The sequence below is a fragment of the Mesorhizobium sp. P2_B5 genome (assembly GCF_056404775.1).
Genome location: NZ_JBFUDJ010000001.1, coordinates 164301 through 219234, shown reverse-complemented (window position 1 = coordinate 219234; position 54934 = coordinate 164301). Strand labels below are relative to the sequence as shown.

Here is a 54934-nt window from a genome sequence, read left to right as displayed (position 1 = left end):
TCGCGCCGATCATGACCGATCCCGGCGGCGGCGCCTGGCGGCAGACGATCTACTGGCCTTTCATGCTGGCCTCCAAGCATGGCCGCGGCACCGCGCTGCAGCTCGCGGTCGAGGTGCCTACCTATGACGCGGCCGCGGCCGACAAGGTGCCATGGCTCGACATTGCAGGCGTGCATGATTCGAACGCCGGCACGCTGACCTTCTTCGCAATCAACCGGCATGGGTCCGAGACGATAGAGGCCGACGTCGCCCTCGAGCGGTTCGCCGCCAAGTCCATCGAGCATACGATCATTCGTCATGACGATCTCGAGGCCTGCAACACCAAGGACGCGCCGGACAACGTATCACCGGTCAAAGGCAACGGGGCAGCGCTCAGCAGCAAGGGAATGACGTTGAACTTGCCGCCGCACTCTTACTCGATGGTGCGTGTGACACTTTGAGTTAATATCCGACTATCAGATATATACCGTAAAATCCGTTGCAGGGGGGTTGGTTTGGTGTAGCATTGAAACGTTCAAGGCGGATCTAACCGCCGTACTCGGGAGGAAGCTGAGATGAACTTTCGCAGGATAATGGCCATAGCGGTGGTTGCGGCCGGAGGATTTTGGGCCGTCGCGGCCCAGGCCGAAGAAACCGTCATATGGTGGGATTTCCTCGGCGGCGGTGACGGTGTGCGCATGAAGCAGATGATCACCGACTTCAACACCGCCCACGCTGGCAAGATCAAGATCGACGCCACGACGCTGGAGTGGGGCACGCCCTTCTACGCGAAGGTGCAGACCTCGGCCGCGGTCGGAGAGGCGCCAGACGTCATGACCTATCATGCCAGCCGCATCCCCTTGGCGGTGAGCCAGGATATTCTCGAAGAAATCACCGCCGACGATATGAGCAAGATGGGCCTCTCGGCCTCGGACTTTGCCCAGACGACGATGGGCGCCGTGACGGTCGACGGCAAGCAGTACGCAGTGCCGCTCGATACCCATCCAATCGTCCTGTACTACAATCGCGCCCTCCTGAAGAAGGCAGGCGTGCTCGGCGACGACGGTCGTCCCGTGGGCATGGGCAACAAGGAGGAATTCACCGCGACACTGCAGAAGTTGAAGGACGCCGGCGTCGAGTTCCCGCTGGGCAGCGTCACCGCCGACGGCAACTTCATGTACCGCACCCTTTACTCGCTGGTGTGCCAGCAAGGTGGCGAGCTTCTGACGGGCAACGAGTTCCTCGCCGGCGACAACGCTGAAAAGCTGGCGAAAGCGTTAGCGGTTCTGCAAGGGTGGACGAAAGCTGGGCTGCAGTCGACCTATACGGACTATCCCGCAACCGTCGCCCTATTCACCTCGGGCAAGGCCGCAATGATGATCAACGGCGTCTGGGAAGTTCCTACGATGACCGACCTCGCCAAGCAAGGCAAGCTGTTCGACTGGGGCGCCGTCGAAATCCCGGTGATCTTCGACAAGCCATGCACCTATGCGGACAGCCACTCGTTCGCGATCCCGAAGAACAAGGGCAAGGAGATCACCCCTGAAAAGCGTGCCACCGTTCTCGAGGTGATCTCATGGATGGACAAGCACTCGCTTTTCTGGGCCACGGCAGGCCACATCCCGGCCTACAGGCCGGTCACCGAGACGGCGGAATACAAGGCAATGGAGCCCAATGCGACCTACTCGACGCTGACGGCCAACATGATCTTCGATCCGAAGTCGCCGAAGGCTGGTGTCGCCGGGCCGATCTTCGACATCATGTCCAATTATTTCGTGCCGACCCTCAATGGAGAGATGGACCCGGGCGAGGCGGTGAAATCCATCAAGGAAGAGCTGAACAGCATGTAGGACTCAAAGGCTGGGACCGCCCCGCCCAGGGCGGTCCCAGCCATATTTGAGGAAGAGCCATGCTTCGCAACTCCCGAACTGAACGTCTTGTCGCGCTGGTGCTGGTCGCTCCCTTCCTTGCGATCTACTTGCTGGCGTTCGTCTATCCGACGGTTCAGATGTTTCGCATCTCCTTCACCGATGCGCCGCTGATCGGCGAGGGTCGGTGGGTTGGTCTCGACAACTACCTGCGGCTCGACAACGACCCGATGTTTCGGCGCGCGGTCTGGAACACCGCTTACTTCGTGCTGATGACGGTCGTCCCGGGAACACTCATCGCCCTGTTGATCGCGCTTGGCGTGTCCCGCCTCAAGGGCCGGTTCCAGGCGACCGTGCTGGCGCTGTTCTTCCTGCCCTACATCCTGCCGGTGTCCGTGGTCTATTTGATCTGGGACTGGACGCTGAATTTCCAGTTCGGGATTGCGATGCATGTGCTGGACTGGCTGGGAATCCCGCGCGTACCTGTCTTTAAGTCGCGCGCCTGGTTCCTGCCGGCGGTGGCCGGGGTGACGATCTGGTGGACCGCAGGTTTCTCGATCCTCCTCTTCCTCGCCGGACTACGGTCCATACCAGTGGAGATCTACGAAGCCGCGGCGCTCGACAACTCGACGCGATGGACCACGTTCCGGCGTATCACCTGGCCACTGCTTTGGCCGATCACCTCGCTGGTATTGACCATCCAACTCATCCTGCAGCTCAAGATCTTCGATCAGGTCTATCTGTTCTCGATCGGCGGCCGGCCGAACGACAATATGGTGCTCGTCTACTACGTCTTCCAGAAGGCCTTCCAGCAGAACCAGGGAGGCAGGGCTGCGGCTGTCGCCGTCACCCTCTTCGTGCTTGTGGTCGTCGTCTCGGTCCTGCAATTCCAACTGCTCCGGCTCGCCGAGAGGCGGCGCCGATGAACGCCATGGCTGCGCAGCGCTGGACCTTTTGGGGCGGGATAATCACGGCACTGACGCTCGTCTGGGCCATCCTATGGGCATTCCCGCTTTATTGGGGTGTGATCTCATCGCTCAAACCGGACGACGAAGTCGTCCGGCCTTACATCGAACTCTGGCCGGAGACGCCGACGCTGGAGAACTATATTTCCGCCGTGACCACCACACAGATCGGCACCTGGTACGTCAATTCGGTGGCGGTCGCGGTCGGCGTAACGATCATCACCATCTTCATCTCGATGCTGTGCGGCTACGCGATCTCCCAGTTGCGGTTCCCGGGGCGGATCGCGCTATGGTGGCTGATCCTCGCCTCCTTCATGGTGCCAACTTCTGCGCTGATCATCAATCATTTCGTGCTGGTCGCCAACCTTGGCCTGCTCAACAGCTGGGCTGGAATCATGCTGCCGCAGCTCATCCATCCCGTCATCATCATCGTGTACAAGCAATTCTTCGATCAGGTCCCGAAGGACTTCCGTGAGGCCGCGGTCATGGACAATGCGTCTGAATTCGGGATCCTCTTCAAAATCTACGTGCCGATGAACTGGGGGGTAACGACGGCGCTGTCGATCGTCTGCTTCATCTGGACGTGGAACGCGTTCTTGTGGCCGTTCCTCTCTGTTACCCGCACCGAGATGATGACGATCACCGTCGGCATCACGCAGGTCAATGACGCCTTCGGCGTCTACTACGCGCGCCAGCTGTCGGCAGCTGTACTGGCCGGCCTTCCCGTGGCACTGGCCTACCTCTTCTTCCAACGCCGAGTAACCGAAGCGATAACGCTCTCGGCCGGTATCAAGGGCTAGCCTCGGCCCGCAAGCGAAGCGCAACCCCAGGGGGCACGACCCCGGTCGGCAGATTCAGGCCCGGTCAGCGCGCGTGCCAGGTCGATCCGTCCGCGGCGAAAAGATGGAGGGCGGCGGTGTCGAACTTCAGCCGAACGGCGTCGCCCGGTTTGACGCTCGAGAGCCCGCGATCCTGTGCTGTAACCTGCGTCCCATCAGCGAGCCGCGCATAGACGAGCGTTCGCTCGCCAAGGCGCTCGACAACCGTGGCCGTGGCGGATGTTTCACTGCCCTCGGAGACGACAGTCAGCGACTCCGGCCGCACTCCCAGTTCGCGCCAATCCATGTTGACCGGCGCGCCGGGAAGGTCGACGAGCGATCCATCCGTCAAGCGCGCCTTGAGCCTGTCGCCTGAGCCTGAAACCGTAACAGGTAGAATGTTCATCGCTGGAGACCCGACGAAGGTCGCGACGAATCGCGATGCCGGACGTGCATAGACCTCGTCGGGTCTTCCCATCTGCTCTATCCGGCAATCGTTGAGGATCACAATACGGTCGGCGAGGGTCATCGCTTCCACCTGGTCGTGGGTGACGTAGATCATCGTCGACTTCAAACGCTGATGCAGTTCGGCAAGCTCGACGCGTGTACGAGCTCGAAGCGCCGCGTCCAGATTGGAGAGTGGCTCGTCGAACAGGAATGCCTTGGGCTCCTTGACGATCGCACGCCCGATGGCCACGCGCTGGCGCTGCCCGCCGGAGAGCTGCGACGGCCGCCGGTGGAGCAACGCTTCGATCTCCAAGATACGCGCAGCCTCAGCGATCCGTTGGCGTATAACATCCGGCGCGACCCGAATGTTCCTCAGCCCAAAGGCCATGTTCTCCGCGACTGTCATATGTGGGTAAAGCGCATAGTTCTGGAAGACCATCGCAACGTTGCGCCTGCCCGGCGCCAGGTTCTCCGAGCGCACCCCGTCGATCGTCAGCGTGCCCTCGTCAATGCTTTCGAGACCGGCGATCATCCGGAGCAGCGTCGTCTTGCCAGAACCGGACGGGCCGAGAAACACGACCAGCTCTCCTGACTCAATGTCCAGGCTAACCTCGCGGATCACTTCGACTGCGCCAAAGTGCTTTGAAACGCCCGACAGCGCGATTCCCGTCATGCCTGCGATCCTTCTTTCCTCCATAATTTCGGATAAATACCCGATGTCAAGGAACGTGGGGAGCTACGGCACAAGGTTTCCAAGCTATCTTGCCAAAAGCCGACCGTCTGCAGTCGGTCCCATTCACGACGCTTCGAGACCTTGATGCTAGGCTATAGTGGCCCCAACATTACCCCCCCAGAAAGCTGATGCGTCCGAACGACAGGACGGAGGCACTCCCCAGTCCGCCGAGCACGCGTGGTGCTCCCGGCACTAAGGTGCCGGGAGCGGTATTGTCACTTCACGAGTGCGGCCTTTTCGATCACCGCGGCGACTTCCTTCGCGTGGACGACGAGGGAGGCATGGCTGCCGGCGACCTCCGTCGTCTGGGCCTTCATCCTGTCGGCGAATATCTTCTGGACCTCGGGTGCGATGACCTTGTCCTTCGTGCTGATCACATAGAACGTCGGCTTGTCGTGCCAGGCTGCCTTGTCGACGGGAGCCTCGAACGCCGTGTGGTTCAACGGGAGCTGATGGTTTGCCAGGGATTCGGCGATCTCCGGAGGAAGGTCAGCCGCGACAGCCGAAGGAAACACTTTGGGGTCGATATAGAGGTTGCCCTTTTCGTCGGGATGAATTGCCGCGCCGCCTTCGGTTGCCGGACCGCTCTTGGCCAAGCTCGCCAGAGATTCTCCCACGTCGGGCGCGAATGCGGAGACGTAGACGAGCGCCGAGACGTTCGGATCGTCACCTGCCTGCGTGATGACCACACCGCCCCAGGAGTGGCCAACGAGAACCGTCTTGCCCTTCTGTTTGGCGAGCGCCTGTTTGGTGGCATCGACGTCGGCTGCGAGGGATGTGAGCGGGTTTTCGACCAGCGTTACGTTGTAGCCCTTCTTCGTGAGGATATCGGCAACCGGCTGCCAACTCGTCTGGTCGACGAAAGCGCCATGGACGAGCACGATATTGTGCGCCGCCCCCTTGGGCAGTTGAGCTGATTGGGCGGGGGCGGCAAACGTTGCTCCGGCCATGAGGACAGCGGCGACGGAGAGTAGAAGATTTCGCATTCATTGCTCCTGTTGGGATGACGGACGACGGGGGTCCGGGGAAGGGCAGGCGTGTCGGCAAGAGTCGCGGTTCTCCCATCTGCCGTTTGGGCGATGGTTCGCCGCGCGACCCGTTAGCTCGACTTGCGACCAAGTAGTACGTGGAGCATTTGGACGTTAGGCCTCAATCGTCCGAATATTGTGTCTGACCGTCCGTCGTATTAACAGCGGCAGGATGGACATCCTCGCCCAAGTGCTCGATCGCGTTCGGCTCGGCGGAACTCTGCTGTTCCACTTCGAACTAGGCCATCCATGGAATCTGGCATTGCCGGCGCGCCCCTACGCCCTGTTCCATTATCTCAGCCGGGGCTCAGCTACCCTTGCGCTCGACCAGGGACGAGAACTCCACATGAGCGCGGGCGACTTTGTCGTCATCACACGCGGCGAGCCTCACATGATTTATTCGGATCGCCGGACGAAGCCGTTACCGATCCTGGACCTCGATCGACTGCCCGGACGTCTTGGCGTCGTTCGTCATGGCGGCAACGCGGAACCGCTCTCGACGATGATCTGTGGCAATTTCACCGTGGAGCGGCCCTCGCGCGGCAGCGTGTTGGAACTGCTGCCGCCCCTGCTTCTCCTGAGGCCGACGGAAGACGGCGGATGGCTCGAGGCTATACTGCAACGCATGGTGAGCGAGTCGGCGCTTGCGCGCCCCGGCCAGGACGTCGCCCTCTCACGACTGACGGAAGTGCTCTTCGTCGAGGTGCTGCGAAGCTGGATCAAGTCTCTCGCTTCCGGAGAAGGCGGGTGGCTGGGGGCGATGGCGGACCCGCACATAGGACCGGCGCTTCAGTTGATCCACGAACGACCGGATCAACCCTGGACCCTTAGCGACCTGGGGCAGCGCGTGGGGCTCGGTCGCTCGGCGTTCTCAGCTCGCTTCACCAACCTCGTCGGCCAATCCATGTACCGCTATCTGATCGCACGCCGGATGTCGGAGGCTGCGTTTCTGCTCGAAACAAGCGACGAGGGGATTGCACGGATTGCGACCCGTGTCGGCTACGAGACCGCGGCCGCGTTTTCGAAGCTGTTCCATCGACATCATGGCCTGTCGCCCGGCCGGTATCGAGCAGTTCGCCGGTCTGACGGTGGCCGAAGGCAAGGGGGCGTGCTGGAAGCAGAAGTCGCGGACTGACCTCGACCAAGCTTGCTTCTGGAAGGTCTGGCGATGGGCGGCGGGGGCTCCGGCAGGATGAGGCGGAAGAGGCGCTGGAGGTGGATACGGAGCCGACGCTTGGGGGTGTAGAGGCCTCGGCGAAGTGCGCCGTTCGGCCTCATAGTAGCATTCGCCCTGCAATTCAGGTCAGGCAGGTACGGCCGGCCACTTTGCGCTTCATATCGGCCATCGAAGCGAGCTCTGCCGCCGCCTGAAAGCAGGAGCGGCAACCACGCTGGACGTCGCAGGTGCGCCTCATGTCAGCCGACGAGGGAGGCAGTTGCTCGATCCGGCAGCCGCCCTTTGCGGCAACCAATGCCAGCGCAACCGAACTGAACGCGGTTCGCGAAGCGTCGCATTAGACGGCATGCGACGCCAAGGACATGCCGGATTTCGAGCATTGGGGCGCCGAATTCCATCACCGAGTATTCGCGTGCTGCCGCGACGACCTCCTTAAAGAGATCCGCAACCGCTTGCACGCCATTCGGAATCAATCGCCCTGGTTCGAAATGAAGAAGTGCTCGTTCTCGGAGGAACGCCGCCGGAGGTATTGCGACGAGCACCAGGCAATCCTGGATTGTCTGGTTCGCCGCGCTCTGGAATGTGCGAAAAATGCGATGCTGGCGCAGCTGAAAACCGTCGAACGAAATCTACTGGGGCGGTAAGCCGGCGCATCGCCGCAGACCTGCAGCAAGAGGCCGCTGAGCCCGCAGTGCGGACGCCGCTCGGCTCGCGCTGGTAGTAGGGCGGCTGGACGACCGCGCCCCCGCCCCCCGGGTTCATGGCAGGCGAGTGCGGTCCCGATTGTAGGGCACCATCAGGCGACGGCGGCCAACTTCGCCTAACCTGCGCCTAGCCCCCTACCGAAGCTGCTCCTTACCTTCCGATTTGCGACGCGACCGACATCATCGCCTCAGAGTTCGGGCGGGCGCCCAAGCCGCCATCGAAAACCTCGGAGAACGTCCAGCGAACGACGCCGTTGCGGTCGAGCAGGAACTGGCCCATGAGCTGGCCCACGCCGGTCGCCATCATTTGCTGGTCCGCTTCAGTGATATCGTAATTGTCTTTTTTGTTCAGATAATCGAGCGTGGCAAACGGATCCATCGGCTCAGGCATTTCGCCCGGCACGTTGAGCCGTATCGCCTTCACATCGCTCATTGAGACCTTGTGCGGCCATGCGCTCTCACCCTCGGTGATCTGCATATTGGGGAGCCCAAAAGCGCGGTGAGAAGCTCGCTCAGGATCAGACGCCGCGAGCAGAGCCGGCATCGGATGATAACGGAGATAAAGGCGTGCCCGTTCGATCGGCGTGTTCACCACCGTCAGGGTTTCGATGCCCTTTGCGTTAAGGGCTGGTGTGAGCAGCGAAACCGTCGCGATATGACGCCTGCAAAAAGGACAATGGAGACCTCGATACAATCCGACCAGCACCGGCTTCTCGCCGCGGAAATCGTCGATAGCTATCTTGCCCTCGCGAGTAATCGCGTCGAGCACGAAATTGGGCGCCGTTTCGCCAAGTTGCAGCGGGCCTATGTCGAGACGTTCTGACATGCTGATCCCTCCTAGCGGGCCAATCGACAACAGATGTGCGGGCGGGTGGCTTGAGCCCATGTTGCGGCACATACGTCCTTGGGCCTGCTGAAATGGCGGTCGGCCTAGGACGGCTTCGACAATCCATTCATAGCACGGAGGGCACCGCTTTTACACTAGATGGCGCCCCACGAACGCTGCACCTCCTCGGGCAGACGATCCCACAGCCAACTGCTGGGCCTCGTCACTCCATAACTCATTTCAAGTGCGCACCCACAACGATGACCTCATTGTTCGCATCGCGAATGGCAGCAAACGGTACTAGAGGGCCTGTCAGCTTTGCGCCGCATGTCGGCCATAGAGGCGAATCTCGCCGCGCCCGGAAGCAGACACTGCAATTGACCACGCTGAAGGTCGTGGTCGTGCCAGAGCCTGCAAAGGCGCAACTCGGTACACGAGGGCGAACATTCCGCAGCGGAAACAACTTGAAGAAACGCTTCGCGACCCATAGCATGCCCAGCCATGGTGAAATCTGATCGGGAGGTCAGTGAGATCGGTCGGGTTTTTGAGCCAGTGCAAGGTAGGGAGGACAATAATTATGGCTTCCGAAGTACAGGCAAACAACGGCGTTAACGTAGAGGCGCTGCTCGGCGCACGCGAAGCGCTTACCAACGCCCCGGAGGCGGCGCAGTTCAAGTGGCGCGCGGCCTGCGAATGGAAGGATGGCACCCACAGCCACTCGTCGGTCGAGAGCTTCTACGGTCTCGGCGAGGATCAGCATCGCAAGACCACCTTCACATTCGACGCAGACCATCCGGAGGTCTTCGCTTCCCAGGACAAGGGCGCCACGCCCGTCGAATACGTGCTGGTCGGACTGGCGAGTTGCCTGACCGCTGGCATCGCCGCGGTTGCCCAGAACCGGAACATCCAGTTAAAGTCGGTGAAGGCGACCATCGAAGGCGACATGGATCTCGCCGGAATACTCGGCATCGACAGCGACGTGCGCAACGGCTTCAGCGGCATCACGGTGAAATACAACATCGACGCCGACGCCAAGCGCGAGGACATCGAGGCTATCGTCGCTCAGTCGCAGAAGCGGTCGGCGGTCTATGACATTGTCACCAATCCGACGAACGTCACGGTCGTGGTGAACTGAAAGGCGCTTCGAACCGTAGACTCTCCTGATGAGAGGGTGCGATTAGTTCCGTCACTACAGTGATCGTCGGCGCGGGGCACGCGGGGCTCGCTATGAGCCGCTGCCTGGCGGAGCGCTCTATCGACCATGTGCTGCTGGAGCGCGGCGAGATCGCCAATACCTGGCGCACCGAGCGATGGGATTCACTGCGGCTGCTCACCCCGAACTGGCAGAGCCGGCTGCCGGGCTTCCGCTATGACGGTGACGATCCCGACGGCTACCGGACGATGCCTGAGGTGATCGATTTCCTCGGGAACTATGCCAAGGCGATCTCGGCTCCGGTCAGAACCCACACGACCGTTACCTCGGTTCGCAGCGACGGGGCGGGATATCTTGTGCGCACGGACGGCGGCGAGTGGCGGTGTCGGACCGTCGTGCTGGCGTCGGGCGCGTGCAACATCGCGCGCCTGCCCGACGTCGCCAGCCGCGTGCCGCCGTCGGTCGCCATGCTGACGGCACAGTCCTACCGCAATCCGCGTCAGGTCGCCGACGGTGGCGTGATGGTGGTGGGCGCGTCGTCGAGCGGCACCCAGATCGCACAGGAGCTGCAGCGTTCGGGGCGTCAAGTGACCCTGTCGGTGGGCGAGCACATCCGGGCGCCCCGCGTCTATCGCGGCAAGGACCTCGAATGGTGGATGGACGCCGCCGGCGTGCTCGACGAGCGTTACGACGAGGTGGACGACATCAAGCGGGCGCGACGGGTTCCTTCGCTGCAGCTTGCCGGCACTCCCGACCGCACCACCCTCGACCTCAATGCGCTCGACGACCTCGGCGTCCGGCTCATCGGTCGTCTTGCCGGCATCACCGAAGACGGCAAGGCCCAGTTTGCGGGGTCGTTGCGCAACATGTGCGCGCTTTCCGACCTCAAGATGGCCCGGCTGCTCGACCTCATCGACGAATGGGCGCGCGCCAACGGCCTGGACGCTACGGTCGGGCCGCCGGATCGCCCGCCGCCGACCCGTGTCGAGGACAACCCGCCGCTCGGCCTCGATCTTGCCGGAGGCGCTATCAGGACGATCATCTGGGCCACCGGCTACCGGCCGGACTACTCCTGGCTGGAACTGCCGGTCCTCGACCGCAAGGGCCACGTCCGTCACGACGGCGGTGTAGTGGAACATCCGGGCCTGTACCTGATGGGGACGCAGTTTCTGCGCCGCCGCAAGTCTTCGCTGATCGACGGCGCTGGCGACGACGCGCGTGATCTCAGCGATCATCTGGCTTCTTACCTCAGGCAAAATTCAACCGGCTAGGGGCGTGGACTCATTGGCACGCAGCCATAGCCGTATCGATGCCGACAGGATGAACGCAAGGGGAGTTACCAACTGGGATCATCCCGACCTTCGAGATTATCGTCTGGGGCGACCTGCGGCTGGCGACGGGGACCGGCGTAAGGGGCCACGTAGGCCATGTTGAGTGCATCGCCCACCAAACTGAACATGGCGTCAAGCGATGCGCCGATTTCGAGCCTCGGAAAGCTTGGCCGTGGCAGTTTAAGGCGGCGGATGGTGATCGGGGCGGTTGTGGACATGTCGGTCATGGTGTCCTCCTGTGACGATGAGAATGACACCGCTACCCACTCAGGTCCTGGGCCCGGACCTGAAGAGTCCTGAACAGCCCTGAAGTTCGCCTTCAGGATCATCTTGGATTATCCTGCCCGCGAGGGATGGGTTCTTGGCCAATGGACTTGGAGTTTGGGAACTACCGCCTGAAACGTGCCGAACGGCTGCTGCTGGGGCCGAAGGGGCCGGTGGAGCTTTCGGCTCGCTCCTTCGACATTCTCGCCATGTTGCTCGAGAGGCCGGACGAGGTGGTCGGAAAGACGGAACTCTTCGATGCGGTCTGGCCGGGCCTGGTGGTGGAGGAGAACACGCTGCAGGTCCATATTTCGGCGCTGCGCAAGGCGCTCGATGCCGGCATGATCATGACGGTGCACGGCCGGGGCTACAAATATGCGGGACCGAGGCCAGTCGCGGGGTTATCGGCCGCGCCAGTTGTAGGTGAGGCTTCGTCGCCGACCAAACCGTCCATCGCCGTCCTTCCCTTCGCCAATTTGAGCGGCGATGCGGCGCAGGATATTTTCTGCGAAGGATTGGCGCTCAACATCATCGCCAGCCTCGGGCGCTTTCACGAGTTGTTCGTCATCGACAGGTTTTCCACCCTGGCCTACCGGAACCGGTCGGTGACATCGGCTGAGGCCGCGCGTGAACTTTCGGTTCGCTATATTCTGGAGGGAAGTGTTCAGAAGGCTGGGGATCGCATCCGCGTCTCGGTCCAACTTGTCGACGGAGCCGAGAGCCGGCAGCTTTGGACCGAGACCTATGACCGGCAACTGACGGATATCTTCTCGGTCCAGGACGAAATCACCGGGACGATCATCGGCACGCTTGCGTCCGGCTATGGCGGCAGGCTCGGCAAGGCCTGGCGTGACCGAAGCAAGTCCGCCGGACTCGAGAGTTTCGTCGCCCTGGACCATCTCCAGCGCGCCATTGATGCCTGTCGTTTCAGCAAGGAAGGAGAGAGCCTTGCCAGGGAGCATCTGACCAGGGCAATCGAATGTGATCCGAGACTCGCCAAGGCCTATAGCAAAATGGCAATGAGTCACACGGTCGACGCCTGTTGCGGCTGGGCCGACGACTATGATGTTTCGATGGAACTGGCCCGCCAATGGGCAGTGGAGGCGATTGCCTGCGACGACGGCGATTCCTGGTCCTATTGGGCTTTCGCTAACTATCATTTGTATACATTGAATCATGGCGTGGCACTTGAGGCCTTCCGGAAGGCCCTCGAATGCAATCCCAACGACGCCGACGTGACGACCGACTACGCTCTTTGCCTGAGCTATGCGGGCAGGGCGGAAGAGGGCATCGAGCACGCACGAAAGGCCATGCGCCTCAATCCGTTTCACTATGAATGGTACACTTCCCAACTGGGCCAGATCTATTTCGATGCTCGCCAATACGACAAGGCCATCGCCACCTTCGCCAGCCTGCGATCGCTGGATAGCGCCATCATGCGCATCTATCAGGCCGCCAGCTTCGCGGCCGCCGGGTACCAGCAGCAGGCCCAGAAATCGGTGAAACGCGCTCTCGAACTCGATGTCGGCGCCACGCTGGAAAAATGGACCGATCCGAAGCTCGCGCCCTATAGCGATGCCACTTACCTTGAGCACTTCTGCAAGAATCTCCGCAATGCCGGCCTGCCGGAGCGAGCCGCACCGCAGTCGCTTTCGGAACGAAGCGTACATCCCACGAGCAGCGTTTAGAGAACCGGATTATGAACACGCGGGCAGCGTACTCATAGATTCAGCATGTCCGCTTAGCGCCGCTGAAAGCTGTCTTTAGAGCGCTAAGTTCGAATTGCCGACATCGGGCCATTCGAATTCCGCACACTAAAGCGCAGCCTTTGAACGCTCAAACACGGAGCTGGTCATCGGCCACACCTCCTCCGGCGCGGAGGAACGGCCGCAGCGGGCAAACGCGAGCCAGCGGTGAGCTCCACTGCCTCGTTAGACGAGACGATGCTCTGGCACCCTCTCATGTCTTCGGATACTCGCTTAAGTGCCGGATCTTAAGCTCGCGCGGAGTTTCCGAACCGCGCTGGATCAGGAGACCCACCTCGTCCCCGAGCGAGTGCTTGCGGATCGCAACCTGAACGTCCCAGAAGCCGCGCACCTGTTGGCCATCAACCGCGAGGACTAGTTCTCCCCCTAGCACTCCGGCCCGCGCCAGCTGGCTATCCGGCTTGGGAGTTTGGAGGACGAAAGCGGGCGGCTCCGACTCGATCGGGACTTCAGAAGGCCAGGGAAGACCAGGCCGAGATGCAGCCGCATCGCGCCAGGCGGTGGTCAGTGTTTGGGTGCCATAGTCCACGCAGCCGCAGGCACCGAGACCGCACATGGGGCAGAGACATGCGCAGTGAAGCCCGTCCTGGGCGAGCTGCCGGGCCACAACCCCTGGCAGCAGCTGCGCCGTGGATAGTGCAGCGTCGGCATGCGCCTTCAGATGCTTCGGCGCGATTTCTCTGAGACGCGGCTCATAGAGCCGAAGCGCCACCTCGAACAGCATCGCGTAGCCGAGTGCGCAATTGTGGAACGCTAGGGATAGGTCCCGCAGTGCCTCGGCGAGTGCGTTGGACTGCCGCAATACGGACAGAGGGCTCGTTATCTCGCCACTCGGCTCGGCCGGACCGGACTCCTTGAGGTAGGCAGCAAGCTCATCGCAGTGCAGCTGCACCATCGGTCGGAGGCGCTCAATGGCGGCAAGGGTATCGGGGTGCCCGGCGGACAATTGCTGCGCTCGCTCAAGCCTTCCTGCCACTTCACCCTCATTCGCGACGAGTTCTGTCACGGTACGGCGGATTAACTGGAACCTCAGATCGGCTGTCATTCCCTGATCCTCCCTGTGCCTTTCGGAGTAGTAGGCAATCCATACAGCGATGGCTTTGCCTCCCGGATGGAACTTGATCAATGCGCTACGAACTCAACGATCACGAATGGGCCGCCATCAAGCCGATGCTGCCGAACAAGCCGCGCGGCGTTCCAAGGGTGAATGACCGCCGCGTCCTCAACGGCATCTTTTGGGTCCTACCTAGGCGTCGCCCAAAGCCCCAGAAACGTGAAGGACGAGCCTCTAGCATCCAGGACACTTGATGACGTTAGCGTTCGCAGTTCCGGCGAAAGCGGACCTAACTGGCGACAATCAGGTTTTGCAGTTGCTCCCGGTCAGCCTGCGACCACTGTTTCGGGTCTTCGCCGTGGGCGACTTCAGCGTGAAGTTCGACGTGCTTCATTACCTCTGACGCGCTCTCTGCCGTGAAGCTCGCCGGGCACGCTTCCATCCCCGGATAGTCCCTGCACCGATACGTGTACGGCATCGCTGCCTCCGTATATTAGAGAACGCTTTAGGAAAGCGAGGGAACGCGAGTTTTGTCAATATGCCTTTCTAAGCCGTAGCAGTTTTGCGCGCAGGGGATGCAGTGCGGCGGCTGGAAGACAGATTGCTAGAGTGGCGGGGCAACGGGCTTCAGGTCGGCGAACTCTTTGGTCACATCGCTGGTCGAACATGGCTATCCGGGCAGCCCAGCGCATTGGCTGACTTCCTGGCTAGGAGCAGCATCGGTCCTCGACCGCAAGGGCTACGTCCGTCACGACGGCGGTGTAGTGGAACATCCGGGCCTGTACCTGATGGGGACGCAGTTTCTGCGCCGCCGCAAGTCTCTCTGATCGACGGCGCCGGCGACGACGCGCGTGATCTCAGCGATCATCTGGCATCGTACCTCCAGGCAAAGTACTATCGCCTAGCCAACGCAGGCCCGTAGCAGCAGTTGCACAAGATACCCTCGATTCAGGGCAGCGGGATCGGCTTGTCGCTGAGTGTGCGCAAGTAGGCGATCAGGTTGACCCGTTCGGTGTCGTCCGGGACACCAGGAGTCTCCATCTTGACGCCCGGCGTGGTGAGCATGGGCCCGAAGAGATATCTGTTCAGGTCCTCGTACGTCCATACACCCTCCCAGCCCAGCAACGTGTCGGAGTAACGCATATTTGCCACAGATGCCTTGTCGCGGCCGACGACGCTCCACAAGTTCGGTCCTATTTTATTCCCTCCTTGTGGCTCGGCGTTGTGGCAATTGGTACACCGGCCGGTGAAGTAGGTTCGCCCTTTCTCGACATCGGCAGAAGCCAACTTCATTGAGATTGGGGCTGGTATTGGCAAGACGACGCCGTGCGACAAGAGATAGTCGGCAACTTCGCGTTGCCCCCTGCTTTTTGCCAGATGGAGCGGTGTCTTGCCGTCCATTGTCTTCGCATTCACGTCTGCGCCGGCCTCGACCAGTGCCTTCACGCAGTCGAAACAATCGAGAGCGACGGCGACATGAAGGGCGAATTCGCCACCACGGTTGGTATTTGGATCTGCGTCCCGCTCCAGCAACAGCTTTAACAGATCGATCTTACCTGGCCCGACAGCCGCCATCAGCGGGGGACCCCCAGTCGTCTGGGCGTTGACGTCCGCCCCACGCTCTATGAGCAGTTTTGCCGCTTCGATGTGGCCCATCCAGACCGCAAGATAGAGCGGCGTTGCAGTTCCATCACTCTCATCTATACCGGCGCCTGCATCGAGCGCCGCCGTGATCGCCGCGACATCGCCCGCCATGGCGGCGTCGTGAATGTCGGCGGCATGCGATACAATCGGTGCAAGCAGCAGTGGAATGAAGAGCAAGGGCATGCGCATTTGGCATCTCCCAAGGCAAACTGCGGTGTGTCACGCTTTCAAGCCGACAAAAGTACCACGACTGCCTGATCGTAGCCACTTCCAACCAGTGCCTAACAGATTGTGGAAGCCCCCCCGAGAGAATGAAAGTTTTCAGCAAGGCCGGCCATGTCCTTGCTGGCCGTCTGGTAACGGGCCGTAAGGTCTCATCCGGATCGTGAGCGCATGTTGCGCCAGACGTCCGCTTTGAGAGCGAAAACAACGCCGAATTCTGCGCCCCTGCAGTCATATTCCCAAATGCAGCTTTGGCTTCCAGAAGGGGCGGAACAACTCAATCTTGGGACAGCGGTTCATCACCACTTTCAAGCCCGCTTCCTCCGCCAACTGGGCGGCAGCGTCATCGCGCACCCCAATCTGACCCCACAGAACCTTGGCATTGATTGCGATGGCCTCCTGTGCAACTTCCAACAGGTCTTCGGAGCGGCGAAAAACCTCAACCATGTCCACAGGCCGGTCGATGGCCGCTAGTGACGCGTACACCTTAAGCCCTCGAATCTCATCCAGACCGGGACTGGGGTTGACCGGGATCATGTCGTAGCCGACTTCGTGCAGCACCCTGAGTACCCCATAGGAAAATTTGGTCTTATCGGGGCTGGCCCCCACCATCGCGATGGTTTTGACCGATTTCAGAATGTCTTGCAGATAAGCCTCCGAATAGGGCTCATCATGATTCATATGGGTCATTTCTTTGCTTCCAACGGGGTCGCAATATCGGCTTTCAATTCATGAGCGGCCAGCGGGTCAAGGAAGGGGTTGCGATAGAGCTTGTCGTGGCTCTCAACGCCGACCTCCAGCGTGCAGTCGCTCATAGGGCGGGCGACGCAGAGGATTATATAGCCATTGTTGATCTGACGGTTGTTCAGCGCTCGCTGCGCTTTTTGATCGACTTTGCCGCTGATTATTTTGGCTGCACAGGTTATGCAGCCGCCATACTTGCACCCATACGGCAGATCCACGCCCTGCTCGCGCAAGCTTTGCAAGAGGGGCTTGCGGTGATCGACGTCAAAGGCCGCACCGCCTTGATTGGCGAGAGTGATGGTGAAGCTGGTCATACCCAGATGTCGCTCGTGCAATCACCGCCGGGATAACGGGTTTCGTGGCAGCGGCTTGGTCCATTCGGTTCCTTACCAAAATCAACAACGAATAGCGGATCGATTTCCATGCCGCCGTTTTCCGTATCGCAATTGACCATTAGCATGCATCCGCCATTGGTGCGGATTTCCGGATAGAACTGATTGTCCCAGGTCGAGAAGAGTGAGGTCGTCACATAGAGGCGCTTGCCGTCGAGGCTGAGCTGTATCATCTGAGGCCCGCCAGTCACTTTCACGCCATTGACCTCAGGCGCACGGCCGAGAAGTCCGCCCATCCACACTTGTCCGGTAAGCTTGGCGTTGTGAGGGTCCGAGATGTCGTATTGACGAATGTCGCCATGCAACCAGTTGCACAGATAGAGGTATCTATCGTCCATGCTGAGCAGAATGACCGAGATCACGCCCGGTATTGGTATCGGCCATTCGGGATGCGGCTCATTGCCGACATCGACAATTTTTTCCCATTGCCAGTCACCCGCCGCGTCCTTCCACCAATGGATGATATTTGCAGAAAGGGCCGCGCCAACAAAGCCGTGACTGCTGTCGGGGTTATGATGGAATCGCACTTCCAGTGGGATCAAGCCATCTTCACCGAGATAGAATGTTTGCTTTGGCTCCTTCTTTTCAAAATCCCACAAATGGATCTCTCGGCCATATTTCAGATGACCAACCTCTTCCAGGTCAAAGCCAGGCATGAAGGTATTGGGCGCGGCCCATTCCGAGCTGACCATTACGTTGTGTCGCGGCTGGTACCAGAAATCATAACCAAACTTGATACTGCCCATGGAGTTTTCCCAGCGGCCGACAACCTCGAACTCCTTGCTGAGTTGCAAATAGCCGCCGGGGGCATTGCCCTGGGCGTCACCAAGCATGGAAACGATGATGTCCGAGCCGAGGCAATGCACCGTATGTGGCGCCGACAGGTTGGTCCTGGCTTTGATTTCAGCGCCGTCTATCACCTTGAACAGTGTCGGGCTGCGCGGATCGGTACCACAATCGACAATATGCAGATTTGACGAGCGCACACCTGGCACGATCAGATATTTCCGCTCCATGCTAGCATCGCCATGGCACGACGAACAGGCATTCCAGCCCGAGTGATGAAGCTCATCGCCAATGCCCGGCATCTGCAGACGCGAAATCACCTGGCTGTAGGTCGAACTCTCCGGGTCCACATCGATGGTGCACAGATAGTCCGGCTTCTGAATGCCCGTGCCGGTGTAGATGGCAATCGTATAGAGCAGCTTTTCGCGAGGTGCCGTCATCGCCTCGGCTGGAGAAGCATAGCCCGGTCCACAGCAATGATTGGTCATGGGTACTTCCCTTTGAACAGATCACTGGCCAGCCCCAACGGGGTCGAGTTGCAATGTTAGTGCATGCTTGGCATTGGCGCTATGGCCGGGGTGGCTTGTGAAGTGCGCACGTGATGTACAACTTGGCGACAGAGCCCCCGTGGGACGCCACGTATTGACCGCCCGAGGGTTATTGAGAACCCTTGCAGTGGCCCGGCGCTTAGAGGTCCGCTTCTGGCCTTCCGAGCCTCGAAGCCGCCGGAAGAGTCTAACACCTCGGTCCCAGGCCAATTTCCGCCTGCTGCGCTCCACGTTATTGCAAGACGTTCAAATTTGAGCTTCCGCACTCATGCTTTGTCGAGAGAATCTGCTGTAATCATTTAAACCTTCTGCGTCGTAATTTTTAGCCGTTCTGAATCGCCGCAGCGACGATGACGACGAAATAGGAGAACGCAATGACTCGCAATCACGTTGAACGTCTTGAAGAGTTTAGGGAAATCCTGGTCGCAACTCGACGCGAAGGAGTCCGTAACGTGCACCATACTCGCGACGCAATGCGGGCAAGTGGCTTTCAGATCGGGGACAGCGATGGCTCCAGCTACGGAGCCGAGCTGAAGGCGCTCCAAGAGGAAATCGAGGCAGTAGATCGCGCCATCGAAGAAGAGAAGCGGTTGGCCTTGGCCCTCGAGAGCGCGGCTCAATCCCGCCGACCGACTAAACCGAGAATTGTGAAGCGAGCATAGGGTCAGGTACGGCCCTTTGGCGCGTGTCGCGTCGATCGCCTGCGGTCTGGTGTCGGGCTTCCCGCCGCCGTGGCGGTGCAGCCGACGGTGACGGTGGAGACCACCGCGATCAGGGCTGAGAATGCAAGCAACTGATGGGGAAGTGAGCGGCGAACCGCTCTACGGCAGCGTTTGATACGGCAAGGCCCGCGAGGGGCCTTGTTGCGTTCCGGCAAGTTACGGTGAATGGCCGCCTCGCGCCTCATGTCCGCCACTGATGGCTCCTTCGTCGTCTCCCGAAAGCAGGCATTGGGCTCAGGCGGCATGATGTTCGGGTTTGACCCAAACATTCAAAACCCGGTCCTAGACAGGCTGTCTCCCCTGGTGGATCATGCGTGGGTAGGCAAGCCAGGGGCGCCACCATGGACGTCGGAGGTTGGCTGCGGAGGCTTGGCCTTGAACAGTATGAGGCCTCCTTCCGCGAGAATGAGATCGACGACACGGTCCTGCCGAGGTTGACGGCCGAGGACTTGAAGGATCTTGGTGTCGGATTTGTCGGACATCGTCGTAAGCTGCTCGACGCCATCGCAGCCTTGCGCGCTCAAGTAAGCGCACCAACATCGCTGTTATCCGATGCGCCTCAGGCAATCGACAACGCCGCGAAAGACACCGCCGAGCGCCGCCAAGTCACCGTGATGTTCTCGGACCTTGTCGGCTCGACTGCACTCTCCGCGCGAATGGACCCTGAGGATTTGCGTGAGGTGATTGCGGCCTATCAGAAGTGCGTTGCCGAGGCCGTGCGTCGCTTTGGTGGGTTTGTGGCTAAATACATGGGCGACGGCGTGCTGGTGTATTTTGGCTATCCGAAAGCGCATGAGGACGACGCAGAGCGAGCCGTGCGCGCGGGGCTGGCGGTCGTTGATTCGATCGCAAGGCTCGCGACCCCGGCACAAGCGGCGCTGGCGATACGTGTCGGCATCGCAACGGGGCTGGTGGTGGTGGGCGACCTCATCGGCGAAGGAGCGGCGCAGGAGGAAGCGGTGGTCGGCGAATCGCCAAACTTAGCGGCCCGGCTGCAAGCATTGGCGGCGCCCGGCCAGATCGTGATCCCACTCGCGACGCGCCAACTACTCGGTGGGCTGTTCGAGTTCGCCGACCTGGGCCTGCACGATCTGAAAGGGTTCGACGCCCCGATCCGCGCGTGGCGCGTGCTTCGCGAGAGTACCGCCGAGACCCGGTTCGAAGCGCGCGCGACGAGCGGCCTCGCCCCCACAGTTGGGCGCGAGCACGAGCTTGCTCTGCTTGCGGAGCTCTGGGGCAAGGCCGCGTCCGGCGAGGGGCAGGTGGTCCTGCTCTCCGGCGAGCCCGGCATCGGCAAGTCGCACCTGATTCAGGCGCTCCGCAAGCGCCTGCGGGACCGGCCGCACATCCGCATCCGCTGCCAGTGCTCACCGTTCCACGCAAATAGCGCCCTTCGCCCTTCGATTGTCCAGCTCACCCGCGCGGCTGGCTTCCATCCAGACGATTCGCCGAGCGTAAAACTCGACAAGCTAGAGCGTCTCTTGGCACGGTCCACAGACAAGGTCCGGGAAGTCGCCCCTTTGTTGTCGGCGTTTCTTTCGCTTCCGGTAGGCACCCGCTACGCACCCCTGAACCTCAGCCCTCAGCGCCAGAAGGAGCTGATCCTCGATGCTCTGGCCCGGCAGCTTATTGGCTTAGCGGCCCGCCAGCCCGTACTGATGGTTTTCGAGGATATCCACTGGATTGATCCAACTTCGCTAGAGCTTCTCGACCGATTGGTCCAGCAGATCCCCCGCCTTGCAGTACTGGCGATCTTCAGTTTCCGCCCTGAGTTCGAGCCGCGGTGGATCGACCACCCGCAGGTCACCTCGCTCACGCTGAACCGCTTAAGCCGCCGACAGGGCGTGGCCCTGGTGGAGCGGTTGACCGGGGGCAAGGCGCTGCCGGGCGGGTTGCTCGAGCAGATGGTGGCCAAGACCGACGGCGTGCCCCTGTTCCTCGAGGAGGTGACCAAGGCCGTAATTGAATCTGACGTGCTGACCGATGAAGGCGACCGCTACACACTCTCGGGCCCGCTGCCACCGTTGGCGATCCCTGCAACCCTGCAGGATTCTCTGCTGGCGCGGCTAGATCGGCTAATGACGCCAGCGCGGGAGGTCGCCCAGATTGGCGCCGCCATCGGCCGCGAATTTTCTTATGAGCTGCTGGCGGCGGTCGCGCAGCGCGAGGAACGGGAACTGCAGGGCGCCCTCGACCAACTAATCAGCGCCGAACTCGTGATCGCGCGCGGTCGGCCGCCGCACGCGACGTTCATCTTCAAGCACGCATTGGTGGGAGATGCCGCCTATTCCACCTTGCTGCGCAGTCGCCGCCAGCAGCTGCACACCCGGATCGCCCACGCGCTCGAGCAGCATTTCGGCGAGGTCGTCGAACACGAGCCCGAGATCGTGGCTCAGCACTATACGGCTGCAGGCCTCTCCCTTCAGGCCATCAGCTATTGGCAGCGCGCGGGAGAGAGCGCCAACGACCGTTCGGCCAACGATGAGGCCCAGAGCCATCTGCAGAAAGCGCTGAACTTAATCGAAACGCTCCCCGCGGGCCCGGAGCGCAAGCGACGGGAGCTCGCAGCGCTAACGGTGCTGGGCCGCGTGCTCACCGCCAAGAATGGCTACGCAAATGCCGAGGTCGAGCCGATTTATTCTCGCGCGCGCCGCCTTTGCGAGGTGATGCCAGAAGATGCGGTTGTCTTCCCGGTTCTGCTCGGCCTGGCCATCTACTCGGCCACGCGCGCCGAACTCACGGCGGCGCACGAGCTGAGCGGACGGCTTCTCGACCTTGCCCTGCAGAGTAACGATCCCGTGTGGGTGGTCGAAGCCCATTATGCTCGGGGGGTCAGCTGTTCTTGGCGCGGCGACTTCAGGGAGGCACGGAAACATCTAGAGCTGGCCTCCGAAGCGTATCGCCCACAGCGACATCGAGCTCATCTCGCCCTCTACGGCCAGGATCCCGGACCGATTTGCTTATGTCGTGGGTCAGCGGTGCTTTGGCACCTCGGCTACCCCGACCAGGCGCTGACCCGGATGGAAGACGCCCTTGTCTTGGCCGAACGATTGGCGCACCCCTTCAGCCGCGCTTACGTGCTGGTATGGGCAGCGTGGTTACGAATTTTCCGACGCGAGGTGGCCGAAGCCGAGGAGCGGATCGACCGAGCGCTCACTTTCGCGACCGAGCAGGCGTATCCCTTCTGGGTTTCCATGGCCGCCCAGCAGAAGGGATGGCTCTCGGCGAAGCAGGGCCAGAAGGAGCGAGCGATCGCCCAAATTGAGGATAGCCTGGCCCGGATGCAGGCCGTCGGAACGCAAGTGACGCAGGCGTACACGATGGGATTCCTCGGGGAGGTGCTCGGGAGTGTCAATCGCGCGTCGGACGGCGTGCGCCTGATCGATCGGGCTCTCGACCAGGTGAGCCGGACCCGCGAGCAGTGGTGCGACGCCGAATTGCTGCGGCTCCGAGGTGCTATATTGGCTGCCGCGGAACCAAGCGATTGCCAGGAGGCTGAAATCTCGTTCCGCCAAGCGATCGAACGGTCTCGCAAGCAAGGTGCCAAATCCTGGGAGCTGCGCGCCGCCACATCGCTTGCGCGCCTTTTGGCCGAACAGGGCAAGCGCGCCGAGGCGCACGACCTGCTCGCGCCGACCTACGGCTGGTTCACCGAAGGCTTCGACACGATCGATTTGAAAGAGGCTAAGACCTTGCTCGACAAGCTGCGGGCATGATGACGCACATGCTAGACATGCAATGTCCGGTCCAGGCGCAAAACAGCCGCCGATGTGCTGGGCGCGAAGGTCGGCTTTCAGTTCAATCGGCCCAAAAGCGGTTCTTCCGCTCTCGGCCCAACCACGACGTTCGAGGCCTTGATGCTAGCCGATGGCGGGGCGGTCCCGTCACCCCCCTGCCAATCTTGGCAGCAGAAATATCTCTGCGCCCTGCGGTAGTTCCTTCGACCACGTATCGCGATAGATCGTGCCGTCGATCGCCACCGCGATGCCCTTCTCGATCCAGGGCTCGATGCCGGGATACTGTTCAGCCAGTTTCCTGAACAGCTCCCTGATATCCTTGGCCTCGACCTCGACCTTGCTCTGGCCGCCGGCGAGCTGGCCGAGGGCGCCCCAGAGCGTGACTTCGACCATTGCCAGACCTCGCTCTAACCTCCCCGTTCCGCCTCGATCGCGGCGAGAACCCGTGGCGGCGACATCGGGATGTGGGTCATGCGCACGCCGGCGGCATTCGACATCGCATTGGCGATCGCCGCCAGCGGCGGCACGATCGAGGTTTCGCCGACGCCCCGCACGCCATAGGGGTGGTTGGGGTTGGGGATCTCGAGGATCTGGGTGTCGATCATCGGCAGGTCCGAGCAGACCGGGATGCGGTAGTCGAGGAAGCCGGCGTTCTGGAGACGCCCGTCCTTGCCGTAGATATATTCCTCGTTGAGCGCCCAGCCGATGCCTTGCGCGGCGCCGCCCTGGTATTGTCCCTCGACATAGGTCGGGTGCACCGCCTTGCCGGCATCCTGGATCACCGTGTAGCGGATCACGCGCGCGGCACCCGTCTCGGGGTCGACCTCGATGTCGCAGATATGGGTGGCGAAGGAGACGCCGGCGCCGTCGGCGACGAGCTCGCTGTGGCCGGCGATCGGGCCGCCGGTCTTGCCGGAAGCGGCGGCGATCTCCTTGAGCGAGAGTGCTGCAAGGTTGCCGTATTTCTCGCCCTTGGCGATGGCGTGGCCGTTTTCCCAGACTACGTCGTCGACCGGGATGTCCCACATCTGCGCGGCGCGGTCGCGCAGGATCTTGATCGCGTTGCGGGCGGCCGAGATCGTCGCCATCGAGGACGAGAAGGTGCCGCGGCTGCCGTCGGTCATGTCGTTGTAACCGAGGGAAGACGTGTCGGCGACAACAGCCTTGACCTGCTCATAGGCAATGCCGAGTTCCTCCGCCGCCACCAGTGACAGCGACGCGCGCGAGCCGCCGACGTCGACGGTGCCGACGGCCAGCGAGACCGAGCCGTCCATGCCGATGTTGAGGTCGGTGCAGGTCTGGCCGCCGAAGTTGAACCAGAAGCCGCAGGCCATGCCGCGGCCCTGGTTTTTGGCCAGCGGCGCCTTCATGTGCGGATGGGTCTTCGCCGCCTCCAGCGTCGGGCCGATGCCGATCGGGCCGTAGACCGGGCCGTAGGAGGATCTCGTGCCTTCCTGCGCGGCGTTCTTGATGCGGAACTCGACCGGATCCATGCCGAGCTCCTTGGCCAGCTCGTCGACGGCACTTTCCACGGCGAACGCCGCCATCGGAGCCGAGGGTGCGCGATAGGCCGCCGTCTTCGGCCGGTTGACCAGCACTTCGAAGCCCACGGTCTTGACGTTATCGAGCTTGTAGCAGGCAAACGCCGTCATGGCGCCGATCTCGGCCCAGGTGCCGGCATAGGGGCCGCTGGAATAGCGCAGTGTCGCCTCGGCGGCGGTGATGGTGCCGTCCTTGCGGGCGCCGATCTTCACGTCGATCGAGGTCGCGCTGGTCGGGCCCGAGGCGCGGAACACCTCGTCGCGGGTCATCACCAGTTTCACCGGCCGGCCTGCCTTGCGCGACAAAGCCAGCGCCACCGGTTCAGCCCAGACATGGGTCTTGCCGCCGAAGCCGCCGCCGATCTCCGACGAGGTGACGCGCAGCTTCGAGGCTTCCAGCCCGAGCAGCTGGGCGCAGTGCTGGCGGTAGACGAAATGTCCTTGCGTGCAGACCCAGAGGTCCGCGGTGCCGTCGGACGAGACGTTCGCCACGCAGGCATGCGGCTCGATATAGCCTTGATGCGTCTGCTCGGTCTTGAACGAGCGCTCGACGATGAAATCGGCATGTCCGAAACCCTGATGGACATCGCCATGGCCGAACTGGCTGCGCTTGGTGACGTTGGACGGTTTTTTCGGCTTTTCCTCGAGGCCCTCGGTGAAGATCGTGTCGTTGATCAGCGGGGCGGTGTGCTTCATCGCCTCGTCGACATCGGTGACATGCGGCAAAAGCTCGTAGTCGACCTCGATGAGCTTCAGCGCCTGCCGCGCCGTGCGGGCATCGACAGCCGCGACCGCGGCCACGGCGTGGCCGTCATAGAGCGCCTTGCTGCGCGCCATGCAGTTGTCGAGGACGTCATACATGGCGGCATCGCCATCGGTGAGGTCCGGCAGGTCGGCGGCGGTGATCACCGCTTTCACGCCGGCCAGCTTTTCGGCTTTCGAGGTGTCGATCTTCAGGATCTTCGCGTGGGCATGCGGGCTGCGCAGAACACGCCCGACCAGCTGCCCCGCCATGTTGAAGTCGGCGCCGTAGCGCGCACGTCCCGTCACCTTGTCGATGCCGTCGGGCCGGATAGGGCGGGTGCCGACGGATGCGAATTTGCGGCCTGAAAAGCGCGGATCGAAATTCATGGCTTACGCTCCCTTCATCACATTAGCCGCGTCCTGGACGGCGCGCACGATCTTGTCGTAGCCGGTGCAGCGGCAGAGATTGCCGGCGAGGCCGAAGCGGATCTCCTCTTCGGTCGGATCGGGGTTCTTGGCCAGAAGGTCCTTCGCCGCGATCAAAAAACCCGGCGTGCAGATGCCGCATTGCAGGGCCGCATGCTCGAGGAACTTCTGCTGCAGCGTGTGCAGCTGGTCGCCATGCGCCATGCCCTCGACGGTCTCGACAATTCGGCCCTCGGCTTCCGCGCCGAGCACCAGGCACGAGCAGACCAGCCGGTTGTCGAGGATAATGCTGCAGGCGCCGCAGTCGCCGGTGCCGCAGCCTTCCTTGGCGCCGGTCAGCCCGAGCCGGTCGCGCAGGACGTCGAGCAACGTCTCGTCGGGTTGGCAAAGGTACTCGACGTGATCGCCATTGATTGTCGTTGAAACTGCTACACCGGCCATCATTTGCCTCCTGCACGTGTATAGGCGGTCGTCGCGGCACGTCTGGCCAGCACGCCCGCAACTTTTCGCCTGAACTCGATGGTGCCGCGCTTGTCGTCGATGGGCCGGCAGGCCCCCGCGCAGACCTTGGCGAGCCGCTCGAGCGCTGCTTCATCGAGCTTCCGGCCGATAAGGGCCTCGGCAGCCTCCTCGACCAGAAGCACTGTCGGGGCCGCGGCGCCCAGCGCCACGCGGGCGGCTGTGATGACACCATGTTCGTCGAGCGTCAGGTTCACGCCGGCGCTGACCACGGCGATGTCCATCTCGGTGCGTGGAATGAACCGGAGATAGGCATCGCCCGAACGCGGCGCTTGGCTGTCGAGCAGGATCGCCTCGATGATCTCGCCTTTGCCCAGCGATGTCTTTCCAGGCCCGATCGGCACCGCCTCCACGGCAATCGTGCGCTTGCCGGAAGGACCGGCAAGCACTGCCTTTGCGCCGGCCGCCACCAAAGCCGGTACGCTGTCGGCGGCCGGCGAGGCGTTGCAGAGATTACCGGTTATCGTACAACGGCCCTGGACCTGCTTCGAGCCGATCAGCTTTGCCGCTTCGACGACGCCGGGCCAAGCCTTCTTCAGCGCTGAGTTTTCTCCCAGCACCGCGCAGGGAACAGCCGCGCCGATGCTGAAGCCGTCGGCCGTCTCCCGGATCTCGCTCAAGCCTTCGATTGCCTTGATGTCGACGATCAGGTCGGGCTCGACGAAGCCGCCCTTCATCCTCACCAGGAGGTCGCTGCCTCCGGCAAGAATGGCTGATGTGCCGGAAGCGCCGGCCAGCAGGCCAACGGCATCTTCGATTGAAAGCGGACGTATGTAACGCATCGTCTCCCCTTGGTCATCGTGATCTCGCCGACCGTTATAAACAGTCTCCTCACAATGACCATCCGGTTGCTCATTTCCGCGATTGGGCCAGGTGCGAGTTGGGTTCCATGCCAAGCGTGGCTGACGCCCTACACTGTATGCCTACGCTGCATCTTTTGCACGAGGGGCGGTGATGCCGATGTCATCGAGCGCCTCTGCCACAGCCTGATTCAGCGGGGTGTGCGGAATCTCGCCGATGATGCCTTCCAGCCGGTCGGACACGAGCCGGTGCGGTTCGAAGCGGAGATAAGACATCGAGACGATCTCGCGCCACATCGCCACGAACGGGCTGCCGGCGCGCAGCACCCACCAGGGCATGAAGGTCAGCTTCAGCGGACAGCCCAGTGCCTTCTCGGCGGCTTCCTTGATGTCCATGTCGGTGACGGCATGACCGGGGAAGTTGAGCGCTTCGTAGAAACCGAGCTTGCCCTGATTGCGCGCGAGCCCGACGAAGGCCACCGCGAAGTCCGGCAGATAGGCCCATTCATGCACGAGGTTGGCCGGGCCGGGCGCGGTGTAGACGCACTTGTTCATCTTGGCGGCGACGACCAGGTCGAACCACGATCCGCTGCCGGTGCCGCCGAAGAAATCGCCGGCCCGCAAAATGATGGTGCGGACCCGGCCGGCGTCGGCCTCGCGGCCAAATAGCGCTTCCATGGCGCAGCGGATGCGGCCCTTCTCGGTGGTCGGGCGGAACGGCGTGTCTTCGGTGACGACCTGAGGCATCGGCGAGCCATAGTTGTAGACGGTGCCGGGGAAGAGATGCAGCGCGCCGTTGGCATGGCAGGCGGCCATGACGTTTTCGGCCATCGGCAGGCATTTGCCCCAGTCGGTGTAGATCGGGTTGAGGCCGTTGAAGACGATGTCGACGCCCTCGGTGGCGCTGATCAGCGCCTCGCGGTCGAGCGCGTCGCCGGCAACGGCGGTGGCTCCCTCCAATTCGGTGGGCACTTTGCCTGTGCGGGTGACGGCGCGGACGTCGAAGCCGGCGTCAATGAAAGCCTTGCCAACCACGCGGCCGAGCCGGCCATTGGCGCCCAGAATTGCGATCTTGGTCATCTTTCGTCTCCGTGTTTGTGTTTGCAGGTCGAGTATGATGCCTCCACATTCGAATGAAAATTGACTACGGATGCAGTTTTGATATTCATAAATGAATGAATGAAATCGACTGGAACCTGATCAAGAGCTTCGTCACGGTGGCGGAAACCGGCAGCCTGTCGGCCGCGGCGCGAAAGCTGTCGGCCAGCCAGCCGACGCTTGGGCGCCACATCGGTGAGCTCGAACAGGCGCTCGGCGTCACCCTGTTCCGGCGCGGGCGGCGCGGCTATGCGCTGACGGAAGCCGGCGCCACGCTGTTCGAGCGCGGCAAGGCGGTGAGCGAGCAGGCAAGCGCCTTTTCGCTGCTGGCGCTGGGCTCGGTCGAGGCGATCGAAGGCACGGTGCGCATTGCCGCCAGCGAGGTGGTGGCCGCCTATGTGCTGCCGAAGATGACGGCGCGGCTCGGCATCGAGGAGCCCGGCATCGAGGTCGAGATCGTCGCCTCCAACCAGGTCGAGAACCTGCTAAGGCGCGATGCCGACATCGCCATCCGCATGGTCAAGCCGGCACAGAACGAGCTGACGGCGCGCAAGGTCTGCGACATTCCGCTCTGCTGCTGCGCGGCCAAATCCTATCTCGACCGGCGCGGCCGCCCGCTCAAGCCCGCCGACCTTGTCGACCATCCGCTGATCGGCTTCGACCGCAGCGACGAAATGATCCGCGGCTTTACCCAGTTCGGCATCCCGGTCACCCGTGGCAATTTTCGTTTCAGGACCGACAATCAGATCGTCCTGTGGGAGGCGTTGCGGGCGGGAAACGGCATTGGCCTCGGCCAGGAGCCGCTGGCCGACAGCGACCCATTGCTGGAAAAACTCCTGCCGGGCATGCCGTTGCCCAGCCTGCCGGTGTGGCTGGCCATGCATCGCGATGTGCGCACCAGCGTGCGCATCCGCCGCGTCGCCGATTTCCTCTACGAGGAGCTGAAGCGCTATTCGGCGGGAGCGGCCGCGAATTCGGCGCGGTGAGCGAGCCCGGCCATCAAGAGCACGACGATCAATAGCCCCGACATGGCGACAAAGATCGGCCCAAAGCTCAAATGCTCGGCGACGAAGCCGATCGCCGACGGCGCCACCAATATGCCGGAATAGCCCATTGTCGTGACCACGCTCATGCCGGTGCCCGACGACATGCCTTCCTGGTTGCCGCCGGCCGAAAAGATGATCGGCACCATGTTGGCGATGCCGAAGCCGCAGAGGGCAAAGGCCGCGATGGCGACCCAGGGCGAAGGCGACAGGCCGGCGATCAGCATGCCGGCGGCGGCGACAACCGCCGAGCCGCGCAGCGTCGCCACCGCGCCGAAGCGGTTGCGCACGCCGTCGCCGAAAAAGCGCATGATCGCCATGACGCCTGAGAAGGCGGCGTAGGCAAGACCGGCAATGGCGAGATCGGCGCCGAGTTCCTGCCGCAGATAAAGCGCCGCCCAGTCGAGCACCGCACCCTCGGAAATCATCGTCAGCAGCGCCATCAGCCCGACCAGATAGACCAGTGGATTGGACGGCAGCGCAAATTTATGATGCTCGGCGGCCTGCGGCTTGTCCTCGGCGATGAGGTAGCCGACCGCCACGGCTATGACGGCAAAAGCGATGACCGTGACGACAGCCGCATGGGCGAGATGGCCGTAAGTCTGGATGGCGTAACCGCCGAGACCGCCGCCGGCGAAACCGCCAAGGCTCCAGAAGCCATGCGACGACGACATGATGGCGCGGGACAGCCTTCTTTCCACCACCACGGCATTGGCGTTCATGGCGACATCCATGCCGCCGATCGAGCCGCCGAAGATGACCATGGCGGTCGCCGCCAGCGGCACGTTGGGCGCCAGCGCCACGACGAGCAGGCCGAGGCTGCCGCACAGGCCGAACCAGCGCAGCACGGTTCGTGAGCCATGCCTGGAGATCAGATGGCCGCACCAGCTCATGGCCGCGACCGCACCGACGCCGAACAACAGGATCAGCAGGCCGAGCGTGAATTTTGTGATGTCGAGCCGGGTCAGGAACACCGGAATCTGCGGCGCCCAGCTGCCAGTCAGGAAGCCGTTGGCGAGGAAGATGCTTGCTACGGCCCATCGCCCGTGAATGGCGCCCTGCATGGTGTTTTGCGCGTCCATGGGTTCGAATCCGGTCAAAAATGGCTTTGCGCGGCAAATTAGATCGATTCAATTTGCAGTCAAGCGCTGTGGTTGAGGAAATGCTTGGACCAAAGGGCCAATGGAGTCGGTACCGTTCGATGGACCATCAGACGTTGGAGATTGGCGAAAAACTCCCCATCCCTTCGTCATCCACGGGCGGAGCAAGGAGCGTAGCGACGCGGCGCAGACCCGAGGATCCATTCCGTGCCGTCTGTGCGATGCTACGGCGCAGAATCAGGCCTGGTGAGCGCAACCATCATTCTGAGCCGCTGTGTCCGTGCCGGCCCTCGCGGCATGGATCCTAGGGTTTCCGCGACGTCGCTGCTCCACCCTAGGGTGACGAAGTCGCGTAGGGCTCCGCCAATCGCGGGCGCGTGGACGCCTATAAGCGTTGCCCGCCGGGCGCTAATGATCCCTGGGTCGCCTCGCCTCGAACTCGGCCTTCTTGGCGTCCGAAGCCTCTGTCTGGTTCAGCGCCTGCCAGTCGGCATAGGGCATGCCGTAGACGATTTCGCGCGACTGATCCTTGCCGAGGTCGACGCCCTCGGCATTGGCGGCCTCGCGATACCAGTTCGACAGGCAGTTGCGGCAGAAGCCGGCGAGGTTCATCAGGTCGATGTTCTGGACGTCGCTGCGCTCGCGCAGATGGTCGACCAGCCGGCGGAAGGCGGCGGCCTCGAAATCGCGTTTCTGTTCGTCGCTGAGCTCGGTCATGTCTTGATCCTCACAGCGGCCCGGTGCGCGAGCCGAACATCTTCACGTCATGTATATCGGGACGACGATCGATGGCGTCAACGATCGGCGCCAGCCGTTCAGCCCACGCGATCGCACCCTTCTGATCAGCGATCAGGTCCTGACGGATCTCGATCAGCGCATGGGGAAAGCCGTTGACGATGGCGTGCTTGAACATGGTGTCGCCGCGCAGCGCGCCATCATAGGGTTCGTTGTCGCCGACGACGAGGTTTCTGTCCTGCGCCAGCATGTCGATCAGCGGCCGCGCCACGCGGTCGTCGAGGTCCCAAAGGATGCCGACATGCCAGGGCCTCGCAATGCCTTGCATGGCCGGCGTGAAGGAATGCACCGAGAAGATGAAAGGCGCTTTGCCTGAAGCCTGCGCCACCGAGGCGATCATGGCGCCGACCGCGTCGTGATAGGGCCGGTAGAAGCCGTCGAGCCGCCTTTCGCGTTCTTCCGGTGCCATCGGGTAGTTTCCCGGCACCACGGTGCCGTCATAGAGCTGACGGATCAGTGTCGGGTCGTCCTCGCCGCGATTGGGGTCGATCAGCAGGCGCGAATAATTGGCGATCACCGCCGGCACGTCGAGCGCTGCCGCCAGCTCGCGCGTCACCGTCTCGACGCCGATGTCGTAGGCGATGTGGCGCTCGAGTTCCGCCGCCGGCAGGCCGAGGCTGCCATACTCCTCCGGCAGGTCGCGCCGGGCATGGTCGGCGACAAGCACGATGCCTCGCTTGCGGTCGCCCTCGACAAGATCGAAAGGCGCGAAAACTGTGGATCGGGTCATTGGCTGAAAAGGTCTGTTCGCTGGCTTCCGGGGAGGGTGGTATCGTCATTCCACGAAGAGGACGCTGGCGCAATGCCGTTGTTTGGCCACGGTTTCTGCGAAAATCCGGTCACGCGCGGCAGATTGCGTGTCGGGGGCTTTTCTAAATCGATTGGAATTGGACAGAACGGCGCGTTGACATGCGCCCGGACTTTTCCGAAAAGGGGCGTTGAGAGATGCAGATGACGTTGTTGAGGGGTTTCGGGATGGGTTCCGCCGGCAGGCCGCGTGCGCGCAGCGCCTTTGCCGTGCCGCTCCTGACCTTGACCGTGGGGCTTACCGCGCTGGTCGCGGCCTCGCCCGCCCGGGCCGATTTCCGCGTCTGCAACGCCACGCAGAACCTGGTCGGCGTCGGCATCGGCTACCGCGCCAAGGCCGGCTGGATCACCGAGGGCTGGTGGCACATCGAAGGATCGAGCTGCAAGACGCTGATCGAAGGGCCGCTGTCATCAAGGTTTTACTATCTTTATGCAGAAGACGCCGAGCGTGGCGGGCGTTGGGATGGCCCGATCAACATGTGCGTGGCCGAAAAAGAGTTCAAGATCGCCGGCGTTACCGATTGCGTCGCCCGGGGCTTCCAGCGCGCCGGATTCCAGGAATATGACACGGGCGAGCAGGCAAGCTGGATGGTCCAGCTGACCGATGAGTCCACAACGGGAGGCGCACCAGCCGCCCCGGGAACAAACAGTCAATGAGACGTAGCCGCAAGGTCAAGATCCTCGCCACCATCGGTCCGGCCTCCTCGTCCGAGGAGATGCTGCAGAAGCTGTTCGAAGCCGGCGCCGATGTCTTCCGCATCAATATGAGCCACACCGACCATGAGCTGATGCGCACGCTGGTCGGTCGCATACGCGCCGTCGAGGAAAAGGTCGGCCGTCCGATCGGCATCCTGGCCGATCTGCAGGGGCCGAAGCTGCGCGTCGGCAAGTTCGCCAACGGCAAGGAGGTGCTGACGGCTGGCCAGACCTTCACGCTCGACAACAATCCCGAGCCCGGCAATTCGACCAGGGTCTACCTGCCACATCCCGAAATCCTGAGCTCGGTCGAGGCCGGCCACCGTCTGTTGATCGACGACGGCAAGCTGGAGCTCAAGGCTCTGAAGAGCGATGGCAAGTCGATCACCTGCACGGTGGTCGCCGGCACGACGATTTCCGACAAGAAGGGCGTCAGCCTGCCCGACACCGACCTGCCGGTCGGTGCGCTGACCGAGAAGGACCGTAAGGACCTCGATGCGGTGCTGGCGGCAAGCGTCGACTGGGTGGCGCTGTCCTTCGTGCAGCGGCCGGAAGATCTTGCCGAAGCCCGCAAGATCGCGCGCGGCCGGGCGCTGATCATGGCCAAGATCGAAAAGCCGCAGGCCGTCGCCCGGCTGGCCGAAATCATCGAATTGTCCGACGCGCTGATGGTCGCGCGCGGCGATCTCGGCGTGGAAATGCCGCTGGAAGCCGTGCCCGGCATCCAGAAGCAGATCACGCGCGCCGCGCGCCGTGCCGGCAAACCGGTTGTGGTCGCCACGCAGATGCTGGAATCGATGATCACCGCCCCGGTGCCGACCCGTGCCGAAGTGTCCGACGTATCGATTGCCGTGTTCGAGGGCGCCGACGCCATCATGCTTTCGGCCGAGTCGGCGGCCGGCGCCTATCCGGTCGAGGCGGTGGCGATGATGAACCGCATCGCCACCAAGGTCGAAACCGACCCGACCTATGCCGGCATCATCAACGCGCAGCGCTCGGAGCCGGAAGCGACCGGCGCCGACGCCATTTCGCTCGCCGCGCGCGAGATCGCCGAGACGCTGAAACTGTCGGCGATCATCACCTATACGGCGTCGGGCACCACCGGCCTTCGCGCCGCGCGCGAGCGGCCGCAAGTGCCGATCATCGCCCTGTCGCCGATCCTCAACACGGCGCGGCGGCTGTCGCTGCTGTGGGGCACACATTGCGTCGTCTCGCCCGATGCCGTTGATCTCGACGACATGGTCGACCGCGCCTGCCGCATTGCTTTCGAAGAGGGGTTTGGCCAGCCGGGCGATAGGGTCATCATCACGGCAGGCGTGCCGCTGAGGACGCCGGGTTCGACCAACATGTTGCGCATCGCCTATGTCGGATCGGACGCGCAGGTCAGCCGCAACATAGGCTGAGAGAGGCTTCAACGCGTCGCAGTTCGCAGCGCTCTTGCCGCGGCTTCGGCGTGATCAATGCGCCGAAGGAAGCGGCGAGCCCGGGGAACGGGGTCGTGCAGGTACTGGTCCGGACCCAGTATCTTTCGCCGGTTGAGTTCGACTGTGTCGAGAAGATCGAAATCGACCCTGGTGACTGAGCAGTGCCATCCGGGGCTGCAAGAAGCCCAGCCTCTTCTGTGGTGTTCCAGCAGCCGCTCACGGGCTGAGTAACCATGGTAGTCGAACGCGATCACGCCGTTGGTCACATAGATGTGGTTTCCGGAAAAGCCCTCGCCTGGAATGATCCGTTCGCCGTAAAATCCTTCCAGAGGAGGGTGCTCGAGAAAGGCGCCTGCGAGAATGGCGCAGCCGCCATGGCCGAAGAAGATGCGGTCCGGCAATGCCCATCGCTTCTCCGGGTTTTTCTTGATGCCGTGCTTCAGGACATACATGAGGCGATCAGGCCGGGGCGAGTTCCGCGTCGGGCACTGTGATGTCGGGGCATTGTCCCTCATTGTAGGCGTCGCCGGCGATCCGCGCCTCCACGGTTTTTGCCAGCGCCTGCAGGTCGACGTCCTTGCCGGCGACTTTCTCGATGGCGCCGACGACGAGGTCTGGTGCGATCCAGTCCGGCTTGTGGCCGAGATTGTGGACCCAGATCAGCTCGGCGCCCGGAATGTCCCTGACAAGGCCGACCGAATGGATCGAGGCATAGACCACCTTGTCACGATCGCCCGAGATGACGATCGTCGGCGCCTTGATGTCGCGGTAATGCGGCGCGGCCCTGAGCGCATAGTCGTAGAGGCCGGCGACATCGATGGCATTGGCGCGAAAAGCGCCGGGACGCAGCACCAGCGGGATCGAGGCGTTGCCGACATAGAAGTCCGGCACCTTGTTGGGCGAAAACACGCAAGCCGTGGCGCCGTTCATCTGCAGTGTGCCGGCCGGATAGGCCAATGTCTCCGAGAACAGCCAGCCAATGATGGGTGTGGCGGTCAGCTTGTAGTACCAGGCGGTCGCGCCGCCCGGCCAGGGGTGGCTGACCGGCGACAGGAAGACGAGGCCGAGCGTCTTGTCGGGGTGCTCGCGACCAAAGGCGGCGGTGACCACGCCGCCGAAGGAATGGCCGACGACGATCGCCTTGTGGATGCCGAGACGGTCCATCAGTTCGGCGATGGTGTTGGCCTGCGCCGACGGGCTCTCATTGTTGCCGGGACCTCGCCCCGACCAGCCGAAGCCCGGCCGGTCGATGAACACCATTTCGGCGCGGCCCTCGAGCAAAGGCCTGATCGGCAGCATTTGATCCCTAAGGTTGGCGCTGGCGCCATGGATGAAGACGATCGCCGGCAGCTCGGCATTTCGTGGCGCCGGCACGTGGACATAGTGGATGCGGGTGTCGTCAATGTCGGCAAATTCGCCGGCAGGCGGATTGCGCCACTCGATCAGCCATGCGCCGGCGCGGGTGACACCGGCAAGGGCAAAGACGAGCGCGAGGAGAAAGGCACAGGCGGCGTAGATGAGGTTCATGAGGAGAGGTACGGGGGTGGAGGGGGATAAGTTTTGGGCAGTAGGGCAGTAGGGCAGTAGGGCAGTAGGGCAGTAGGGCGAGCCATTCCCGGCACTTCACATACTGCCTTACTGCCCTACTGCCTTATTCCCCTGACTCAAATGCCTTCGCCGGCAAGCTCTTCCGACAGCGTCGCGACCTGGTCCTGAGCGCTGCGCATCATCGGGTAGATGGCCAGCACCTTCTGCCAGGCTTCGAGCGCCGATTGCTTGTGGCCGGTGGCGGCCATGATCTGCGCCAGGCCAGAAAGCGCGCCGAAATGGCGTGGTTCCAGCTGCAGCGTCTGGTCGATGTCGGACATCGATTTCCCGAAATTCCTCATCATGTAGTGCACGGTGGCGCGCCGGTTCCAGCCCTCGGCATATTTGGGCTGCAGGGTGACGACCTGGTCGAGGAAGTCGAGGGCGACGTCGAACTTCTGGTCATCCATCGCCTTTTGCGACCATTGCATCATCAGGTCGATCGAGGCGCTTCCGGACTGGAACCATTCGCCCCAGATGCGCCCGGCGATGCGCTCGGCAGCCTTTTCGTTGCGCTCGCGCTTCAGGTCGGCAAACAGCTGGTCGAGCCGGGCTTCCTTGGTCACAGCAACGGGCGGCGTCGTGGCGGCCGGTGGATCATCCGCTCGCGCCGCTGTGGCGCTGAACAGGAAAAAGGCCGAGAAAAATGCAAAAAGAATCCGCATCGTCCGAATCTAACCCCGGACGGCGGATCGTCAAACTGAAATTAGCGTGAAAGTGCCGGATCTCCGGCAAATAACATCACCGGGACGGAGGCAACAGCCTCCGGCCGAAAACTCAGCCCTGACGCGCCTTGTAGCGCGGAGCGGTCTTGTTGATGATGTAAATGCGGCCCTTGCGGCGAACCAGCTGGTTGTCGCGGTGACGCGCCTTCAACGCCTTGAGCGAATTCTTGATCTTCATGGTCTTGCCCGTCGGTCTGGGCCCTGTCCGGGCCGAATTATTAAGGCGCGCCAGAAGACGCGCCTTTGAACTTGCGTGGCTCATAAACGAGGAGCCTTGCCCGTGTCAACCGCAAGCGTGCCGCATAGAGGCTGAGAACGGCTTTGGCCATCAAATATCCGCCATCTCGGCTCGACGCCATTGCGCCGCCGAAGGCGGGCTGGAATGGTGCGGCGCCCGCAAGCTGATTTGGAGAGGTCCATGCGCCTGTTGTTTGTGTCCGCCTGCCTTTCCGTTCTGGCAGCGGCCTCCACCGCACAGGCGCAGGAATGCGACCGCAACGACGACAGCCAGCAGATGATGAACATCTGTGCCGGCGAGGACTATCAGGCGGCTGACGCCAAGCTCAACCAGGCCTACAAGGATCTGATCAGCCGCAACGACGACAAGAGCAGGAAGCTGCTGCAGGTCGCGCAGCGCGCCTGGATCGCCTTCCGCGACGCCGAATGCGCCTATACCACGACAGACAGCGAAGGCGGCTCCATCCATCCGATGGAGGTTTCGCAATGCCTGACCGAACTGACGGAGCAGCGCACCAAGCAGCTGACGTCCGGCGCCAATTGCCAGGAAGGCGACGCGAGTTGCGCCAACCCCGACGAAGACGGAGATCTGAACAACGAGCTGCAATAGGGTCCACGCCCCTCAGGCAAAGCGCGCGCGCTTTCCTGGAATTGCTCAGCTACGCCGGCTGATGCGCGTGAAATGGCCCATCTTGCGGCCTGGGCGGGCCTCCGCCTTGCCGTAGAGATGCAGCATCAGATCGGGCTCGGCGAGCAGAGCGGGTACGCGCAGGACGTCGTCGCCGATCAAATTCTCCATGACGCAGTTGGAATGCCGGCCGGGGTTGCCCAGCGGCAAGCCGGCAATGGCGCGGATATGCTGCTCGAACTGCGAAACGATGCAGGCAGCTTCCGTCCAGTGGCCGGAATTGTGCACGCGCGGCGCCATTTCGTTGGCCAGCAGCGAGCCATCGGCGAGGGCAAAGAACTCGACGCCGATGACGCCGACATAATCGAGGGCCGACAGGATCTTTGCCGCAGCAGCCGGTGCCGCCGCCGCCGTTTCCGGCCTGATCTGGGCCGGCAAAGTGGAAGTGTGCAGGATGCCGTCGCGGTGAACATTCTCGGCCGGATCGTAGGCGGCGACCGCGCCGTCCAGCCCGCGCGCGGCGATCACTGAAATCTCTCGCTCGAAAGCGATGAAGGATTCCAGGATCAGCGGCACATTGCCCATGGCCTCGCAGGTGCCGGCAAAGCCGCCCGTCTCCATGTTGCGGAAGACGCGCTGGCCCTTGCCGTCATAGCCCATGCGGCGGGTCTTCAAGATGCCGCTGCCCGAGAACTCTCTCAGCGCCGCCGTCAGCTCGTCGTCATTGTCGACGGCGCGGAAATCCGCGGTTTTTATGCCGATGCCGTTGAGAAATTGCTTCTCCGCCACCCGGTCCTGCGCCACTTCCAGCGCACGCGGCGGCGGATAGACCGGCACCTTGGCGGCAAGCGCGCTGGCAGCCGCCACCGGTACGTTCTCGAATTCATATGTGACGACGGCGCTGGCTGCTGCAAGTTCGGCAAGGGCGTCCGCATCGTCATAGGCGGCGGTGATCTGGCGGTTAGCGACCTGAGCCGCCGGGCAATCGGCCTGCGGCTCGAGGATAATTGTGCGGTAGCCGAGGCGCGCCGCGGCAACAGCCAGCATACGGCCGAGCTGGCCGCCGCCGATGATCCCGATGGTCGATCCCGCGGGCAGGCTCACGGCCCGTCCGTCGGTTCGGCGGCGACCTTGGCGGTCTGGGCGGCGCGCCAGGCATCCAGCCGGGCGGCGAGCCGCTCATCGTAGAGCGCCAGCACGGCGGCCGCCAGAAGGGCGGCGTTGGCGGCACCCGCCTTGCCGATGGCCAGCGTGCCGACAGGAATGCCGGCCGGCATCTGGACGATGGAGAGCAGCGAATCCTGGCCGGATAGCGCCTTGGATTCGACCGGCACGCCGAACACCGGCAGCGGTGTCATCGCCGCCGTCATGCCGGGCAGGTGCGCGGCACCGCCGGCGCCGGCAATGATCACCTTGTAGCCGGCCGCCTTGGCGCCCTTGGCGAAATCATAGAGCCGGTCGGGGGTACGGTGGGCGGAGACGATCAGCCGCTTGTGAGGGATGCCCAGCGCTTCCAGTGTTTCGGCAGCGTGGCGCATCGTCGCCCAGTCGGACTGGCTGCCCATGATGATGGCGACGTCGGCGCGGTGGTCGGTCAAGCGCATGCTCCCGGCGGCAAAGGCGCGCCTTAGCGGAATTCGGCATCGACGGCAAGGATGCGCGGCGCCTAGTGTCTTTTGGTGACATCAAAATCGGCCGTTAGATACGTTCGGCCTCCGGTGTCGAGACCAGCACGGCCGAAGCGGCGTTGGCAGCAGCAAGGGCCGGCCGCATGGCCTGTCCGCTGGCAAGGGCTGCGGCCAGCGCGCCGACGAATTCGTCGCCTGCGCCATGCGTGCTGACAACCTTGACCGGAATGGCAGGGAGCGCGAAGGCTTCGCCGCTCCGGTCACAACAGGCGACACCTTCGCCGCCCGCCGTGACAATTGCCGTGGGGCAGAGATCGACAAGGCGTCGCGCAGCCTGCGCCGCACCGTCGAGCGTTTCGACCACCGCCATGCCGGCCAGGAATTCGACCTCGATGGCGTTGACGATGAGGATGTCGACCAGCGCAATCAGATCATTGGAGAGTTTGCGGGCCGGAGCCGCGTTGAGCACGACCCGGCCGCCCCTCGTTTTCACCGCGCGCGCGGCGGCGATGTTGGCGGCCTCAGGCACTTCGTTCTGCAGCAGCAGCACCGCCGTCTGGGCCACCACTTCGGAAGCCGAGGCAATGTCGGCCTCGCCCAAAGTGAGGTTGCTGCCCGAGACGATCACTGCGCCGTAGTCGCCTTCTGCGTCGAAGATCGCGACGCTCATGCCGGAGACTGTATTTTGCGCGACACGCACACAGCTGTGGTCGACGCCGGCGCGCGTGAGATTGGCCAGCAGAGCCGAACCGAAATCATCGTCGCCGACTGCTCCTATCATCGCCGCGCGAACGCCAGCGCGTGCCGCCGAGATCGCTTGATTGCCGCCCTTGCCGCCGCATTTCGGGTGCCAGGCGTGACCGGTTACCGTCTCGCCCTTGCGTGGCCGGTCAGGCGCATCGACCATGATGTCGTAGTGCAAGCTGCCAAACACGGTGACCAGGGGCGAATTGCTCATGAGCCGCGTTCTTTTCGTTTTGATTTCACCGCCGACATGGTGCGGCCAAGATTGCGCTCCGCCGCCTGGTAATCGCGCTGCGCCACCGCTACGAACAGCGCGTCGAGTATATTGAGCTGTGCAATGCGTGCCGCCGCATTCTCTCCCATTAATGGCGAGCCCTGCGCGGTCGAACACAGCACGATGTCGGCTAGCCCAGCGAGTGGAGAACTGTCGTAGTTGGTGATGGCCAGAGTGCGCGCGCCATTCTTGCGGGCCAGCTGGATGGCGTCGATCACGGCCGACGTGTTGCCGGAATGCGAGAACCCGACGGCGATGTCGTCGGCGCCGAGCAGCGAGGCCGACATCAGCATCATGTGCGAATCGTCATAGACCGACGCGCGGATGCCGATCCGCAGGAATTTGTGCGAAACGTCGCGTGCGATCTGCGCCGAACCGCCGACGCCGTAGAAGTCGCGATTCCTTGCCCTGTAGAGCAAATCAGCAGCGCGATCGAACTCCGCGATATCAAGGATCGCCAGCGTCTCTTCCAGAGCCTGAATTGAGGTGCGGAACACTTTTTGCACGATTTCCGCGGGCCCGTCATCGGACGACAGTTCCTGGTGCATCTCCGCCGTCGGCAGGCGGCTGTATTCATAGACGGCGGTGCGGAACTCGCGATAACCGGAGAAGCCCAGCTTTTTGGCGATCTTGACCACCATCGCCTCGGACACGCCCGACTCCCCGGCGATCTCCTTCAGGGGAATGCTCTCGTCGAAGCGGCGCCGACCGAAGACGGTCTCCACCACCTTCGCTTCCAGCGGAGTGAGGTTCGGCATCATCATGCGGATGCGCGGACCTACCGCTTTCAGGTCCAGCCCACTCAGGCTCATATGTCCGGTCCGAGCATGATTTCCTGGATGATGGCCTGCGATGTCACCGCGTCCTGGCTGCTTATCGCGGCGGATAGACGGTTGTCGCGGTCAATCCGGTCGACGATGTGCAGCATGCGTTTGACGGTGGCGATGTTGACTTCGCATTCCTGCACCGGATCGAGCCCCGTCACGTCGGGGAACGTGTCGAAATAGATTGCGCCGGCGTAGCCGTCGCGCCGGATCTGGCGCAGCAGTTCGATGGTTTGCAGCGTGTGCACCGCGCCAACCATCAGGCCGTCGTCGCGCTTGGCGTAGCCATCGTTGAGATGCACGCCTAGCAGCTTGCTGTGGCGGGCGATCAGGGCGGCGGCAAAGGCCGGCTGCTCGTCGGCATAGAGCACATGGGCGAAATCGAGCGTGACGCCGAGATTGGGAAGGCCGACATCGCGGATTGCCAGCAATGTCGTCGCCGCATCCGGCATCAGGCTGTAGGAGCGGGGTTCATTGGGTTTGTATTCCAGGCTGATCTGGCAATCCGGATCATGCGCGGCGACTTCACGAATTCCTTCAATCTCGTGTTCCCACATCACCACATAATCCGCCTGGAAGGCGTAGTCGAAACCATCCTGGCCAAGCCACAGTGTCATCAGGTTGGCGCCGGCCTCGCGCGCAGCATCGATGCCGGCCTTGGTTATGTCGATGGCCTCGCGGCGCACCGCCGGATCGGGATTGGTGAAGGCGCCGAGCTTGAAAGCCGGATTGGAATAGTAGCGCATGGCGAAGCCGTTGATGCCAAGGCCGAGATCACGAAGCTTACGGGCGATTTCGGCAGGCTTTTCGCCGACATGGTCGGGAAAATTCAGATCGACGTCGGTCAACCCGGCAACCTTCGCGGCGCGCGCGGCCATCTGCATGAGCGACGGCTTCCCGGTGAGATCGGGCCACTCGGCCTGTGGGCGCGAGGCGAAGGAATTCAGGCGCGTGGCGAAACGATTGGCTGTCATGGTCGACCCTTTCGGCGACCACGACTTCACACGAACTAAGAATTTTGTAAAGTTTCAATTTGGTGTCACACCGCTGCCTTGCGGAAGCGGGCGACGAAATCGTCGAGTTCGGGGCGCTCCATGTCGGAGATCGCCCAGTAGGAGAAGGCGCCGTCGCCCCAGTGCACCATGGAGAAGCCGCCCGAGGAAACGTCTTTCGGTTGTGTGACGCGACCGCCTTGCTGCGGCTCGGCCACCAGCGTGATCAGGTGCTCGCGGTGGCGGTAGACCAGCGCCGGCACGGGACGGCCCGAGACCACCTCGACCCGGCCGCCGATCAGCGCGAAGCCATCCGTGGCAAGATCGGGCGCCGGCGGCGACACGCCGATGCGAGCATCGAGCCATGGTTTCACCGTGTGGCGGTCGGACGAGACGATGTCGATCGGGCTGGCGGCGAGCAGGCTGCGGCGATGGTCGCCGGCGATCTCTGCTGCGATGCGGTCCGATGCGGCATTGAACATCACCCATTGCGTGGCGCCGCTGGCCAGCACTGCGGTCATGACAATCGTCGCCGCGATGGCGCGCCAGTCGAAGGAGCCGAAGCGGCGCACCCTTGGCGATGGCCTCGCCTGGGACGGCCGCGTATCGGTCGCTCGCCGTTGCTGGGCTGCACCGGCGATCAATCCCGGCAGCAGCGTCGACGGTGCCTCGTCCTGCGGCCGTTGTGCCGATGCCGTACCGATCGCCGCGATGCTGGCCCGAAAGGCATCGCTGACATCGGGGCGCGGCAAGCGGCCGACCGCGCCTTGCAAGGCAAGGATGCGGGCATGCTCGGCGGCAAGCGTCGGATCGGCGGCGATGCGGCGTTCCACGGCAAGTGCGGCGGCCGCATCGAGTTCGCCATCAACCAGAGCGTGGATCATCAGCCTGATGCCTTCGGGATCGTTGGGCAGTCCGTCATCATGGGCGGTCATGGCGCTCTCCCCAGTTCGGACGCAAGCAGGCCGCGAGCCCGCGCCAGCCGTGACATCACCGTGCCGATCGGCACGCTGAGCATCGTCCCTATATCGCGGTAGCTGAGGCCGTTAATGTCGCGCAGCACCAGCGTCTCGCGGAACGGCTGCGGCAGCGCGGCGATCGCAGCTTCCAGCGCCGCCGTATCGGCCTTGGCGATCAGGCTCGCCTCCGGGCCGTCCTCGTCCGGCACACTCGTGCCGTGTGCGGCGGCCATCTCGTCGAGATCCCCGAGGTCGCCGACGGCCAGCATGCCGCGCGGCCGGTTGCGTGACATCCAGGTGTAGGCGGTGTTGCGCACGATGGTCAGCAGCCAGGCGCGCGGGTTGCCGCCTGCGTAGCCGGCTATGCCGGCATGCGCCTTGATGCAGGCGTCCTGCACGACATCTTCGGCGTCGGCGGCATTGCCGGTCAGCCAGCGCGCAAGCACAAGCGCGTCGCCGAGATGCGGCAGCACCACTTCGTTGAAGCGTTCGGCCAAGGCCCTCTCGCTCAAGGCAGCACCATGATCGGACACTCCAGGACGAACAGGCCTTGCGCTCTCAGCCAGTGCCGGTCTCGCCCTGCTTGTGCGGGCGAACCCCGCAGAAACAGGCAAAGCCGCCTGCAGTAGCGAAAGTGAATTCATCTGCGTCACCGGTGTCAAGCGCCATGGAAAGGGGACTGGTGACGCTCATGCGGTCCAGCGCATGACGACGGCTGGTGCCGTGGCCATGATCGCGATCCAAGTAATGATGCGGCATATCCGTCTCCTCAACGCCAGCGATGGCGTATGCCGAGAAGACCTGCTTTGACGGCGGTTTATTCCCGAAGCGTGCAAATCCGGCTGTTCACAGTCGCGTGATCAGCCGGTTGCATCGGCTTTGTCTGCCCTGGTTGGTGCTCAATCCGGCCAGCGCAAAGCACCCGACGAATCCTTTCGCGGCTGTTTCATCGCATCCGCCGGCCGCTCGGCCGCCGTCAGCACGGCGCGCAGGCGCTCGGCGACGATCTCGGCCTCGCCGGGGTGCAGATTGCACGGGTCGAGGAAGAAATGGCCGCGCTCGACCTCGTGGTTGCGCACGATGATCGGCGGCGAGCCTGCGGCAAGTGCCGAGGCAAGGCCGGCGGCGGTGAAGCGGCTTTCGGGCGAGACGAAGATCTGCAGCCGGTCAAGTGGATTGGCGGTCGGGTCGGGAATGATGTGGGCGGCGATGCCCGGTATCCCTTGCAGCGCACCCTTCCAGAGATTGAGCGCCGCTTCCTCGCGCCGGCGGATGCCGGCATGGTCGCGCTTTTCCCAGGCTTCCAGCGCCGCCATTGTGCCGGCAATGCTTTCCTTGCCGGCCTTCATGGCGCGGGCGACGCCGCGGTTCTGCAGATAGGCGGCGCGGACAAGATCCTTGCGGCCGGTGACGATGCCGCTGGTCGGCCCCGAGAGGAATTTGTGGCCGCTGTAGACGACGATGTCGGCGCCGCGCGCCAGGAAACTGCGCAGATCATATTCGGAAGCCGCGTCGACGATCACCGGCACGCCCCTGGCGTGGCAGATCTCGCAGAACTCCTCGAGGGAAAGCATGCCGTATTGCACGGTGTGGTGCGCCACGACGTAGAGCGCTGCCGCCGTGCGCTCGTTGATCGCCTCGCGCACATGGTAGTCCTGGGTGACGCTGACCGTGCCCGCCGGAATGACCTTGGCGCCGGCCACGCGGATCGACTGGTCGATCGGCGCGCCGTAGTTGACGATATGGCCAAGCTGAATGACGACTTCGGACTTCAGCCCTTCGGTGTCATCGGGCAGCCGTTCGATCGCCAGCAAATTGGTGCCGGTCATCGCCCCGGCGATCGCCATGGTGATGCCTGAGGCGCAGCAGGCGGTGATGAAGCCGGCCTCGCCGCCGGTCAGCCGGGCGGTGATCACGCTTGCGGCCCGCTGCAGATCGTCCATCTCCACCCATTGCGAGGCGATCTCGGCCATGGCGCTGATCGCTTCGGGAACGATGATCGAGGCGCCCAGCGTCGTCATCGTGCCGGAGACGTTGATGATCGGCCGCAGCCCCAGCCGTTCGCGGATCGTGGTGTTGGAGCCGGTGTCGGAATAGGTTTTCATGTTCAGCAAATCCCTTGGCTGTCAGGCAGCGATCTCGACGACCGCTTCGATTTCGACGGTGATGTTTCCAGGCAGCGAGCCGACGCCGATCGCCGAGCGGGCATGGCCGCCGATCTTGTCGAAGACGTTGGCGAACAGGTCTGAGCAGCCGTTGACCACCTTCGGGTGGTCGCTGAAGGTCGGCGTCGCATTGACGAAGCCGAGCAATTTGACGACGCGCACGATGCGGCCGAGATCGCCGGCGGCGGCATGCATGACGGCCAGCAGGTTGAGGCCCGTGAGTTGCGCATGCTCATAGGCCTGCTCGACGGTGACGTCGTCGCCGACCTTGCCGGTGCACAACGTGCCGTCGGCGCGCAGCGGCCCCTGACCTGAGAGAAAGATCAGCCGGCCGCTTTCGGCATGGGTGACGAAATTGGCGATCGGTGTCGGCGGCTCGGGCAGCGTCAGGCCGAGTTCGGCGAGCCGGATGTAAGGCGTCATGGAAGAATTCTCCTTGGGGCGGCTTCAGCCGCCCACGTCAGAACTGCGAGGCGCGGAACCGCGCCAGGAAAGTGCGCAGGCGCTCGTTGGTGGTCTCTTGGGCGAGAATTTCCTTCGGCGGGCCGACAGCGCTGACACCGCCATCGGCCATGAAGACGATGCGGCTTGAAGCGTCGCGGGCAAAGGCCATCTCGTGGGTGACCATCACCATGGTCATGCCGTCTTCGGCCAAGCTGCGCACAACGGCCAGCACCTCACCGACCAGTTCGGGATCAAGCGCGGAGGTGATCTCGTCGAGAAGCAGGATCTTCGGCTCCATGGCGACGGCGCGGGCAATGCCGACGCGCTGTTGCTGGCCTCCGGAGAGTTCCGCCGGCAGGCTGTCGGCCTTGTGGGCCAGGCCGACGCGGCCCAGCCAATGCTCGGCGATCTGGCGCGCCTCGGCCTTGCTCTTGCCGCGCACCTTGATGAGGCCGAGCATGATGTTGCCGGCGGCGGTGAGGTGCGGAAACAGGTTGAAGCTCTGGAACACCATGCCGGTCTCGGCGCGCATGGCGGCCAGGTCGCGCTCGCTGCGCCGCTGGCGCGCGCCGGCTTCGCGAAAACCGACCTCCTTGCCGTCGATACGGATCGAGCCTGAGTCATAGCTTTCGAGGAAGTTGACGCAGCGCAAAAGGGTCGTCTTGCCGCTGCCCGAAGGCCCGATGACGGTGACCACCTCGCCCTTCTCAACCTTGAGGCTGATCGAGCGCAGCACCTCGACCGAGCCGAAGGCTTTCGAGACCTCGGCAATATCGAGAAGCGCTGGAGTGTCGTTCGAGCTTGTGGCCATCGTGCTAGTCCCGGATGAAGGCGAAGCGCCGTTCCAGACGCCGGCTGGCGTAGGAAAGCGAATAATTGACGGCGAAATAGATCAAGGCGCCGAGGATATAGAGCGGCATCGCCTCATAGGTGCGGCCGATCACCTGGTTGATTGCCTGCATAAGGTCAGTGATGCCGAGCAGCGAGACCAGCGCGCTGCCCTTGACCGCATCGGTGACGCCGTTGATCCACGGCGGCAGGAAGCGGCGGAAGGCCTGGGGAAAGATGACGGAGGTGAGCCGCTGGCGAAAGGTCAGGCCGATCGCCATCGCCGCCTCGGACTGGCCTTTGGGAATGGAGCCGACGGCGCCGCGTACATACTCCACCACCTGCGCCGTCTTGAACAAGGTCAGCGCCAGCACCGCTGCCCAGAAGGATTCCAGATGCAGACCGGCCGCGGGCAGGCCGTAATAGACGAAGAACATCAGCACCAGGATCGGGATGCCGCGGATGGTGTCGGAGAAGATGCGCACCGCCCAGCGCAGTGGCGCCGGGCCGTAGACCAGGCCGACGCCGAGCGCGACGCCGGCAATCAGCGACAGCACCACGACCAGCAGCGATACCCACAGGGTCACGGCGAAACCCTGGGCGAGGAACGGCAAGGCGTAGAGGATTTGGCCAATCATGTCAGCGCGCCGTCCTGAACCGGCGCTCGACCAGCCGCAGCCCGAACAGCAGGGCGTAGCCGGTCACCAGATACATCGCCGTCGTCACCAGGTAGACCTCGACGATGCGGAAGGTGTTGAAGTTGATCCACTGGGCGCCATAAGTCAGTTCGGGCACGGAGATGACCGAGGCGATGGACGTGTCCTTGAACAGCGAGATGAAGGTGTTGGACAGCGCCGGCAAGGTGATGCGCAGCATCGTCGGCAGGCGCACGTGAACCAGCCGCTGCCAGGGCGTGAGCCCGATCGCCTTGCCGGCATCGAGCTGCCCGCGTGGCACAGCTTCGAGGCCGGAGCGGAACACCTCGACCAGATAGGCGCCGCTGTAGACCGACAGCGTCAGCACGAACGAGGTCGGCGCGTCGTAGGCGAGATCCACCACGGTCGGCACGCCGTAGAAGACGAGATAGACCAGCAGGATCAGCGGCACGTTGCGGATGAACTCGACATAAGCCGCGATGATGGCGCGCACCACGCGTCCGGCCGAGACGTACCAGACCGCCAGCACTAGGCCGATGACGATGCCGATGGCGATCGAGATGACGGCGAGCTCAAGGCTGAGCAGCAGGCCGCCCCATAGCTTGTCGAAATGCCGCCAGATCAGGTTGAAGTTGAGCGTGTAGCCCATGCGTCTCCCGCAATGCCGAGGAACGTCAAAGAAGAGGGTGGAAGGGTGCCGGGCACCCTTCCACAGGCTGCGTCAGATGACCGGGAAACCAGGATGCCGCGCCGGCGGCTCCAACCCGAAATAGTCCTTGAATGCCGCGTCGTAGAGCGCCGTTTCATGACCGAACATTGCGGTCGCGAAGGTCGTGTTGACGAAGGTCAGCCAGTCGAGATCGCCTTGCCGGAGCGCGGCGCCGTAAAGCATCGAGAACCAGCTCTTGCCGGCATCGAAATACTTGTCGGGATTGCGCGAGGCGAGCCAGCGGACCGTCGAGAGATCGACGGCGGCCGCGTCGACGCGCTTCGATTCCAGCGCCTGGAGCACATTGGCCTGGGTGTCGATCTGCATCACCTGCGACTGCGGCAGGACGAGATGGACGTTCTGCTCGGCATCAACGTTCTGCAGGATGGAAATCCGTGTCGCCGAACCGCCGGCGAGCAGCTTGTCGAATGTCTTGTTCTCGGCTGTCGGAAGCGTCAGCAGCGCGACACCCTCGACGTAGTACGGCCTGGAGAAGTTGATCAACTGCGAGCGCTGGGCAGTCATGGTCATGAACTGGATGGTGATGTCGACCTTGTTGGTGGTGACATTGGGGATGCGCTGCGCCGGGTCCTGCATGACGAACTCGACCTTGGTCGGGTCGTCGAAAAGACCCTTGGCCAGGATATGGCCCATGGTGATGTCCATGCCGACGAGTTCGCCGGCATCGTTCTCGAAATGCCAGGGCGCGTTGGTGCTGCCGGTGCCGACGATCAGCTTGCCACGCTCCAGAACGGTGCGCAGCAGGCTGTCCGGTGCAGCCTGTGCCGCCGCCTTCTGAACGTCGACCGAGGCGCCTGCGCCTATGACTCCGGCCGTGGCGAGCCCGGCCATTCCTAATTTCAGAAAATCACGTCTCTTGGATGTGTCGTTCACTGCGACCTCCTTTTCGTGTGTTCCCCTTTTTCAGGTCCATGCTCTTTTTTGCAATTTGTCTCTTACAAAAGACACATGTACCTTGTACAAGACAGATACTAACATCAGGAATCAGTAATGCAAGACGACATTGGCGTTAAAGATCGACCGGACTTCAGCCCGACCGAGGACAAGACCCCCGGCTCTCGCGAGAAGGGTCTCAACCGGGTGCTCGAGATATTTGAGTTCCTGCACACCACGCAGCGTGCGATCGGCATTGGCGACCTCGCCAAGGGCGTCAACGCGCCGCGTTCGACGACCTACACGCTGGTGCGCTCGCTGGTCGATGCGGGTCTCCTGGAGATGGAGGGCGACGGCAACAGGGTCTATTTCGGCAAGAAGCTCTATCTCTACGGAATGGACTATGTCCGGGGCAACGACCTGCTCCGCAGGGGCCGGCAGGAGGTCGACAATCTGTCACGCGAGACCGGCGAGACCTCCGAATTGTGCATGCTGCAAAGCGGCCGCTACACCATCGTCCATTCCAGCCCCGGCACCAGGCCGTTCCGCATCAGCTCGGCCACCGGCCTGCAGATCCCGCTGCCGTGGACGGCATCAGGGCGGCTGCTTCTGGCCGGGTTTGAGAGGGCTACTATCCAGGACATGGTGTCGGACGACGACCTTTTGCTGCCGGATGGCCGCAGGCTGCAGCTCGACGATTTCATCGCCGATATCGCGACGGCCAGGACGACCGGCTATTGCATCACCTCGGGGCTGGTCGACGCCTACACCAAATGCCTGGCCGCCCCGGTGTTTTCCGTCACAGGCAAGGTTGAGGCAACGATGTGCCTGGTGGTTCCGATCGACACCGCGAAGGAAAAGACCGACGAGCTTATTGCGCTGTTGCGTGAACGCGCCGCAAGGCTTTCGATCCCGGGGTAAGGGGTCAGGCTCCGAGGCTATCGCTCAGGCGATGATGTCCGGAATGATCTTGTCTTCCAGCGCCATCAGCCGGTCCTTGAGGAACAGTTTTTTCTTCTTCATGCGTTGGATCTGCAAGGGATCACAACCCATGGCGATCATCGCATTGATGGCCGCGTCGAAATCGGCATGCTCTTGTTTCAGCCGAGAAAATTCGAGGCGAATATCAGCCTGTTCCTGTTCGGACATTATCTACCGTCTGCACGTCTGCGGCGCCCAATGATGGGCCTGATTGGGCGGGACCGGCGGAGTTTTGTAGCCGGCGCGGAGCCAATACCACATTTCACATTGTCGTGGAATGCTACCACGCAGCATTCGACATCGCCGCCAGATGGTGGCAGAGTGTCATGGTGCCGTCACAGATGCGACCTGCGGTGGACGTGCCTTTGACGGCTGCAATCGAGGAAACCATGAAAGGGAGAACCAATCATGTCTCTTGCATCCCATCTTGATGAGTTGCAGCGGAAACACGGTGATATCGAACGCGAAATCGACGATGCGATGAACCATCCATCGGTCGACGACCTCGAAATCGTGAATCTCAAGCGACGCAAGCTGGCACTCAAGGACGAGATTGAAAAACTGAAGGCGAAACCGACGACACATTGACGCCCTTCCTGGATTAGACGCGCCGCCTAGGCGCGTATCCATCGCTCCGGTGGCGGCACGCCGCCGGAGGCTTGTTCTTGTTACTGATTCCGACACTGTTGGCCGGTCGACACCGTCTGTGACGGGTCGCCGCGCCACGGCGATTTGGCGGGCCGGCCCGCCTGTCGCCATTGACAAGCCATCTTTGCTCCTCCACCTCATGCCCGAACCTCAGCGCAATGCGCTGATAACTGTTTGAGCGTAGGTTTGCGCGTCAACGCGAACGCAGGTCGCTCAGGAGCTCAAGAGGCTGCCGGCATGACCGGATATTTTTCCTCCCCCTTTCCGCGCCGCACCTCGGTCGGCGTCGATGTCGGCGGTGTGACCGTCGGCGGCGACGCGCCGGTCGTCGTGCAGTCGATGACCAACACCGACACCGCCGATATCGACCAGACCGTCGCGCAGGTTGCGGCGCTGCACCGCGCCGGCTCGGAGATCGTGCGCATCACCGTCGACCGCGACGAGAGTGCCGCCGCCGTGCCGCGCATCCGTGAGCGGCTCGAGCGGCTCGGCATCAATGTGCCGCTGGTCGGCGATTTCCACTATATCGGCCACAAGCTGCTCGCCGATCATCCGGCCTGCGCCGAGGCACTGGCCAAATACCGCATCAATCCGGGCAATGTCGGCTTCAAGGACAAGAAGGACCGCCAGTTCGCGGCGATCGTCGAAATGGCGATCAGATACGACAAGCCGGTGCGCATCGGCGTCAATTGGGGGTCGCTCGATCAGGAACTGCTCACCCGGCTGATGGACGAGAACCAGGCACAAGGCTTTCCGCTGACGGCGCAGGAGGTTACCCGCGAGGCGATCGTGCAGTCGGCGATCCTCTCGGCCGAAATGGCCGAAGAAATCGGGCTTGGCCGCGAAAAGATCATCCTGTCGGCCAAGGTCAGCGGCGTGCAGGATTTGATCGCCGTCTATACCGAGCTTGCGACCCGCTCCAACCATGCGCTGCATCTTGGCCTCACCGAAGCCGGCATGGGCTCCAAGGGCATCGTCGCCTCGTCGGCCGCCATGGGCATCCTTCTGCAGCAAGGCATTGGCGACACCATCCGCATTTCGCTGACACCGGAGCCTAACGGCGACCGCACGCGCGAGGTGCAGGTGTCGCAGGAGCTCTTGCAGACCATGGGCTTTCGCCAGTTCGTGCCGATCGTCGCCGCTTGCCCCGGCTGCGGCCGCACCACCTCCACCGTGTTCCAGGAGTTGGCGCAGAACATCCAGGCCGATTTGCGCAAGAACATGCCGGTGTGGCGCGGAAAATATCCCGGCGTCGAGAACCTCAAGGTCGCGGTGATGGGCTGCATCGTCAACGGCCCCGGCGAATCCAAGCATGCTGATATCGGCATATCGCTGCCCGGAACCGGCGAGACGCCGACGGCGCCGGTCTTCGTCGACGGCAAGAAATCGGCGACGCTGCGCGGTCCGTCGATCGCCGCCGATTTCGAGAAAATGGTCGCCGACTATATCGAGCAGCGGTTTGGACAGCACGGCAAGGCCGCAGCGGAATAGGCCGTGCGGGGGCTGTTTAAAGCCGCTGTGGTCCTGCTCTGCGGGCTGGGTTGCGCCGGACAGGCACTCGCCGATCCACCACAATCGCGCTCAGCGGCGAAACGGTTGATCGGCCGCGTTTGCGACCTGATCGAGACGCATGCCGAGCAGAACGGCCTGCCCAAGGATTACTTCGCCCGGCTGATCTGGAAGGAAAGCCGGTTTGATCCCAATGCGGTGAGCCCGGTGGGCGCTGAAGGCATCGCCCAGTTCATGCCGGGCACGGCCAAGATGCGCGGGCTGGCCGATCCCTTCAACATCGAGCAGGCGATCCCGGCCTCGGCAAAGTATCTGGGCGAAATGAAGCTCGCCTACGGCAATCTCGGCCTGGCTGCGGCCGCCTACAATGCTGGCGAGAACCGCGTGTCGCGTTGGCTTGGCTCCGGCGGTTTCCTGCCGATGGAGACCGAGAGTTATGTCTTCGATGTCATGGGTGAGCCGGTCGACAAGTTTTCCGACAGCGCCTACGCCGGAACGGTCGAGCCGCTCGATGCCAAGACCAGCTTTGCCGTCGCCTGCCGCAAGCTGCCGGTGATCATGTCCAGAACCGTGGCGATGGCATCGATCAATGTGAAGCCGTGGGGCGTGCAGGTGGCCGGCAATTTCCGCCGCGGTGCGGCGATCAATCAATGGCTGAGGGTGCGGAGCCGGTTTCCGGCGCTGCTGTCCGGGCATGATCCGGTGGTCAGCCGGGTGCGCACGCCGATCGGCCGGCGCGGCATTTATGCGGTCAGGATCGGTGTCGACGACCGCGCTGCGGCCAATGTCATCTGCCAAAAGCTGCAGAGCGTCGGCGGCGCCTGTATCGTCGTGCGCAACCGGTAGGCACGAGGGTGACGATATGACTGCCAAAATCGTCCTGCTCAATGGTGTCGGCAGCGCCGGCAAGAGTTCGATTGCCAGAGCCCTGCAGACGATCACCGCCACGCCCTTCCTGCATGTCCAGATGGATGCCTTCATCGACATGCTGCCGGAGGCGCTTCAGGATCATGCCGACGGGTTTTCCTTTGAGACCGTGTTGGAAGACGGCAAGCCGTCGGTGGTGATCAGGAGCGGGCCGGTCGGCGCGCGCGCCATGCATGGCATGCGCCACGCCATCGCCGCCATGGCCGGGCAAGGCAACAATCTCATCGTCGACGACGTGATCTTCAATGACGAGATAGCGGAGTATCGCGGGTTGCTGTCGGCTTTCGATTTGCATGTAGTCGGCGTCATGGCGCCGCTGGAGGTGCTGGAAGCGCGCGAGGCCGCGCGTGCCGACAGGCTGCCCGGCCTGGCGCGCTGGCAATATCACCGCGTCCACAAGGGTGTCGACTACGATCTCGAAGTCGACACCAGCCAACTCACGCCGCTCGAATGCGCCCGTCGCATCCAGCAGGAATTTACGCTATAGGCCGGCGCTGAAGTGGCCGGGCTTGCCTTGGCTCTGGTGAACGACAAGGCTAGTGCATGTTAGACGGCTACATAATCTGCGGCACGCCCAGAACCGGAAGCACTTTGCTGTGCGGCCTTCTGGCATCGACGAAGACAGCCGGCGATCCGCACTCGTTCTACCGGCGGCAGGACATAGCGGAATGGGCGGAAGAGTGGGGCCTGCCCAGTCGCGATACAATGAGCGCGCATGAATTCGATGTCGCCTATCTCGAAGCGGCAATCCGGGCCGGAACGGGCGGAACAGGTGTCTTCGGCCTGCGCCTGATGCGGGAAAATCTGGATGAGCTTTCGGCGATCCTCGACGGGATTTTCCCAGACTTGCCGTCGGACAAAGCGCGTTTCGAAAAGGCCTTCGGCCGTGTCCTCTACATCCACCTTTCGCGCGAGAACAAGCTCGCGCAGGCGGTCTCGCTGATCAAGGCTGAGCAGACCGGGCTTTGGCATATCGCGCCTGACGGAACCGAGATCGAAAGGGTCGCGCCGCCGCAGGAACCCCGATACGATTTCGAGCGAATCCAGCATGAGCTCGCCAAACTCGAAGCCTGTGACGTGGCCTGGAACACATGGTTTGCGGAGCAGGGGATAATGCCGCTGCGGATTGGCTATGAGCGGCTTTCAAGCGATCCGGCGGCTACGTTGATGGCCATCTGTGCAGCGCTCGGCGTTCAGGCGCCGAACGCGGAGGATGTGAAGCCTGGCGTCGCAAGGCTCTCGGACGCGACCAGCCTGGATTGGATAAGGCGCTATGGTCTGGACGCGGCCGTCTGAAGCAAATGCCATCGTCGACGGGGATGCGCCTGTCGCACGAAGGTGAAGATTTTCAAGTACAGGCGGCGGTATGACCGATCCCATCTACACCGATCCCGACTTCGTCCAGTTCTATGACATCGAAAATCAGGATCACCGTTCCGATTTTGACTGCTGCATCCGCCTTGCCGAAGATGCGGGCTCGGTCCTCGATCTCGGTTGCGGCACCGGTCAACTGGCCGCCGAAATGGCCAGGGGGCGCAGCGTTACTGGCGTCGATCCGGCGTCGGCCATGCTCGACGTTGCGCGCCACAGGATCGGCGGCGACAAGGTCGACTGGATCGAGGCAGACGCGCGAACGGTGCGGCTCGGGCGACGCTTCGACCTGGTGCTGCTGACCGGTCACGTGTTCCAGGTTTTTCTGACAGAAGACGACCAGCAGGCGGTGCTGCGCACCATCGCCGAACATCTCGCTCCGGGCGGGCGCTTCGTTTTCGACACCCGCAACGCCACCGCGAAGGCGTGGCTTGAATGGACGCCGCAGCGCTCCGAGCGGATGGTAGCGCATCCCGCTCTCGGTACCGTCAAGGCCTGGTATGATGCCGCATACGATGCCGCCACCGGCGTCGTGACCTATTCGACCTTCTATGAAATTCCAGGCGGCAGACCCGTTCTGAGTGCCGCATCGAGAATCGCATTTCCGAAGAAGGAAGATCTCGCCGGGATGCTGGACGAAGCCGGCCTGCTGGTGGAGCAATGGCTCGGCGGCTGGCAGGGCGAACCCTATGTCGACGCCTCGTCGGAAATCATTCCCATCGGCCGGTTACGCTGACGGATCAAGCCGTCTTCGCCGCCACCGTCTCGCTAAGCCATGTGCCGATCTTGCTGCCGAGGCGGTCGGGCGAAACGGGCTTGGGCAGATAGTCGTCCATGCCGGCCTCGATGCATTTGTCGCGGTCACCCTTCAGCGCGTGCGCGGTCACGCCGATGATCGGCGTATGGTTGCCGGTCCCCGCCTCCGCCGCCCGGATGGCGCGGGTCGCCTCATAGCCGTTCATCTCCGGCATGGAGACGTCCATCAGGATCAGCTTCGGCCGCAGCGCCCGGTACATCTCGACGGCGGTGCGGCCATTGCCGGCGATGCGGTAGCTGAGGCCAAGCCCATTGAGGATCTGGCCGAACACCAACTGGTTCACGTCATTGTCCTCGGCAATGAGGATGTCGATCGGGCCGTTCGGCGTGGTCATCGATTCGGGCACTGTGGCCGCAGGCATCACCGGACCGCGAATGACGGTGAAGGCCGGCGGCGCCACAGGTGCCGCCTGCGCAACCACGGGCTCGCGAATGAATTGGGCCTTGCCAATCTGGGCGCGGGCCTTCTGGATGACCGAGATGACGG

Annotated in this window: 60 protein-coding genes and 1 pseudogene (2 of these 61 only partly in view); 23 read left to right on the top strand and 38 right to left on the bottom strand. The window is 62.8% G+C overall.

Annotated elements, in window-relative coordinates:
• From arfA to AC1D1N_RS01150, 4 genes are all read left to right on the top strand, one after another.
• Window positions 1-440: the 3' portion of an arabinosylfuranosidase ArfA gene (arfA, locus tag AC1D1N_RS01165; protein WP_436261764.1), read on the top strand. Its footprint begins 1066 nt before the window's first position; only the last 440 of its 1506 coding nucleotides appear in the window; the start codon falls outside the window, past its left edge; it ends in the stop codon at window positions 438-440.
• Window positions 441-554: 114 nt separating this feature from the next.
• A complete protein-coding gene (locus tag AC1D1N_RS01160; RefSeq protein WP_477346201.1) occupies window positions 555-1829 on the top strand; it encodes an extracellular solute-binding protein in 1275 nt (424 codons plus the stop codon).
• Between the two features lie 59 nt (window positions 1830-1888).
• Window positions 1889-2773: a carbohydrate ABC transporter permease gene (locus AC1D1N_RS01155; RefSeq protein ID WP_352589928.1), complete on the top strand. Its 885-nt coding sequence runs from the start codon at window positions 1889-1891 to the stop codon at window positions 2771-2773.
• A complete protein-coding gene (locus AC1D1N_RS01150; RefSeq protein ID WP_436261762.1) occupies window positions 2770-3612 on the top strand; it encodes a carbohydrate ABC transporter permease in 843 nt (280 codons plus the stop codon). The genes AC1D1N_RS01155 and AC1D1N_RS01150 overlap by 4 nt, the downstream gene beginning before the upstream one ends.
• A gap of 64 nt (window positions 3613-3676) precedes the next feature.
• Here the strand turns inward: AC1D1N_RS01150 and AC1D1N_RS01145 are convergent, their stop codons facing one another.
• Window positions 3677-4750: an ABC transporter ATP-binding protein gene (locus tag AC1D1N_RS01145; protein WP_477346200.1), complete on the bottom strand. Its 1074-nt coding sequence runs from the start codon at window positions 4748-4750 to the stop codon at window positions 3677-3679.
• 275 nt (window positions 4751-5025) lie between these two features.
• On the bottom strand, window positions 5026-5796 hold the full coding sequence (locus tag AC1D1N_RS01140) for an alpha/beta hydrolase (RefSeq protein WP_477346199.1): 771 nt from the start codon (window positions 5794-5796) through the stop codon (window positions 5026-5028).
• Between the two features lie 214 nt (window positions 5797-6010).
• Here AC1D1N_RS01140 and AC1D1N_RS01135 point away from each other — a divergent pair, with 214 nt between their 5' ends.
• Both AC1D1N_RS01135 and AC1D1N_RS01130 read left to right on the top strand, forming a co-directional pair.
• Entirely contained in the window at window positions 6011-6973 is a 963-nt protein-coding gene (locus AC1D1N_RS01135) for a cupin domain-containing protein (RefSeq protein ID WP_436261759.1), read from the top strand.
• Window positions 6974-7377: 404 nt separating this feature from the next.
• Entirely contained in the window at window positions 7378-7659 is a 282-nt protein-coding gene (locus AC1D1N_RS01130) for an FCD domain-containing protein (RefSeq protein WP_477346198.1), read from the top strand.
• Between the two features lie 211 nt (window positions 7660-7870).
• On the opposite strand, the gene AC1D1N_RS01125 is transcribed toward AC1D1N_RS01130, so the two are convergent.
• Window positions 7871-8545: a peroxiredoxin-like family protein gene (locus AC1D1N_RS01125; RefSeq protein WP_436261757.1), complete on the bottom strand. Its 675-nt coding sequence runs from the start codon at window positions 8543-8545 to the stop codon at window positions 7871-7873.
• Between the two features lie 577 nt (window positions 8546-9122).
• On the opposite strand from AC1D1N_RS01125, the gene AC1D1N_RS01120 reads away from it, so the two are divergent.
• Both AC1D1N_RS01120 and AC1D1N_RS01115 read left to right on the top strand, forming a co-directional pair.
• Window positions 9123-9680, top strand: a complete 558-nt coding sequence (locus AC1D1N_RS01120) for an OsmC family protein (protein ID WP_023679231.1) — start codon at window positions 9123-9125, stop codon at window positions 9678-9680.
• Window positions 9681-9739: 59 nt separating this feature from the next.
• The gene (locus AC1D1N_RS01115) at window positions 9740-10969 is read left to right on the top strand and encodes an NAD(P)-binding domain-containing protein (protein ID WP_477346197.1); all 1230 of its coding nucleotides are present in this window, start codon (window positions 9740-9742) and stop codon (window positions 10967-10969) included.
• Between the two features lie 65 nt (window positions 10970-11034).
• Here AC1D1N_RS01115 and AC1D1N_RS01110 read toward each other — a convergent pair whose 3' ends face one another.
• A complete protein-coding gene (locus AC1D1N_RS01110; protein ID WP_477346196.1) occupies window positions 11035-11256 on the bottom strand; it encodes a hypothetical protein in 222 nt (73 codons plus the stop codon).
• Window positions 11257-11397: 141 nt separating this feature from the next.
• Between AC1D1N_RS01110 and AC1D1N_RS01105 the strand changes: the two genes are divergently transcribed.
• Entirely contained in the window at window positions 11398-12981 is a 1584-nt protein-coding gene (locus tag AC1D1N_RS01105; RefSeq protein WP_477346195.1) for a winged helix-turn-helix domain-containing tetratricopeptide repeat protein, read from the top strand.
• Between the two features lie 271 nt (window positions 12982-13252).
• Here the strand turns inward: AC1D1N_RS01105 and AC1D1N_RS01100 are convergent, their stop codons facing one another.
• Window positions 13253-14104, bottom strand: a complete 852-nt coding sequence (locus AC1D1N_RS01100) for a hypothetical protein (RefSeq protein WP_477346194.1) — start codon at window positions 14102-14104, stop codon at window positions 13253-13255.
• Between the two features lie 80 nt (window positions 14105-14184).
• Between AC1D1N_RS01100 and AC1D1N_RS01095 the strand changes: the two are divergent.
• Window positions 14185-14298: pseudogene (locus AC1D1N_RS01095) on the top strand (transposase); the annotation flags it as partial.
• 104 nt (window positions 14299-14402) lie between these two features.
• Here the strand turns inward: AC1D1N_RS01095 and AC1D1N_RS01090 are convergent.
• The 5 genes from AC1D1N_RS01090 to AC1D1N_RS01070 form a co-directional block, all read right to left on the bottom strand.
• Window positions 14403-14555 carry a DUF1059 domain-containing protein gene (locus tag AC1D1N_RS01090; protein ID WP_477347337.1) on the bottom strand — a complete coding sequence of 51 codons (153 nt, stop codon included), beginning with the start codon at window positions 14553-14555 and terminating at the stop codon, window positions 14403-14405.
• A gap of 506 nt (window positions 14556-15061) precedes the next feature.
• Window positions 15062-15946 carry an ankyrin repeat domain-containing protein gene (locus AC1D1N_RS01085; protein ID WP_477346193.1) on the bottom strand — a complete coding sequence of 295 codons (885 nt, stop codon included), beginning with the start codon at window positions 15944-15946 and terminating at the stop codon, window positions 15062-15064.
• Window positions 15947-16210: 264 nt separating this feature from the next.
• On the bottom strand, window positions 16211-16660 hold the full coding sequence (locus AC1D1N_RS01080; RefSeq protein WP_352590102.1) for a CoA-binding protein: 450 nt from the start codon (window positions 16658-16660) through the stop codon (window positions 16211-16213).
• Window positions 16661-16665: 5 nt separating this feature from the next.
• Complete coding sequence (locus AC1D1N_RS01075) at window positions 16666-17037, bottom strand: 2Fe-2S iron-sulfur cluster-binding protein (RefSeq protein ID WP_111543472.1); 372 nt, start codon at window positions 17035-17037, stop codon at window positions 16666-16668.
• Window positions 17034-18389 carry a selenium-binding family protein gene (locus AC1D1N_RS01070; protein ID WP_477346192.1) on the bottom strand — a complete coding sequence of 452 codons (1356 nt, stop codon included), beginning with the start codon at window positions 18387-18389 and terminating at the stop codon, window positions 17034-17036. Before AC1D1N_RS01070 ends, AC1D1N_RS01075 begins: the two co-directional genes overlap by 4 nt.
• A gap of 434 nt (window positions 18390-18823) precedes the next feature.
• Between AC1D1N_RS01070 and AC1D1N_RS01065 the strand changes: the two genes are divergently transcribed.
• Both AC1D1N_RS01065 and AC1D1N_RS01060 read left to right on the top strand, forming a co-directional pair.
• Window positions 18824-19111 carry a hypothetical protein gene (locus AC1D1N_RS01065; protein ID WP_112559599.1) on the top strand — a complete coding sequence of 96 codons (288 nt, stop codon included), beginning with the start codon at window positions 18824-18826 and terminating at the stop codon, window positions 19109-19111.
• Window positions 19112-19512: 401 nt separating this feature from the next.
• Window positions 19513-22887 (top strand): AAA family ATPase, encoded by a 3375-nt coding sequence (locus AC1D1N_RS01060; protein WP_477346191.1) that lies wholly within the window; start codon window positions 19513-19515, stop codon window positions 22885-22887.
• Between the two features lie 168 nt (window positions 22888-23055).
• Here AC1D1N_RS01060 and AC1D1N_RS01055 read toward each other — a convergent pair whose 3' ends face one another.
• From AC1D1N_RS01055 to AC1D1N_RS01035, 5 genes are all read right to left on the bottom strand, one after another.
• Window positions 23056-23301, bottom strand: a complete 246-nt coding sequence (locus AC1D1N_RS01055; RefSeq protein WP_023712829.1) for a MoaD/ThiS family protein — start codon at window positions 23299-23301, stop codon at window positions 23056-23058.
• A gap of 14 nt (window positions 23302-23315) precedes the next feature.
• Entirely contained in the window at window positions 23316-25580 is a 2265-nt protein-coding gene (locus AC1D1N_RS01050; protein ID WP_477346190.1) for a xanthine dehydrogenase family protein molybdopterin-binding subunit, read from the bottom strand.
• Between the two features lie 3 nt (window positions 25581-25583).
• Window positions 25584-26060 carry a (2Fe-2S)-binding protein gene (locus AC1D1N_RS01045; protein ID WP_477346189.1) on the bottom strand — a complete coding sequence of 159 codons (477 nt, stop codon included), beginning with the start codon at window positions 26058-26060 and terminating at the stop codon, window positions 25584-25586.
• On the bottom strand, window positions 26060-26920 hold the full coding sequence (locus AC1D1N_RS01040; protein WP_477346188.1) for an FAD binding domain-containing protein: 861 nt from the start codon (window positions 26918-26920) through the stop codon (window positions 26060-26062). The genes AC1D1N_RS01045 and AC1D1N_RS01040 overlap by 1 nt, the downstream gene beginning before the upstream one ends.
• A gap of 141 nt (window positions 26921-27061) precedes the next feature.
• On the bottom strand, window positions 27062-28018 hold the full coding sequence (locus AC1D1N_RS01035) for an SDR family oxidoreductase (RefSeq protein WP_477346187.1): 957 nt from the start codon (window positions 28016-28018) through the stop codon (window positions 27062-27064).
• A gap of 95 nt (window positions 28019-28113) precedes the next feature.
• Between AC1D1N_RS01035 and AC1D1N_RS01030 the strand changes: the two genes are divergently transcribed.
• Entirely contained in the window at window positions 28114-29022 is a 909-nt protein-coding gene (locus AC1D1N_RS01030) for a LysR family transcriptional regulator (RefSeq protein ID WP_477346186.1), read from the top strand.
• Here AC1D1N_RS01030 and AC1D1N_RS01025 read toward each other — a convergent pair.
• The 3 genes from AC1D1N_RS01025 to AC1D1N_RS01015 all read right to left on the bottom strand — a co-directional run bounded on the left by AC1D1N_RS01025 (window position 28986) and on the right by AC1D1N_RS01015 (window position 31704).
• Window positions 28986-30161, bottom strand: a complete 1176-nt coding sequence (locus tag AC1D1N_RS01025) for an MFS transporter (protein ID WP_477346185.1) — start codon at window positions 30159-30161, stop codon at window positions 28986-28988. The genes AC1D1N_RS01030 and AC1D1N_RS01025 overlap by 37 nt on opposite strands.
• Window positions 30162-30587: 426 nt before the next feature.
• The gene (locus tag AC1D1N_RS01020) at window positions 30588-30896 is read right to left on the bottom strand and encodes a DUF1244 domain-containing protein (RefSeq protein ID WP_436261740.1); all 309 of its coding nucleotides are present in this window, start codon (window positions 30894-30896) and stop codon (window positions 30588-30590) included.
• 10 nt (window positions 30897-30906) lie between these two features.
• On the bottom strand, window positions 30907-31704 hold the full coding sequence (locus tag AC1D1N_RS01015; protein WP_477346184.1) for an N-formylglutamate amidohydrolase: 798 nt from the start codon (window positions 31702-31704) through the stop codon (window positions 30907-30909).
• 245 nt (window positions 31705-31949) lie between these two features.
• On the opposite strand from AC1D1N_RS01015, the gene AC1D1N_RS01010 reads away from it, so the two are divergent.
• Together AC1D1N_RS01010 and pyk are read left to right on the top strand one after the other, a co-directional pair.
• A complete protein-coding gene (locus tag AC1D1N_RS01010; protein ID WP_112559583.1) occupies window positions 31950-32438 on the top strand; it encodes a DUF1036 domain-containing protein in 489 nt (162 codons plus the stop codon).
• The gene (gene pyk, locus AC1D1N_RS01005) at window positions 32435-33880 is read left to right on the top strand and encodes a pyruvate kinase (protein WP_112559582.1); all 1446 of its coding nucleotides are present in this window, start codon (window positions 32435-32437) and stop codon (window positions 33878-33880) included. The genes AC1D1N_RS01010 and pyk overlap by 4 nt, the downstream gene beginning before the upstream one ends.
• A gap of 8 nt (window positions 33881-33888) precedes the next feature.
• On the opposite strand, the gene AC1D1N_RS01000 is transcribed toward pyk, so the two are convergent.
• From AC1D1N_RS01000 to ykgO, 4 genes are all read right to left on the bottom strand, one after another.
• The gene (locus tag AC1D1N_RS01000) at window positions 33889-34353 is read right to left on the bottom strand and encodes a hypothetical protein (protein WP_477346183.1); all 465 of its coding nucleotides are present in this window, start codon (window positions 34351-34353) and stop codon (window positions 33889-33891) included.
• A gap of 7 nt (window positions 34354-34360) precedes the next feature.
• Entirely contained in the window at window positions 34361-35428 is a 1068-nt protein-coding gene (locus AC1D1N_RS00995; RefSeq protein ID WP_477346182.1) for an alpha/beta fold hydrolase, read from the bottom strand.
• 137 nt (window positions 35429-35565) lie between these two features.
• Window positions 35566-36153 (bottom strand): tetratricopeptide repeat protein, encoded by a 588-nt coding sequence (locus AC1D1N_RS00990; RefSeq protein ID WP_477346181.1) that lies wholly within the window; start codon window positions 36151-36153, stop codon window positions 35566-35568.
• 112 nt (window positions 36154-36265) lie between these two features.
• The gene (gene ykgO, locus AC1D1N_RS00985; RefSeq protein ID WP_006203764.1) at window positions 36266-36391 is read right to left on the bottom strand and encodes a type B 50S ribosomal protein L36; all 126 of its coding nucleotides are present in this window, start codon (window positions 36389-36391) and stop codon (window positions 36266-36268) included.
• Between the two features lie 240 nt (window positions 36392-36631).
• Here ykgO and AC1D1N_RS00980 point away from each other — a divergent pair, with 240 nt between their 5' ends.
• Window positions 36632-37060, top strand: coding sequence for a lysozyme inhibitor LprI family protein (locus AC1D1N_RS00980; RefSeq protein ID WP_436261736.1), 429 nt, complete (start codon window positions 36632-36634; stop codon window positions 37058-37060).
• 45 nt (window positions 37061-37105) lie between these two features.
• On the opposite strand, the gene AC1D1N_RS00975 is transcribed toward AC1D1N_RS00980, so the two are convergent.
• The 14 genes from AC1D1N_RS00975 to AC1D1N_RS00910 form a co-directional block, all read right to left on the bottom strand.
• Complete coding sequence (locus tag AC1D1N_RS00975; RefSeq protein ID WP_436261735.1) at window positions 37106-38182, bottom strand: 5-(carboxyamino)imidazole ribonucleotide synthase; 1077 nt, start codon at window positions 38180-38182, stop codon at window positions 37106-37108.
• Window positions 38179-38676 carry a 5-(carboxyamino)imidazole ribonucleotide mutase gene (purE, locus tag AC1D1N_RS00970; protein ID WP_436261734.1) on the bottom strand — a complete coding sequence of 166 codons (498 nt, stop codon included), beginning with the start codon at window positions 38674-38676 and terminating at the stop codon, window positions 38179-38181. The genes AC1D1N_RS00975 and purE overlap by 4 nt, the downstream gene beginning before the upstream one ends.
• 100 nt (window positions 38677-38776) lie before the next feature.
• A complete protein-coding gene (locus tag AC1D1N_RS00965; RefSeq protein WP_477346180.1) occupies window positions 38777-39664 on the bottom strand; it encodes a ribokinase in 888 nt (295 codons plus the stop codon).
• A complete protein-coding gene (locus tag AC1D1N_RS00960) occupies window positions 39661-40536 on the bottom strand; it encodes a MurR/RpiR family transcriptional regulator (RefSeq protein WP_436261732.1) in 876 nt (291 codons plus the stop codon). The genes AC1D1N_RS00965 and AC1D1N_RS00960 overlap by 4 nt, the downstream gene beginning before the upstream one ends.
• Window positions 40533-41522, bottom strand: coding sequence for a sugar phosphate isomerase/epimerase family protein (locus AC1D1N_RS00955; protein WP_477346179.1), 990 nt, complete (start codon window positions 41520-41522; stop codon window positions 40533-40535). The genes AC1D1N_RS00960 and AC1D1N_RS00955 overlap by 4 nt, the downstream gene beginning before the upstream one ends.
• 65 nt (window positions 41523-41587) lie before the next feature.
• Window positions 41588-42475, bottom strand: coding sequence for an anti-sigma factor family protein (locus tag AC1D1N_RS00950; protein ID WP_477346178.1), 888 nt, complete (start codon window positions 42473-42475; stop codon window positions 41588-41590).
• Window positions 42472-43011, bottom strand: a complete 540-nt coding sequence (locus AC1D1N_RS00945) for a sigma-70 family RNA polymerase sigma factor (protein WP_477346177.1) — start codon at window positions 43009-43011, stop codon at window positions 42472-42474. Before AC1D1N_RS00945 ends, AC1D1N_RS00950 begins: the two co-directional genes overlap by 4 nt.
• A 46-nt stretch (window positions 43012-43057) precedes the next feature.
• On the bottom strand, window positions 43058-43258 hold the full coding sequence (locus tag AC1D1N_RS00940) for a hypothetical protein (protein ID WP_477346176.1): 201 nt from the start codon (window positions 43256-43258) through the stop codon (window positions 43058-43060).
• Window positions 43259-43398: 140 nt separating this feature from the next.
• Window positions 43399-44604: an aminotransferase class V-fold PLP-dependent enzyme gene (locus tag AC1D1N_RS00935; RefSeq protein ID WP_477346175.1), complete on the bottom strand. Its 1206-nt coding sequence runs from the start codon at window positions 44602-44604 to the stop codon at window positions 43399-43401.
• Window positions 44605-44625: 21 nt separating this feature from the next.
• Complete coding sequence (locus tag AC1D1N_RS00930; protein ID WP_436261724.1) at window positions 44626-45087, bottom strand: RidA family protein; 462 nt, start codon at window positions 45085-45087, stop codon at window positions 44626-44628.
• Between the two features lie 37 nt (window positions 45088-45124).
• Complete coding sequence (locus AC1D1N_RS00925) at window positions 45125-45919, bottom strand: amino acid ABC transporter ATP-binding protein (RefSeq protein ID WP_477346174.1); 795 nt, start codon at window positions 45917-45919, stop codon at window positions 45125-45127.
• Window positions 45920-45923: 4 nt separating this feature from the next.
• Window positions 45924-46574, bottom strand: a complete 651-nt coding sequence (locus AC1D1N_RS00920; RefSeq protein WP_436261722.1) for an amino acid ABC transporter permease — start codon at window positions 46572-46574, stop codon at window positions 45924-45926.
• 1 nt (window position 46575) lies between these two features.
• Window positions 46576-47241 (bottom strand): amino acid ABC transporter permease, encoded by a 666-nt coding sequence (locus AC1D1N_RS00915; protein ID WP_436261721.1) that lies wholly within the window; start codon window positions 47239-47241, stop codon window positions 46576-46578.
• Window positions 47242-47313: 72 nt separating this feature from the next.
• The gene (locus AC1D1N_RS00910) at window positions 47314-48195 is read right to left on the bottom strand and encodes a transporter substrate-binding domain-containing protein (protein WP_477346173.1); all 882 of its coding nucleotides are present in this window, start codon (window positions 48193-48195) and stop codon (window positions 47314-47316) included.
• Window positions 48196-48312: 117 nt separating this feature from the next.
• Between AC1D1N_RS00910 and AC1D1N_RS00905 the strand changes: the two genes are divergently transcribed.
• Window positions 48313-49116: an IclR family transcriptional regulator gene (locus tag AC1D1N_RS00905; protein ID WP_477346172.1), complete on the top strand. Its 804-nt coding sequence runs from the start codon at window positions 48313-48315 to the stop codon at window positions 49114-49116.
• Between the two features lie 24 nt (window positions 49117-49140).
• On the opposite strand, the gene AC1D1N_RS00900 is transcribed toward AC1D1N_RS00905, so the two are convergent.
• The gene (locus AC1D1N_RS00900; protein WP_112559568.1) at window positions 49141-49344 is read right to left on the bottom strand and encodes a YdcH family protein; all 204 of its coding nucleotides are present in this window, start codon (window positions 49342-49344) and stop codon (window positions 49141-49143) included.
• Window positions 49345-49584: 240 nt separating this feature from the next.
• Between AC1D1N_RS00900 and AC1D1N_RS00895 the strand changes: the two genes are divergently transcribed.
• From AC1D1N_RS00895 to AC1D1N_RS00870, 6 genes are all read left to right on the top strand, one after another.
• Window positions 49585-49764 (top strand): YdcH family protein, encoded by a 180-nt coding sequence (locus AC1D1N_RS00895; protein WP_095487303.1) that lies wholly within the window; start codon window positions 49585-49587, stop codon window positions 49762-49764.
• 297 nt (window positions 49765-50061) lie between these two features.
• Complete coding sequence (gene ispG, locus AC1D1N_RS00890; RefSeq protein WP_477346171.1) at window positions 50062-51315, top strand: flavodoxin-dependent (E)-4-hydroxy-3-methylbut-2-enyl-diphosphate synthase; 1254 nt, start codon at window positions 50062-50064, stop codon at window positions 51313-51315.
• Window positions 51316-51318: 3 nt separating this feature from the next.
• Window positions 51319-52179, top strand: coding sequence for a transglycosylase SLT domain-containing protein (locus AC1D1N_RS00885; protein WP_477346170.1), 861 nt, complete (start codon window positions 51319-51321; stop codon window positions 52177-52179).
• Window positions 52180-52195: 16 nt separating this feature from the next.
• Window positions 52196-52747 (top strand): chloramphenicol phosphotransferase CPT family protein, encoded by a 552-nt coding sequence (locus AC1D1N_RS00880; protein ID WP_477346169.1) that lies wholly within the window; start codon window positions 52196-52198, stop codon window positions 52745-52747.
• Window positions 52748-52803: 56 nt separating this feature from the next.
• On the top strand, window positions 52804-53556 hold the full coding sequence (locus AC1D1N_RS00875) for a Stf0 family sulfotransferase (RefSeq protein ID WP_477346168.1): 753 nt from the start codon (window positions 52804-52806) through the stop codon (window positions 53554-53556).
• 70 nt (window positions 53557-53626) lie between these two features.
• Window positions 53627-54367 carry a class I SAM-dependent methyltransferase gene (locus tag AC1D1N_RS00870; protein WP_477346167.1) on the top strand — a complete coding sequence of 247 codons (741 nt, stop codon included), beginning with the start codon at window positions 53627-53629 and terminating at the stop codon, window positions 54365-54367.
• A 4-nt stretch (window positions 54368-54371) separates the two neighbouring features.
• On the opposite strand, the gene AC1D1N_RS00865 is transcribed toward AC1D1N_RS00870, so the two are convergent.
• Window positions 54372-54934: the end of a response regulator gene (locus tag AC1D1N_RS00865; protein ID WP_477346166.1), read on the bottom strand. It continues 1780 nt past the right edge of the window; only the last 563 of its 2343 coding nucleotides appear in the window; its start codon lies beyond the right edge, outside the window; the stop codon is at window positions 54372-54374.

Bases quoted from the DNA above. Each gene is read 5' to 3' on its own strand.
- AC1D1N_RS01160 (WP_477346201.1), top strand. From the start codon at position 555: ATGAACTTTCGCAGGATAATGGCCATAGCGGTGGTTGCGGCCGGAGGA.
- AC1D1N_RS01155 (WP_352589928.1), top strand. From the start codon at position 1,889: ATGCTTCGCAACTCCCGAACTGAACGTCTTGTCGCGCTGGTGCTGGTC.
- AC1D1N_RS01150 (WP_436261762.1), top strand. From the start codon at position 2,770: ATGAACGCCATGGCTGCGCAGCGCTGGACCTTTTGGGGCGGGATAATC.
- AC1D1N_RS01145 (WP_477346200.1), bottom strand. From the start codon at position 4,750: ATGACGGGAATCGCGCTGTCGGGCGTTTCAAAGCACTTTGGCGCAGTC.
- AC1D1N_RS01140 (WP_477346199.1), bottom strand. From the start codon at position 5,796: ATGCGAAATCTTCTACTCTCCGTCGCCGCTGTCCTCATGGCCGGAGCA.
- AC1D1N_RS01135 (WP_436261759.1), top strand. From the start codon at position 6,011: ATGGACATCCTCGCCCAAGTGCTCGATCGCGTTCGGCTCGGCGGAACT.
- AC1D1N_RS01130 (WP_477346198.1), top strand. From the start codon at position 7,378: ATGCCGGATTTCGAGCATTGGGGCGCCGAATTCCATCACCGAGTATTC.
- AC1D1N_RS01125 (WP_436261757.1), bottom strand. From the start codon at position 8,545: ATGTCAGAACGTCTCGACATAGGCCCGCTGCAACTTGGCGAAACGGCG.
- AC1D1N_RS01120 (WP_023679231.1), top strand. From the start codon at position 9,123: ATGGCTTCCGAAGTACAGGCAAACAACGGCGTTAACGTAGAGGCGCTG.
- AC1D1N_RS01110 (WP_477346196.1), bottom strand. From the start codon at position 11,256: ATGACCGACATGTCCACAACCGCCCCGATCACCATCCGCCGCCTTAAA.
- AC1D1N_RS01105 (WP_477346195.1), top strand. From the start codon at position 11,398: ATGGACTTGGAGTTTGGGAACTACCGCCTGAAACGTGCCGAACGGCTG.
- AC1D1N_RS01100 (WP_477346194.1), bottom strand. From the start codon at position 14,104: ATGACAGCCGATCTGAGGTTCCAGTTAATCCGCCGTACCGTGACAGAA.
- AC1D1N_RS01090 (WP_477347337.1), bottom strand. From the start codon at position 14,555: ATGGAAGCGTGCCCGGCGAGCTTCACGGCAGAGAGCGCGTCAGAGGTA.
- AC1D1N_RS01085 (WP_477346193.1), bottom strand. From the start codon at position 15,946: ATGCGCATGCCCTTGCTCTTCATTCCACTGCTGCTTGCACCGATTGTA.
- AC1D1N_RS01080 (WP_352590102.1), bottom strand. From the start codon at position 16,660: ATGAATCATGATGAGCCCTATTCGGAGGCTTATCTGCAAGACATTCTG.
- AC1D1N_RS01075 (WP_111543472.1), bottom strand. From the start codon at position 17,037: ATGACCAGCTTCACCATCACTCTCGCCAATCAAGGCGGTGCGGCCTTT.
- AC1D1N_RS01070 (WP_477346192.1), bottom strand. From the start codon at position 18,389: ATGACCAATCATTGCTGTGGACCGGGCTATGCTTCTCCAGCCGAGGCG.
- AC1D1N_RS01065 (WP_112559599.1), top strand. From the start codon at position 18,824: ATGACTCGCAATCACGTTGAACGTCTTGAAGAGTTTAGGGAAATCCTG.
- AC1D1N_RS01060 (WP_477346191.1), top strand. From the start codon at position 19,513: ATGGACGTCGGAGGTTGGCTGCGGAGGCTTGGCCTTGAACAGTATGAG.
- AC1D1N_RS01055 (WP_023712829.1), bottom strand. From the start codon at position 23,301: ATGGTCGAAGTCACGCTCTGGGGCGCCCTCGGCCAGCTCGCCGGCGGC.
- AC1D1N_RS01050 (WP_477346190.1), bottom strand. From the start codon at position 25,580: ATGAATTTCGATCCGCGCTTTTCAGGCCGCAAATTCGCATCCGTCGGC.
- AC1D1N_RS01045 (WP_477346189.1), bottom strand. From the start codon at position 26,060: ATGGCCGGTGTAGCAGTTTCAACGACAATCAATGGCGATCACGTCGAG.
- AC1D1N_RS01040 (WP_477346188.1), bottom strand. From the start codon at position 26,920: ATGCGTTACATACGTCCGCTTTCAATCGAAGATGCCGTTGGCCTGCTG.
- AC1D1N_RS01035 (WP_477346187.1), bottom strand. From the start codon at position 28,018: ATGACCAAGATCGCAATTCTGGGCGCCAATGGCCGGCTCGGCCGCGTG.
- AC1D1N_RS01030 (WP_477346186.1), top strand. From the start codon at position 28,114: ATGAATGAAATCGACTGGAACCTGATCAAGAGCTTCGTCACGGTGGCG.
- AC1D1N_RS01025 (WP_477346185.1), bottom strand. From the start codon at position 30,161: ATGGACGCGCAAAACACCATGCAGGGCGCCATTCACGGGCGATGGGCC.
- AC1D1N_RS01020 (WP_436261740.1), bottom strand. From the start codon at position 30,896: ATGACCGAGCTCAGCGACGAACAGAAACGCGATTTCGAGGCCGCCGCC.
- AC1D1N_RS01015 (WP_477346184.1), bottom strand. From the start codon at position 31,704: ATGACCCGATCCACAGTTTTCGCGCCTTTCGATCTTGTCGAGGGCGAC.
- AC1D1N_RS01010 (WP_112559583.1), top strand. From the start codon at position 31,950: ATGGGTTCCGCCGGCAGGCCGCGTGCGCGCAGCGCCTTTGCCGTGCCG.
- pyk (WP_112559582.1), top strand. From the start codon at position 32,435: ATGAGACGTAGCCGCAAGGTCAAGATCCTCGCCACCATCGGTCCGGCC.
- AC1D1N_RS01000 (WP_477346183.1), bottom strand. From the start codon at position 34,353: ATGTATGTCCTGAAGCACGGCATCAAGAAAAACCCGGAGAAGCGATGG.
- AC1D1N_RS00995 (WP_477346182.1), bottom strand. From the start codon at position 35,428: ATGAACCTCATCTACGCCGCCTGTGCCTTTCTCCTCGCGCTCGTCTTT.
- AC1D1N_RS00990 (WP_477346181.1), bottom strand. From the start codon at position 36,153: ATGCGGATTCTTTTTGCATTTTTCTCGGCCTTTTTCCTGTTCAGCGCC.
- ykgO (WP_006203764.1), bottom strand. From the start codon at position 36,391: ATGAAGATCAAGAATTCGCTCAAGGCGTTGAAGGCGCGTCACCGCGAC.
- AC1D1N_RS00980 (WP_436261736.1), top strand. From the start codon at position 36,632: ATGCGCCTGTTGTTTGTGTCCGCCTGCCTTTCCGTTCTGGCAGCGGCC.
- AC1D1N_RS00965 (WP_477346180.1), bottom strand. From the start codon at position 39,664: ATGAGCAATTCGCCCCTGGTCACCGTGTTTGGCAGCTTGCACTACGAC.
- AC1D1N_RS00960 (WP_436261732.1), bottom strand. From the start codon at position 40,536: ATGAGCCTGAGTGGGCTGGACCTGAAAGCGGTAGGTCCGCGCATCCGC.
- AC1D1N_RS00955 (WP_477346179.1), bottom strand. From the start codon at position 41,522: ATGACAGCCAATCGTTTCGCCACGCGCCTGAATTCCTTCGCCTCGCGC.
- AC1D1N_RS00950 (WP_477346178.1), bottom strand. From the start codon at position 42,475: ATGACCGCCCATGATGACGGACTGCCCAACGATCCCGAAGGCATCAGG.
- AC1D1N_RS00940 (WP_477346176.1), bottom strand. From the start codon at position 43,258: ATGCCGCATCATTACTTGGATCGCGATCATGGCCACGGCACCAGCCGT.
- AC1D1N_RS00935 (WP_477346175.1), bottom strand. From the start codon at position 44,604: ATGAAAACCTATTCCGACACCGGCTCCAACACCACGATCCGCGAACGG.
- AC1D1N_RS00930 (WP_436261724.1), bottom strand. From the start codon at position 45,087: ATGACGCCTTACATCCGGCTCGCCGAACTCGGCCTGACGCTGCCCGAG.
- AC1D1N_RS00925 (WP_477346174.1), bottom strand. From the start codon at position 45,919: ATGGCCACAAGCTCGAACGACACTCCAGCGCTTCTCGATATTGCCGAG.
- AC1D1N_RS00920 (WP_436261722.1), bottom strand. From the start codon at position 46,574: ATGATTGGCCAAATCCTCTACGCCTTGCCGTTCCTCGCCCAGGGTTTC.
- AC1D1N_RS00915 (WP_436261721.1), bottom strand. From the start codon at position 47,241: ATGGGCTACACGCTCAACTTCAACCTGATCTGGCGGCATTTCGACAAG.
- AC1D1N_RS00905 (WP_477346172.1), top strand. From the start codon at position 48,313: ATGCAAGACGACATTGGCGTTAAAGATCGACCGGACTTCAGCCCGACC.
- AC1D1N_RS00900 (WP_112559568.1), bottom strand. From the start codon at position 49,344: ATGTCCGAACAGGAACAGGCTGATATTCGCCTCGAATTTTCTCGGCTG.
- AC1D1N_RS00895 (WP_095487303.1), top strand. From the start codon at position 49,585: ATGTCTCTTGCATCCCATCTTGATGAGTTGCAGCGGAAACACGGTGAT.
- ispG (WP_477346171.1), top strand. From the start codon at position 50,062: ATGACCGGATATTTTTCCTCCCCCTTTCCGCGCCGCACCTCGGTCGGC.
- AC1D1N_RS00880 (WP_477346169.1), top strand. From the start codon at position 52,196: ATGACTGCCAAAATCGTCCTGCTCAATGGTGTCGGCAGCGCCGGCAAG.
- AC1D1N_RS00875 (WP_477346168.1), top strand. From the start codon at position 52,804: ATGTTAGACGGCTACATAATCTGCGGCACGCCCAGAACCGGAAGCACT.
- AC1D1N_RS00870 (WP_477346167.1), top strand. From the start codon at position 53,627: ATGACCGATCCCATCTACACCGATCCCGACTTCGTCCAGTTCTATGAC.